General features: G+C 61.7%; 52 protein-coding genes and 1 pseudogene. 45 read left to right on the top strand and 8 right to left on the bottom strand.

Going from position 1 to position 55944, the window contains the following annotated elements:
* The first annotated feature begins 180 nt into the window (after window positions 1-180).
* Together QZ190_RS14710 and QZ190_RS14705 are read left to right on the top strand one after the other, a co-directional pair.
* The gene (locus tag QZ190_RS14710) at window positions 181-966 is read left to right on the top strand and encodes a class II aldolase/adducin family protein (protein ID WP_291917649.1); all 786 of its coding nucleotides are present in this window, start codon (window positions 181-183) and stop codon (window positions 964-966) included.
* A 7-nt stretch (window positions 967-973) separates the two neighbouring features.
* Complete coding sequence (locus QZ190_RS14705; protein ID WP_291917645.1) at window positions 974-2098, top strand: alkene reductase; 1125 nt, start codon at window positions 974-976, stop codon at window positions 2096-2098.
* A gap of 16 nt (window positions 2099-2114) precedes the next feature.
* On the opposite strand, the gene QZ190_RS14700 is transcribed toward QZ190_RS14705, so the two are convergent.
* Window positions 2115-2696 carry a hemerythrin domain-containing protein gene (locus QZ190_RS14700; RefSeq protein ID WP_291917642.1) on the bottom strand — a complete coding sequence of 194 codons (582 nt, stop codon included), beginning with the start codon at window positions 2694-2696 and terminating at the stop codon, window positions 2115-2117.
* Window positions 2697-2778: 82 nt separating this feature from the next.
* Window positions 2779-4986, bottom strand: a complete 2208-nt coding sequence (locus QZ190_RS14695) for a cation-translocating P-type ATPase (protein ID WP_291917639.1) — start codon at window positions 4984-4986, stop codon at window positions 2779-2781.
* 76 nt (window positions 4987-5062) lie between these two features.
* Here QZ190_RS14695 and QZ190_RS14690 point away from each other — a divergent pair, with 76 nt between their 5' ends.
* The 8 genes from QZ190_RS14690 (at window position 5063) to minE (ending at window position 9436) form a co-directional block, all read left to right on the top strand.
* Complete coding sequence (locus QZ190_RS14690) at window positions 5063-5260, top strand: heavy-metal-associated domain-containing protein (protein WP_291917638.1); 198 nt, start codon at window positions 5063-5065, stop codon at window positions 5258-5260.
* Between the two features lie 26 nt (window positions 5261-5286).
* The gene (locus tag QZ190_RS14685) at window positions 5287-5481 is read left to right on the top strand and encodes a DUF2892 domain-containing protein (RefSeq protein ID WP_108365606.1); all 195 of its coding nucleotides are present in this window, start codon (window positions 5287-5289) and stop codon (window positions 5479-5481) included.
* Between the two features lie 86 nt (window positions 5482-5567).
* Complete coding sequence (locus QZ190_RS14680) at window positions 5568-6053, top strand: Spy/CpxP family protein refolding chaperone (protein ID WP_291917633.1); 486 nt, start codon at window positions 5568-5570, stop codon at window positions 6051-6053.
* A 125-nt stretch (window positions 6054-6178) separates the two neighbouring features.
* Window positions 6179-7060 carry a DUF2189 domain-containing protein gene (locus QZ190_RS14675; protein WP_291917630.1) on the top strand — a complete coding sequence of 294 codons (882 nt, stop codon included), beginning with the start codon at window positions 6179-6181 and terminating at the stop codon, window positions 7058-7060.
* Window positions 7060-7269 (top strand): DUF2788 domain-containing protein, encoded by a 210-nt coding sequence (locus tag QZ190_RS14670; RefSeq protein WP_291917628.1) that lies wholly within the window; start codon window positions 7060-7062, stop codon window positions 7267-7269. The genes QZ190_RS14675 and QZ190_RS14670 overlap by 1 nt, the downstream gene beginning before the upstream one ends.
* Window positions 7270-7555: 286 nt before the next feature.
* Window positions 7556-8320, top strand: a complete 765-nt coding sequence (minC, locus tag QZ190_RS14665; protein WP_291917625.1) for a septum site-determining protein MinC — start codon at window positions 7556-7558, stop codon at window positions 8318-8320.
* Window positions 8321-8356: 36 nt separating this feature from the next.
* Complete coding sequence (gene minD / locus QZ190_RS14660; RefSeq protein ID WP_291917622.1) at window positions 8357-9172, top strand: septum site-determining protein MinD; 816 nt, start codon at window positions 8357-8359, stop codon at window positions 9170-9172.
* 3 nt (window positions 9173-9175) lie between these two features.
* Entirely contained in the window at window positions 9176-9436 is a 261-nt protein-coding gene (gene minE / locus QZ190_RS14655) for a cell division topological specificity factor MinE (protein ID WP_291917619.1), read from the top strand.
* Between the two features lie 59 nt (window positions 9437-9495).
* Here the strand turns inward: minE and QZ190_RS14650 are convergent, their stop codons facing one another.
* On the bottom strand, window positions 9496-13032 hold the full coding sequence (locus QZ190_RS14650) for an indolepyruvate ferredoxin oxidoreductase family protein (protein ID WP_291917617.1): 3537 nt from the start codon (window positions 13030-13032) through the stop codon (window positions 9496-9498).
* A gap of 119 nt (window positions 13033-13151) precedes the next feature.
* Here QZ190_RS14650 and QZ190_RS14645 point away from each other — a divergent pair, with 119 nt between their 5' ends.
* The gene (locus tag QZ190_RS14645; RefSeq protein WP_291917614.1) at window positions 13152-13619 is read left to right on the top strand and encodes an Lrp/AsnC family transcriptional regulator; all 468 of its coding nucleotides are present in this window, start codon (window positions 13152-13154) and stop codon (window positions 13617-13619) included.
* 59 nt (window positions 13620-13678) lie between these two features.
* On the opposite strand, the gene QZ190_RS14640 is transcribed toward QZ190_RS14645, so the two are convergent.
* The gene (locus QZ190_RS14640; RefSeq protein ID WP_291917610.1) at window positions 13679-14989 is read right to left on the bottom strand and encodes a Glu/Leu/Phe/Val dehydrogenase; all 1311 of its coding nucleotides are present in this window, start codon (window positions 14987-14989) and stop codon (window positions 13679-13681) included.
* Window positions 14990-15258: 269 nt separating this feature from the next.
* Between QZ190_RS14640 and mnmG the strand changes: the two genes are divergently transcribed.
* From mnmG to QZ190_RS14580, 12 genes are all read left to right on the top strand, one after another.
* Window positions 15259-17241, top strand: a complete 1983-nt coding sequence (gene mnmG, locus QZ190_RS14635) for a tRNA uridine-5-carboxymethylaminomethyl(34) synthesis enzyme MnmG (RefSeq protein ID WP_291917608.1) — start codon at window positions 15259-15261, stop codon at window positions 17239-17241.
* Window positions 17238-17885: a 16S rRNA (guanine(527)-N(7))-methyltransferase RsmG gene (gene rsmG, locus QZ190_RS14630; RefSeq protein WP_291917606.1), complete on the top strand. Its 648-nt coding sequence runs from the start codon at window positions 17238-17240 to the stop codon at window positions 17883-17885. Before mnmG ends, rsmG begins: the two co-directional genes overlap by 4 nt.
* 86 nt (window positions 17886-17971) lie before the next feature.
* Window positions 17972-18586 (top strand): LysE family transporter, encoded by a 615-nt coding sequence (locus QZ190_RS14625; protein WP_291917604.1) that lies wholly within the window; start codon window positions 17972-17974, stop codon window positions 18584-18586.
* 44 nt (window positions 18587-18630) lie between these two features.
* Complete coding sequence (locus QZ190_RS14620) at window positions 18631-19248, top strand: LysE family transporter (protein ID WP_291917602.1); 618 nt, start codon at window positions 18631-18633, stop codon at window positions 19246-19248.
* A 15-nt stretch (window positions 19249-19263) separates the two neighbouring features.
* A complete protein-coding gene (locus QZ190_RS14615; RefSeq protein ID WP_291917599.1) occupies window positions 19264-20034 on the top strand; it encodes an AAA family ATPase in 771 nt (256 codons plus the stop codon).
* A gap of 17 nt (window positions 20035-20051) precedes the next feature.
* Window positions 20052-20642 carry an alpha/beta hydrolase gene (locus tag QZ190_RS14610; protein WP_291917598.1) on the top strand — a complete coding sequence of 197 codons (591 nt, stop codon included), beginning with the start codon at window positions 20052-20054 and terminating at the stop codon, window positions 20640-20642.
* Window positions 20643-20644: 2 nt separating this feature from the next.
* Entirely contained in the window at window positions 20645-21562 is a 918-nt protein-coding gene (locus QZ190_RS14605) for a ParB/RepB/Spo0J family partition protein (protein ID WP_291917596.1), read from the top strand.
* An 82-nt stretch (window positions 21563-21644) separates the two neighbouring features.
* The gene (locus QZ190_RS14600) at window positions 21645-23318 is read left to right on the top strand and encodes an ATP-binding protein (protein WP_291917593.1); all 1674 of its coding nucleotides are present in this window, start codon (window positions 21645-21647) and stop codon (window positions 23316-23318) included.
* 5 nt (window positions 23319-23323) lie between these two features.
* The gene (locus QZ190_RS14595; protein ID WP_291917590.1) at window positions 23324-25057 is read left to right on the top strand and encodes an ATP-binding protein; all 1734 of its coding nucleotides are present in this window, start codon (window positions 23324-23326) and stop codon (window positions 25055-25057) included.
* A gap of 115 nt (window positions 25058-25172) precedes the next feature.
* Window positions 25173-25907: a LuxR C-terminal-related transcriptional regulator gene (locus QZ190_RS14590; protein WP_291917587.1), complete on the top strand. Its 735-nt coding sequence runs from the start codon at window positions 25173-25175 to the stop codon at window positions 25905-25907.
* 156 nt (window positions 25908-26063) lie between these two features.
* Window positions 26064-27614 (top strand): indoleacetamide hydrolase, encoded by a 1551-nt coding sequence (iaaH, locus tag QZ190_RS14585; RefSeq protein ID WP_291917719.1) that lies wholly within the window; start codon window positions 26064-26066, stop codon window positions 27612-27614.
* 200 nt (window positions 27615-27814) lie between these two features.
* Entirely contained in the window at window positions 27815-28984 is a 1170-nt protein-coding gene (locus QZ190_RS14580; protein WP_291917584.1) for a benzoate/H(+) symporter BenE family transporter, read from the top strand.
* Window positions 28985-29028: 44 nt separating this feature from the next.
* Here the strand turns inward: QZ190_RS14580 and QZ190_RS14575 are convergent, their stop codons facing one another.
* Window positions 29029-30456, bottom strand: coding sequence for an FAD-linked oxidase C-terminal domain-containing protein (locus QZ190_RS14575; protein ID WP_291917581.1), 1428 nt, complete (start codon window positions 30454-30456; stop codon window positions 29029-29031).
* 199 nt (window positions 30457-30655) lie between these two features.
* Here QZ190_RS14575 and QZ190_RS14570 point away from each other — a divergent pair, with 199 nt between their 5' ends.
* From QZ190_RS14570 to QZ190_RS14555, 4 genes are all read left to right on the top strand, one after another.
* Window positions 30656-31222 carry a cob(I)yrinic acid a,c-diamide adenosyltransferase gene (locus QZ190_RS14570; protein ID WP_291917578.1) on the top strand — a complete coding sequence of 189 codons (567 nt, stop codon included), beginning with the start codon at window positions 30656-30658 and terminating at the stop codon, window positions 31220-31222.
* Between the two features lie 4 nt (window positions 31223-31226).
* Window positions 31227-31568, top strand: a complete 342-nt coding sequence (locus QZ190_RS14565; RefSeq protein ID WP_291917576.1) for a hypothetical protein — start codon at window positions 31227-31229, stop codon at window positions 31566-31568.
* A gap of 84 nt (window positions 31569-31652) precedes the next feature.
* Window positions 31653-33749, top strand: a complete 2097-nt coding sequence (locus QZ190_RS14560; protein ID WP_291917574.1) for an acetoacetate--CoA ligase — start codon at window positions 31653-31655, stop codon at window positions 33747-33749.
* 140 nt (window positions 33750-33889) lie between these two features.
* The gene (locus QZ190_RS14555; RefSeq protein ID WP_291917570.1) at window positions 33890-35020 is read left to right on the top strand and encodes an ATP-binding protein; all 1131 of its coding nucleotides are present in this window, start codon (window positions 33890-33892) and stop codon (window positions 35018-35020) included.
* A gap of 57 nt (window positions 35021-35077) precedes the next feature.
* Here QZ190_RS14555 and dapD read toward each other — a convergent pair whose 3' ends face one another.
* A complete protein-coding gene (dapD, locus tag QZ190_RS14550) occupies window positions 35078-36055 on the bottom strand; it encodes a 2,3,4,5-tetrahydropyridine-2,6-dicarboxylate N-succinyltransferase (protein WP_291917565.1) in 978 nt (325 codons plus the stop codon).
* A 285-nt stretch (window positions 36056-36340) separates the two neighbouring features.
* On the opposite strand from dapD, the gene QZ190_RS14545 reads away from it, so the two are divergent.
* The 18 genes and pseudogenes from QZ190_RS14545 (at window position 36341) to QZ190_RS14460 (ending at window position 53666) form a co-directional block, all read left to right on the top strand.
* Window positions 36341-36793, top strand: a complete 453-nt coding sequence (locus QZ190_RS14545) for a MaoC family dehydratase N-terminal domain-containing protein (RefSeq protein ID WP_291917561.1) — start codon at window positions 36341-36343, stop codon at window positions 36791-36793.
* Between the two features lie 10 nt (window positions 36794-36803).
* Window positions 36804-37223 carry a MaoC family dehydratase gene (locus QZ190_RS14540; RefSeq protein WP_291917559.1) on the top strand — a complete coding sequence of 140 codons (420 nt, stop codon included), beginning with the start codon at window positions 36804-36806 and terminating at the stop codon, window positions 37221-37223.
* A complete protein-coding gene (locus QZ190_RS14535) occupies window positions 37220-38032 on the top strand; it encodes an enoyl-CoA hydratase/isomerase family protein (RefSeq protein ID WP_291917556.1) in 813 nt (270 codons plus the stop codon). Before QZ190_RS14540 ends, QZ190_RS14535 begins: the two co-directional genes overlap by 4 nt.
* 154 nt (window positions 38033-38186) lie before the next feature.
* A complete protein-coding gene (locus QZ190_RS14530; protein ID WP_291917553.1) occupies window positions 38187-39107 on the top strand; it encodes an SDR family NAD(P)-dependent oxidoreductase in 921 nt (306 codons plus the stop codon).
* Between the two features lie 4 nt (window positions 39108-39111).
* Window positions 39112-39441, top strand: a pseudogene (locus QZ190_RS14525) (Zn-ribbon domain-containing OB-fold protein); the annotation flags it as partial.
* Window positions 39442-39474: 33 nt separating this feature from the next.
* On the top strand, window positions 39475-40737 hold the full coding sequence (locus tag QZ190_RS14520) for a thiolase (protein WP_291917717.1): 1263 nt from the start codon (window positions 39475-39477) through the stop codon (window positions 40735-40737).
* A gap of 18 nt (window positions 40738-40755) precedes the next feature.
* Window positions 40756-41910, top strand: a complete 1155-nt coding sequence (locus QZ190_RS14515) for an acyl-CoA dehydrogenase family protein (protein WP_291917551.1) — start codon at window positions 40756-40758, stop codon at window positions 41908-41910.
* Window positions 41911-41957: 47 nt separating this feature from the next.
* On the top strand, window positions 41958-42938 hold the full coding sequence (locus QZ190_RS14510) for a tripartite tricarboxylate transporter substrate binding protein (RefSeq protein WP_291917547.1): 981 nt from the start codon (window positions 41958-41960) through the stop codon (window positions 42936-42938).
* A 7-nt stretch (window positions 42939-42945) separates the two neighbouring features.
* Entirely contained in the window at window positions 42946-43923 is a 978-nt protein-coding gene (locus QZ190_RS14505; protein WP_291917545.1) for a nitronate monooxygenase family protein, read from the top strand.
* A 20-nt stretch (window positions 43924-43943) separates the two neighbouring features.
* Window positions 43944-44441 (top strand): PaaI family thioesterase, encoded by a 498-nt coding sequence (locus tag QZ190_RS14500; RefSeq protein ID WP_291917542.1) that lies wholly within the window; start codon window positions 43944-43946, stop codon window positions 44439-44441.
* A gap of 39 nt (window positions 44442-44480) precedes the next feature.
* On the top strand, window positions 44481-45491 hold the full coding sequence (locus QZ190_RS14495) for a tripartite tricarboxylate transporter substrate binding protein (protein WP_291917540.1): 1011 nt from the start codon (window positions 44481-44483) through the stop codon (window positions 45489-45491).
* A gap of 3 nt (window positions 45492-45494) precedes the next feature.
* A complete protein-coding gene (locus QZ190_RS14490) occupies window positions 45495-47033 on the top strand; it encodes a class I adenylate-forming enzyme family protein (protein WP_291917538.1) in 1539 nt (512 codons plus the stop codon).
* Window positions 47034-47112: 79 nt separating this feature from the next.
* Window positions 47113-47994, top strand: coding sequence for a MaoC family dehydratase N-terminal domain-containing protein (locus tag QZ190_RS14485; RefSeq protein ID WP_291917536.1), 882 nt, complete (start codon window positions 47113-47115; stop codon window positions 47992-47994).
* A 37-nt stretch (window positions 47995-48031) separates the two neighbouring features.
* Window positions 48032-49192 (top strand): acyl-CoA dehydrogenase family protein, encoded by a 1161-nt coding sequence (locus QZ190_RS14480; protein ID WP_291917532.1) that lies wholly within the window; start codon window positions 48032-48034, stop codon window positions 49190-49192.
* A gap of 13 nt (window positions 49193-49205) precedes the next feature.
* Window positions 49206-50393 carry a CaiB/BaiF CoA-transferase family protein gene (locus tag QZ190_RS14475; RefSeq protein WP_291917530.1) on the top strand — a complete coding sequence of 396 codons (1188 nt, stop codon included), beginning with the start codon at window positions 49206-49208 and terminating at the stop codon, window positions 50391-50393.
* Window positions 50394-50415: 22 nt separating this feature from the next.
* Window positions 50416-51780, top strand: coding sequence for an MmgE/PrpD family protein (locus QZ190_RS14470; RefSeq protein WP_291917527.1), 1365 nt, complete (start codon window positions 50416-50418; stop codon window positions 51778-51780).
* Window positions 51777-52628 (top strand): CoA ester lyase, encoded by an 852-nt coding sequence (locus QZ190_RS14465; RefSeq protein WP_291917524.1) that lies wholly within the window; start codon window positions 51777-51779, stop codon window positions 52626-52628. The genes QZ190_RS14470 and QZ190_RS14465 overlap by 4 nt, the downstream gene beginning before the upstream one ends.
* A 126-nt stretch (window positions 52629-52754) precedes the next feature.
* Window positions 52755-53666 (top strand): LysR substrate-binding domain-containing protein, encoded by a 912-nt coding sequence (locus tag QZ190_RS14460; protein ID WP_291917522.1) that lies wholly within the window; start codon window positions 52755-52757, stop codon window positions 53664-53666.
* 281 nt (window positions 53667-53947) lie between these two features.
* Here the strand turns inward: QZ190_RS14460 and QZ190_RS14455 are convergent, their stop codons facing one another.
* Window positions 53948-55279, bottom strand: a complete 1332-nt coding sequence (locus QZ190_RS14455) for a type II toxin-antitoxin system HipA family toxin (protein WP_291917521.1) — start codon at window positions 55277-55279, stop codon at window positions 53948-53950.
* Window positions 55280-55281: 2 nt separating this feature from the next.
* A complete protein-coding gene (locus QZ190_RS14450) occupies window positions 55282-55602 on the bottom strand; it encodes a helix-turn-helix domain-containing protein (RefSeq protein WP_291917519.1) in 321 nt (106 codons plus the stop codon).
* Window positions 55603-55944 lie beyond the last annotated feature (342 nt).

The following is a 55944-nucleotide window of genomic DNA, read 5'->3' as shown; positions in this document are numbered from 1 at the left end:
AGCACCAGCGCCTATTTATGCGCGAGCTGATGAAATAGCGCTCGATGCATTCCCGGCCAGTCTCCAGCACCTGCAGCGTGCTGCGCGCCAGGCGCGAGACTTCTCAGTCACCAACAAGTCATCCCCCCACCCCGGTTGCCGCTAAGCTAAATCTCTTTTGCAGACCTGCGGAGCACAGCCATGGCGTTTGAGATTCTTTCCTTAAAAGACAGCGTTCACCCCGACGAATGGCAGCTGCGGCTGGACTTGGCCGCTTGTTACCGGCTGGTGGCGCTGTACGGGTGGAGCGATCTGGTGTTCACCCACATCAGCGCCAAGCTGCCCGAGTCGGTGGCGGGCAAAGACCATCAGTTTTTGATCAACCCCTACGGCCTGATGTTTGACGAGATCACCGCGTCCAGCCTGGTGAAGGTGGACATGCAGTGCAACAAGCTGCACGACAGCCCCTTCCCGGTCAACCCGGCGGGCTTTGTGATCCACAGCGCGGTGCACGAGGCGCGGCCGGATGCCGGCTGTGTGCTGCACACCCACACCCGCGCCGGGGTGGCCGTGAGCGCGCAGGCGCACGGCGTGCTGCCCATCAGCCAGCAAAGCACCTTTGTGCTGGCCTCGCTGGCCTACCATGGCTACGAGGGCGTGGCCATTCGCGACGAAGAAAAGCTGCGCCTGCAGGCCGATTTGGGCGAGGCCAATTACCTGATGCTGCGCAACCACGGCTTGCTCACCGTGGGCAAAACCATAGCCGATGCGTTCTTGTCGATGTACACCTTTGAGAACACCTGCCGCATCCAGGTCGATGCGCTGGCGGGGCAAGCCGGCCCCAAAGACTTGACGGCTGTGGACCCGCAAATTTTGAACGGCGTGGCCAACGCCATGCGGGTGCAAACCGGTGGCTTGGGCGGCGCGTTTGTTTGGCCTTCGCTGCTGCGCAAGCTGCAACGCGAAAGCCCCGATTACACCCATTAAGGACCCCATGCGCTCTTTGTTTGAACCCTGCCAGGTCGGCAGCATCGCTTTGGCCTCACGCATCGTGATGGCCCCGCTCACGCGCAACCGCGCACCTGGCTCGCTGGCCAACGCCCGCATGGCCACTTATTACCGCCAACGCGCCAACCCGGCCACGGGGGCAGGTCTGATCGTCACCGAGGCCACGGCCATCAGCCACCAGGGCCAGGGCTATGCCGATGTGCCCGGCATCTGGAGTGCCGAACAAGTCGCTTCTTGGAAGCAGGTCACCGATGCGGTGCACGCCGAAGGCGGCAAGATCGTGATGCAGCTGTGGCATGTGGGCCGTGTGTCGCACACCAGCTTGCAGCCCGGTGGCGCAGCGCCTGTGGCACCCTCGGCCCTCACGGCCGAAACCAAGACCGTGCTGCTGGTCGACGGCCAGGCCAAGTTTTTGCCCGTGTCCGCGCCGCGTGCGCTCGACGCGGCCGAGCTGCCGGGCATCGTGCAAGACTACCGCCGCGCTGCGGCCAACGCCATTGCCGCCGGGTTTGACGGTGTGGAAGTGCACGCGGCCAATGGCTACCTGATCGACCAGTTTTTGCGCAGCAGCAGCAACCACCGCAGCGACGCGTATGGCGGCTCGGTCGAAAACCGCGCCCGCTTTTTGCAAGAGGTGATGCAAGGCATCGTGGCCGAAATTGGTGGCCCGCGCACGGGCATCCGCCTGTCGCCCGTGACGCCCGCCAACGGCGTGAGCGACGACCAGCCCCAGCCGCTGTTTGAGCATGTGGTGCGTTTGTTGGCCCCCCTGGATTTGGCCTTCTTGCATGTGATTGAAGGCTCTACGGGCGCGGCCCGTGACCACCAGCAAGGCGAATTGCCGTTTGACTACGCCGCTTTGCGCCAGGCCTACACCCAAGCGGGCGGGCGGGGCGCGTGGATGCTCAACAACGGCTACGACCTGACCTTGGCCGCGCAGTCTTTGGCCAGCGGTGCAGACCTGATCGCCTTTGGTCGCCCCTTCATTGCCAACCCCGACCTGGGTGCACGGCTGCGCCAAGGCGGCCCCTTCAACACGCCCGACCGCGCCACTTTTTACGGCGGGGGCGATGCGGGGTACACCGACTACCCGCGCTTGTCAGAGGCTTGAATCTCTGGCACGGCCCTCAGCCCAAGCCAATGGGTGAGGGTGCGCGTGTAACGATCAGGCTGAAGAGTTTTTCGTAGGCCTCTGTGGGCGGGTAATGGCCCGTGAGCGGGTCGGCGTTTTCAGCAAATGCCTCGTTCAGCAAGAGCCAGTCTTCGTCTGAAAAGCAGCGCTCGGCTTCGGGCAGGATGACGTTTTCTTCCAGGGTCATGTGCTCCAGGTAAGCGTCGATGTAATGGCCCACGGCTTCTTCAAACGCGGTGCGTCTGCTGGGGCCTAACAGCTCCCACGCCAGCAGCAGGTGCTGCAGTTCGCGGGCGGCTTTTTCGCTGCGCATGTGGTCGCGTTCGAGCTTGTCCACAGCCCCCATGACTTTGGGGGCGAGCTTCACGACTTTGGGAAACAGCAGGTTCGACTCTTTGGGGTGGTGCAGGCGCTCCGGGAATTCGTCGATGTAAAACAGCATGCCGCGCAGCACGTCAAAGAATTGGCGTCGGTTGTCGGACGGCCCTTTTTGCACCATGAGCCGCATGGATTGCAGCATGGCGGCCAAACTCGCGTGCTCGTCGCGGATGGTCTGAAGGGCACTGTGGCGTTGCATGAAAACTCTCCGAAAAGTGAATGCTTTCACTTTGCGCTTTTGTGGCACGACCCGTCATGACGCACGTCAAGAAAATGCGCCTTCAGGGTTTCCAGCGCTTGAGCAGCAGGGCATTGGCCATGACACTGACCGAGCTGAGCGCCATGGCCGCGCCCGCCATCATGGGGTTGAGGTAACCCAAGGCGGCCAAAGGGATGCCGGCCACGTTGTAGGCAAAGGCCCAAAACAGGTTTTGCCGGATCTTGGCCACGGTACGGGCCGAGATGTCGAGTGCCGCGCCCACCAAAGCCACTTCGCCGCGCATGAGGGTAATGCCGGCCGCGTGCATGGCCACATCGGTGCCGTTGCCCATGGCCATGCCCACATCGGCGGCGGCCAAGGCAGGCGCGTCGTTTACCCCGTCGCCCACCATGGCCACCACCTGGCCACCCGCACGCAGTTTTTGGACCTGCGCCGACTTGTCGCCGGGCAGCACATTGGCCAGCACTTCTCCGGCTTCGGGGCGTAAGCCCAGGCGGCGGGCCATGGCTTCGGCGGCGGCTTGGTTGTCGCCCGAAATCATCACCAACTTCAGGCCGCGATCGCGCAGCGCGGTCAAGGCTTGTGCAGCGCCCGCTTTGGGTTCGTCGCCAAAACCCATGAGCAGCAGGGCGTGCAAACCTGCATCGGTGCGCTCGGCCAAGGCAGACAGACTCGCGCCTTGTCCCTGCAAGGCGTTGATGTCTGGTTGCCACATGCCGATGTCCAGACCTTCTTCTTGTAGCCAGCGCAAACTGCCCAGCATCAGCCGCCGTCCATCTACCTTGGCCAACACGCCCTTGCCGGGCACGGCCTGCAGGTCTTGCGCGGTGGGGCCTGACAGGCCCTGCTTTTCTGCGGCGCTGACCACCGCACGCGCCAAGGGGTGTTCACTGCCGCTTTGCACGCGTGCGGCCAGGGCCAAAGCCGTTAGCGCGTCGAGCCCGGGCGCGGGCACATGGGCCAGCAAGCGCGGTTGGCCCACGGTGAGCGTGCCGGTTTTGTCAAAGGCCACGGTTTGCACGCGGTGCGCCAATTCCAACGCCTGCACGTCTTTGATCAAGATGCCGTGTTTGGCCGCCACACCCGTACCCGCCATGATGGCCACAGGCGTGGCCAAGCCCAGGGCGCAAGGGCAGGCAATGACGAGCACGGCCACCGCGTGGATCAGGGCGGTTTCAAAATCGGCGCCCGTTGCCATCCACGCCCCCAAGGTGAGCAGGGCGATCACCAGCACCACGGGCACAAACACTTCGGCCACTTTGTCCACCAACCGCTGAATGGGCGCTTTGGCCGCTTGTGCGTCTTCGACCAAGCGGATGATGTGTGAGAGCACGGTTTCGTGGCCCACGGCCGTGACGCGCATGAGCACTCGCCCTTCGCCATTGATCGAGCCGCCCGTCAAGGCCGCACCCGGTACCTTGGCCACGGGCAAGGGCTCACCGGTCAGCATGGATTCGTCCACCTGGGTTTGGCCTTCGACCAGTTCGCCGTCCAGTGGAAAACGCTCGCCGGGCCGCACCACAATCTGGTCACCCACCAGGATTTCGTCCACAGGCACATCGACTTCGCCGTCGTCGCCCAACCAATGGGCTTTGTCCGGGCGCAAGGCATGCAAGGCCCGAATCGCCTCGGTGGTCTGGCGCTTGGCACGCGTCTCCAGCCATTTGCCGAGCAGCACCAAAGTGATGACCACGGCCGAGCCTTCAAAGTACAGGTGCGGCGCATGCCCCTCATGCGCCGTGAGCCACAACCACACCGACAAGGCCCAGCCTGCGGTGGTGCCCAAGGACACCAGCAAATCCATGTTGCCCGTGAGCGCCTTCACCGCATGCCAACCGGCTTTGTAAAAGCGTGCGCCCAACACAAACTGCACGGGCGTGGCCAGCGCAAACTGAACCCAAGCGGGCAGCATCCAGTGCTGGCCCCACAGCTCGGCCAGCATGGGCAGGACCAATGGCGTGGTCAGCAGCAGACCCACACCGACCGGCATGAAGCCTGCCCATGGTGATTCACGGCCTGCATCGGCTTGTGCTTCGGGTGTGCGGGGCTCGTACCCGGCGTCGCGCACCGCACGGCGCAGGCGTGCGTCGGTCACATCGCTTGATGCCACTTCGATGCTGGCCGATTCGGTGGCCAGGTTGACCGTGGCGCTGAGCACACCGGGCAATTTTTTCAGGGCTTTTTCGACGCGCGCCACACATGATGCGCAGGTCATGCCGCCGATGCCGATGTCGTAGGTGATGGGGGGTTCAATCTTGATCTGCGTCATGGCATGTAGTCCTGGATGGTCTATGCTCAGACCAGACCCTAACGGGTCGTGTTCAGTTCATTGGAGAGGATGCATCATGAACCAAATTTTCACCGTTGAAGGCATGACGTGTGGCCACTGCGAAAAAGCAGTCACCAAGGCTTTATTGTCTTTGGATGCACAGGCCAAGGTTGTGATCGACCGCACACACAACAGCGTGCAAGTGGATTCAGAAAAAAACCGCGAAGCTTTGGCCCAAGCCATTGCCGATGAAGGTTACCGCGTCAGCGCTTGAGTTTTTTAACCACCAGGGAGTTTCACATGACCAAAAATATTGGCAACATCGAACGCATCATCCGCATCGTGGGCGGTCTTGTCCTGATCGCACTGGCCGCCACAGGCACCGTGGGCGTTTGGGGCTGGCTGGGCCTGGTGCCTTTGGCCACAGGCTTGGTGGGGTGGTGCCCGCCTTACAGCTTGCTGGGCATCAACACCTGCAAGAATAAAAACACCTGATCTTTACAAATCAGCAGCATCCGGGCACAGCCCGGATACATGGGCGAATCACACTGCAGACATCCCATCAACCAAAGGATGTTTCCATGAAATCGATTCGCACCACTTTGATAGCCACGGCCTTGATGGCCGGTTTGACCGGTCTGGCCTTGGCCCAAAACACCACAGCGCCTGCCGACAACGCCCGTGCTGGCCGCATAGAGAAAATGCGCGAGCACAAAGCTGAGCGGCATACGCAACACTTGACTGAGCTCAAGTCCAAATTGAACTTGCAAGCGGCTCAAGAACCCGCGTGGAACACTTTCACCCAGTCCATGCAGCACCCTGCCCGCATGGCGCGGCCCGAACGTGCAACTTTTGAACAGATGACCACGCCCGAACGCCTGGACATGATGCAAGCCATGAAAGCCCAACGCGACGCGCACATGCAACAACGCGCCGATGCGACCAAGGCTTTTTACGCCACCTTGAGCGCTGACCAAAAGCAGGTGTTTGACCAGGAAACCGCCCGCATGATGAAAGGCTCTGGCATGCACGCCATGAAACACCAAGGCGGTCACGGCCACCACTGAGTCCACACCATCACCATCTGACCAAGTTCTGAGTGCTTGGTTTGAATCCAAAAGGCTGCTTGGCAGCCTTTTGCCATTTGATACAGGTCAAATTCTCAAATCGCCGGGTGGATAAGCTTGGTTGCATGACACACGCTTCCCCACCTCCACAACATTCCCCCAACTCAACGCCCGACTCGTCAACAAGGCGCGGGCGCTTGAATTTGCCCTGCGTTTTGCCCATTGACGGCAAGCAACCCCTGTATTGGCTTTATTTGGGTCTGAAAGACATTTGCCATTCACCGTGGCTGAGCCTGGCCCATGGCCTGCTCATGGCCATGGGTGGTGGGCTGATCACTTGGCTGGCGCACGACCGTTTTTGGTTGCTTGCCAGCGCGGTGTCGGGTTTTCTGGTTGTTGCTCCGGTGTTGGCGACCAGTTTGTATGCCATGAGCCGCGCCATCGAAAGAAACGAGGCCGTGAACCTGCGGCTTTTGTTCAAGACCTGGACGCAATGGCAGACGCTGCAGAACAACGAGCCTGTGAGTTACTGGTGTCTGGTGCGTTTTGGCTTGTTGCTGGGCCTGGCGGGCACGGGCTGGGTTTTGACGTCATCGGCCCTGATCACTTTGCTGGCCCCGGTGCCTGTCCACACCCCCATGGATTTCATTCGCCATGTGGTGCTGAGCCCGGACAGTTACCTGTTTGAGCTGTGGCTGGCGCTGGGCGGCCTGATGGCCGCGCCGGTTTTTGCTTCCAGCGTGGTGGCCATGCCTTTGCTGCTCGACCGCCAACTCAACACCCTCCAAGCCGTGCTGACCAGCTGGAAAGTGGTCCTGACCCATCCCATGCCCATGGTGCTGTGGGCATTTTTGATCATGGGTTTGAGCATGGTGGGCATTTTGAGTCTGTTCATTGGCCTGATCGTGATCGTGCCCATGCTGGGCCACGCGTCCTGGCATGCCTACCGCGATTTGGTGGACACCCATGATGTGCCCGAGCGCATGCCCCGGCAGGAGGCTGTGTGATGTGGAATTTCACAGAAGAGCAATTCGCCTGGTTCGGCCTGACCATTGGTGTGAGCGCTTTCATGCTCTACATGCTGTTCATCGTCTTGCAGCTGGCCTGGGAGTCCAAAGCCGGCAAATTCGGCACCTTTGTCATCTTTCTGGGCCTGGCTTTTGGCATGTTGGGTTTTGTGGCGAAGGGGGTCATTCAGTGGGTGATTGACAAGTGAGAAGCGACTCGGGACAAAGCTGTGGATAAAAATAGCGCAACCCATGACTTATCCACAGCTTGATCCGGTTTCGCAAAGTTGTTCATTTTGGCGTGACACCACAAAAGCAAGGTCACGCACATGCTTGAAAATCATCCAAGTCCTTGTCCGAATTGAAAAAAAACGCCTTGTCCACAACACAGGCCGAACCTTACTACTACGACTATTTAAAGATATAAAACCATAGAGAGATAACAAAAAACAAGTGCGCTGTTAAGATTTGCGTCTTTTTCCCCCTGACGGCAACATGGCGATCGCTTCAGAAGACCCTTCCAACCCCTGTTACGAGATCAAAAGCGCCGATTTGTCCTTGGTGGCTTTGCTGCTCAAAACCACCGACATCGCAGAGGTTGCACGGGCTTTGAAGCAACAAATGGCTGAAAGCCCTGGTTTTTTTGACCAAGATCCCGTGGTGATTGACGTCAGTGGTTTGGGCTTGGTGGACGACGAAACCATCGACCTCAAGGGTTTGATGGCTGTTTTGCGCGAACACGCGCTGGTGCCTTTGGCCATCAAAGGGGCGCCTGCGGCGCTTTTGAGCCTCGCCAAGGGGGCAGGCTTGGTGGATGCCACCGACGCCCGCATTCGGCGTTCTGTCCCCCTTGTAGAGGCACCAACACCCCAAGCTCCCCCGGTTGAACACATTGCACCGCCGCCCTCGCCTGTTGGTGCTATGCGCATTGACAAGCCGCTGCGTTCAGGTCAACAGATTTATGCCAAAGGGCGTGATCTGATCGTGATGGGCATGGTCAATGCAGGTGCTGAAGTGATTGCCGATGGCCATATCCATATTTATGGCACTTTGCGTGGCAAAGCAATCGCTGGTGCCCGGGGCAATGGCGATGCCCAAATTTTTGCCCAGGTGATGGAGCCAGAACTCATTTCCATTGCTGGCGTTTACCGCACCAGTGAAAATCCGTTGTCCAAAGACGTTTTGGGCAAACCGGCACAAGTTTCTTTGCAGTCAGGCCCAGACGGGGACAAACTGCTGATTACCCCTTTGAAAACCTGATTTTCATTTTTTTATTTTGTCCAAGAAAGTTCATCCATGGCAAAAATCGTTGTTGTGACCTCTGGCAAAGGCGGTGTGGGCAAAACCACGACCAGCGCCAGTTTCGCCACAGGCTTGGCCCTCAAGGGCTTCAAGACCGCTGTCATTGACTTTGATGTAGGCCTGCGCAATCTGGACCTGATCATGGGCTGCGAGCGCCGTGTGGTGTATGACCTGATCAATGTGATTCAGGGCGAAGCCAACCTGAACCAGGCCCTGATCAAGGACAAACAATGTGACAACCTGTTTGTGCTGGCCGCTTCCCAGACCCGTGACAAAGACGCTTTGTCTCAAGAAGGTGTCGAAAAGGTCTTGAACGACTTGAGCGGCATGGGTTTTGAGTACATCGTGTGTGACTCGCCCGCGGGCATTGAAACAGGTGCCTTGATGGCCATGCACTTTGCCGACGAGGCTTTGGTGGTGACCAACCCTGAGGTGTCTTCGGTGCGTGACTCTGACCGCATTTTGGGCATGTTGGGCAGCAAGACCAAGCGTGCGATTGAGGGCCTGGAGCCCATCAAGGAGCATTTGCTGATCACGCGCTACAACCCCGCCCGCGTGGAAGAAGGACAAATGCTGTCCTTGCAAGACATTCAGGACATCTTGCGCATCAAACTGCTGGGTGTGATTCCTGAAAGCGAAACCGTGTTGCAAGCGTCCAACCAAGGCACGCCCGCCATTCACATGGTCAGCAGCGATGTCTCTGAAGCCTACAAAGACGTGATTGCGCGCTTTTTGGGTGAAGACAAGCCGATGCGTTTCATTGAAGCGGAAAAGGCTGGTTTCTTCAAACGCCTGTTCGGAGGCAAATAAACCATGTCCTTTCTTTCCTTCCTCTTGGGCGAAAAGAAGCAGACCGCCAGTGTGGCCAAAGAGCGCCTGCAAATCATCCTGGCACACGAGCGCAGTGGCCGCAATGCTGCCGAGCCCGACTATTTGCCCGATTTGCAGCGTGAGTTGATTGCCGTGATCAGCAAGTACATCAAGATCAACCCGGATGACATCAAAGTCAATCTGGAGCGTCAGGACAACCTGGAAGTGCTGGAAGTCAAAATCGAATTGCCCGATGCCCGCTGAATGCGGCCATCTCTGACCAGCTGACCCATTGCCTCATAAAGGCAATGGGTTTTTTGCCTTCATGAGGCGCTGAGTGACGCCCACAAAGTGCGTGCAACCCGGATGTTGCGTTCCTTGACGTGGCCGTAGCCCTTGATGTTTTCTGGCACTTGCGCCACTTTGACTGCGTGGCTGTGGGTGTCTGCATTCAAAGTGTTCAAGACACGGTCCAGGTGCTGCATGTACTCGCGGATCAAGGCGCGTTCGGTTTGGCGTTCTTCGGTTTTGCCAAAGTAATCCAGCTTGGTGCCGCGCAGGCCTTTGAGTTTGGCCAGCAGTTTGAAGCCCGTCAGCATGATGGGGCCAAACTTGCGTTTGACCAATTCACCTTGGCTGTTGCGCTTGGACCAAAGGGGTGGGGCCAGGTGGTAGTGGACTTTGAAGTCGCCTTCAAAACTGTTTTGGATGCGTTCCATGAAACCGGTTTGGGTGTGCAGGCGGGCCACTTCGTATTCGTCTTTGTAGGCCATCAAGCGGTACAGCTGCCGGGCCACGGTGTCGCTCAACAGCGTTTTGCCCAGCGGAGCCTCGGCCGCTTGCACACGCGCGATGATGCCTTGGTAGAGCTCGGCATAAGCCTTGTCCTGGTAATCGGTCAGGCGCGTCATGCGGTCGGCGATCAGGTCTTCCAAGGATTCGCGCTTTTTGAACTGGATGACTTGTGAGGGTTGGATGGTTTTCATCAACGCATCGGGCTGGTGCGCGGCGTGGCGACCCCATTCAAAAGCAGCGAGGTTGTTTTTGACCTGCACGTCGTTGAGCTCGATGGCCCGCACCAAAGATTCGCGGCGCAAAGGCACCCAACCCTTTTGCCAGGCGTAGCCCAGGATCATGGGGTTGACGTAAATGGTGTCACCCATGAGTTGCTTGGCCAAGGCATCGGCGTCGAAAGCGCCCACGCCTTCCACACCCACTTGTGCGGTGATTTCGGCCACGCATTGTTCGGCCGGGTTTTGCCAGTTGCCGTTTTTCACAAAGGCGGCAGTGGGTGTGCTGTTGCTGTTCAGTGCCACATGGGTGCGGCCAGCGCGCATGCGCAAAGTGGTTTCTTTGGAAGCGCTCACGATCGGGTCACAACCGATGATCAGGTCGGCTGCTGCCATGCTCACGCGGGTGGTGCGGATCTCGTCCTGGCTGTTGGCCACCAGGATGTGGCTCCAGGTGGCACCGCCTTTTTGCGCCAGGCCTGCCGAGTCTTGCGTGACGATGCCTTTGCCTTCCATGTGCGCCGCCATGCCCAGCAGCTGCCCGATGGTGATGACGCCCGTGCCGCCCACGCCCGCCACCACCATGCCCCAGGGTTGGGTGATGAGGGGCAGTTCAGGTTCTGGCAAGGCACCCAAGCTGGCCGGGTTCAAGGCCGTGGTTGTGGATGTGGCTTTCTTTTTGAACGTGCCGCCTTCCACAGTGACAAAGCTGGGGCAAAAGCCTTTGAGGCAGCTGGTGTCCTTATTGCAGGTGCTTTGGTTGATGGTGCGTTTTCGGCCCAAAGGCGTCTCTAAAGGTTCCACCGACAGGCAGTTGGACTGCACACCGCAGTCGCCACAGCCTTCACAGACTTCTTCGTTGATCATCACGCGCACGGCAGGGTCGACCATGGTGCCGCGCTTGCGGCGGCGGCGTTTTTCGGTGGCGCAGGTCTGGTCGTAAATGATGACAGTGGTGCCTTTGATCTCTCGCATTTCGCGCTGGATGCGATCGAGCTCGTCGCGGTGGAACACACGCACGCCTTCGGCCAAAGCCACGCCTTCGTATTTTTCGGGTTCGTCGGTCACGACCACAATGCGCTGCGCGCCTTCGGCCTTCATGCTCATGGCGATCTGCACCACGCTGTGGCCCTCAGACCGTTCACCCACAGGCTGGCCACCCGTCATGGCGACGGCATCGTTGTACAAAATTTTGTAAGTGATGTTCACACCTGAGGCCACGCTCTGGCGCACGGCCAGGATGCCGCTGTGAAAGTAGGTGCCGTCACCGATGTTGGCAAAAATGTGCTGATCGGTGCAAAAGGGTTGCTGACCTGTCCAAGGCACGCCTTCGCCACCCATTTGGGTGAAGCCCGTGGTGCTGCGGTCCATCCAGAGGCTCATGAAATGGCAGCCAATGCCCGCCATGGCGCGTGAGCCTTCGGGCACCTTGGTGGAGGTGTTGTGCGGGCAGCCGGAGCAAAACCAGGGTGTGCGCTCGGCAGCGGCGCCCAGGGTCAGGGTTTGCAGGGATTTTTCTTTGGCGTCCAGCACGGCCAGGTGGGCATCGATGCGGGCGGTGGTGTCGGCATCCACACCCATTTTTTTCAAGCGTTTGGCAATGGCCCGCGCGATCAAGGCGGGTGTCAGATCGGCGTTGGCCCGTAGCAGCGTGCGCTGGCTGGGGTTGGGGATGGACCATTCACCACCAGACACATCGCCTTCGGCTTCGTCGAACTTGCCCAGGATGTTCGGGCGGACATCGTCGCGCCAGTTGTACAGCTCTTCCTTGAGTTGGTACTCGATGACCTGGCGCTTTTCTTCCACCACCAAAATCTCGCGCAGCCCAGTGGCGAATTCGCGGGTGGTTTGCGCTTCGAGGGGCCAGACCACACCCACCTTGTGTACCCGGATGCCCAGGCGTTGGCAGGTGGCGTCGTCCAGACCCAGATCCAGCAAGGCCTGGCGGGTGTCGTTGTAGGCCTTGCCGCTGGCGATCAAGCCAAAGCGGTCGTTCGGTCCCTGGATGACGTTGTGGTTGAGCTTGTTGGCGCGGATGTAAGCGAGCGCTGCATACCACTTGTAATCAAACAAACGCGCTTCTTGTTCCAGCGCCGTGTCTGGCCAGCGGATGTGCACGCCGCCGGGCGGCATGACAAATTCGGGCAGCACGATTTGCACGCGCTCGGGGTCGATGTGTGCGGTGGCACTGGACTCGACGATTTCCTGAATCGTCTTCATGCCCGACCAAATGCCCGCAAAGCGGCTCAAGGCCAAGGCGTGCAAGCCTTGGTCCAGGATGTCTTGCACGCTGGCCGGAAAAAACACGGGCAGGCCGCAAGCCTTGAAGATGTGGTCACTCTGGTGAGCTGCGGTGGAGCTTTTGGCCACATGGTCATCGCCCGCCACGGCCAGCACGCCGCCCCAAGGTGTGGTGCCGGCCATGTTGGCGTGTTTGAACACGTCCGAGCAGCGGTCCACGCCGGGGCCTTTGCCGTACCAGATGCCGAACACGCCATCAAACTTGTTGGTGCCGGGGGGCGCAAAGCCCAGTTGCTGTGTGCCCCACAAGGCAGTGGCGGCCAGCTCTTCGTTGACGCCGGGCTGGAACACGATGTGCTGGGCCTTCAGGTGGTTTTTGGCTTTCCACAGCGATTGGTCGTAACTGCCCAAGGGCGAGCCCCGGTAGCCGCTGATGAAGCCTGCTGTGTTTTTGCCCTGCAAGGCGTCGCGTTGGCGCTGCAGCATGGGCAGCTTGACCAGGGCCTGCACGCCGCTCATGAAAGCGCGGCCGACATCGAGGCTGTATTTGTCGTCCAAGGTCACCGTCTCTAAAGCCTGGCGAATCGATTCGGGCAAGGGGGCGTTCATGGTCTGTCCTGCGTCTGAAATGGATGGCACAGTGTAGGACGCTCCTGCAGACATGTGCTTGCTTTCGGTGACAGGATTTGCCCTATGATTTGAAAGAATCTTGCTCAAAGAGGCTTATTTTGGAAACACTGGACAAATTTGACTGGGCGATATTGAATGAATTGCAAACCAATGGCCGCCTGACCAATGCGGAGTTGGCGCAGCGGGTGGGTTTGTCGGCCGCGCCGTGTTGGCGGCGGGTGCGGGCGCTCGAAGAGTCTGGCGTCATCAAAGGCTATCGCGCTGACATTGACCGCCAGAAGGTGGGCTTGGATGTGTTGGCCTTTGTGCGGCTGGACGCCGAGCGCAACCGGGGCGACATCACGCGCCAACTGGAGGAAGCCATCCTCAAAATCCCCGAGGTGGTGTCTTGCCATTACATCAGCGGCACCGGCACCTTTGAGCTGCAGGTGGTGAGCAAGGACCTCAATACCTTCAGCCAGTTCGCCCGTGATGTGTTGATCAACCTGCCCAATGTGAAAGACCTGCACACCAGCTTTTCATTGGGCGAGGTCAAGGCCGCCGGGGCCTTGCCTTTGAGGACCTGAGGCAGCGGGGTGCTCAGCACGGCCCGGGCGAGCCCGGGTCTGTGATCAGTCGCCGCTTGTCAGGGGTACAAACCCCGCAGCTCACGCGCTTGCAAGATGCGCGTGCACGCCACAATGAACGTGGCGGTGCGCAGACTCACCCGGTGTTCGTCGGCCACTTGCCAGATGGCGGCGAAGGCCTCGCGCATGATGCGCACCAGGCGGGCGTTGATTTCGTCTTCGCTCCAGAAAAAGCTGGAGAAATCCTGCACCCATTCAAAGTAACTGACCGTGACGCCCCCGGCGTTGGCGATCACGTCGGGCACGACCAGGATGCCGCGTTCGTGCAGGATGTCGTCGGCTTCGGGGGTGGTGGGGCCGTTGGCGCCTTCGATCACCATGCGGGCCTGGATCAGGTGGGCATTGGCGGCGGTGATTTGCTGCTCCAGTGCGGCTGGAATCAGGATGTCGCAATCGACCCCCCAGAACGCTTCTTCGGGCAGGATCTCGGCATTCTCAAAACCTTGGACGCTGCCATGCGCGCTGACGTGGCGCAGCAGGGCAGGCACGTCCAGACCTGCAGCCTTGTAGACGGTGCCGCCGTGGTCCTGCACTGCGACCACCGTGGCCCCGGCCTGGGCAAACAGCTTGGCCGCGATGCCGCCCACATTGCCAAAGCCTTGCACGCCGATCCGGGCGTGGCCGATGTCCAGCCCGATGTGTTGCGCGGCCTCTTGGCCCACGGTGTACACGCCGCGCCCGGTGGCTTCGCGGCGGCCCAAAGAACCGCCCAAGGCAATGGGTTTGCCGGTTACCACGCCCGATGCGGTGGCGCCTTCGTTCATGGAATAGGTGTCCATCATCCAGGCCATGATCTGCTCATTGGTGTTCACATCAGGCGCGGGGATGTCTTTGGTGGGGCCGATGATGATGCCGATCTCGCTGGTGTAGCGGCGGGTCAGACGCTCCAGCTCGCCGCGTGACAGGGTTTTGGGGTCGACCCGGATGCCACCCTTGGCCCCGCCAAAAGGCAGGTTGACGGCGGCGTTTTTGACCGACATCCAGGCTGACAAGGCCATGACCTCGGACAGCGTCACGTCCTGGTGAAAGCGCACACCGCCTTTGCCCGGGCCTCGGCTGGTGTTGTGTTGCACACGGTAGCCCTCAAAGTGGGCCATGGTGCCGTTGTCCAACTCGATGGGCACGTCCACGATCAGGGCGCGTTTGGGGCGCTTGAGGGTTTCGACCCAGCGCGACAAGCCGCCCAGGTAGGGCGTGACGCGGTCAACTTGCTGCAGGTAAATGCCCCAAGGGCCGGGATGATCAGGGTTGAGATAAGAGGGCAAAGCATGCGGGCTTGTGGCCTTGGCGCTTGCGGCAGAGATGGACATGTGTTGTCGCCTTTCTTGAAACTGACGGCTTGTCAGTGCGGCGAATCTTAGGTTCTGGCCGTGTTGCCGTCCAAGGCTGCTTTGCTGTCACTTCATGCGCGCAATGCATAAAGTGCCCCGCTGGGTGGCCCGTGTTTTCCGGGCGTCTGGCCTGGTCGCCACGCCAAATGGCCTGCCTGTAAAATGAGCAGCTTCAGCCGACCCCGTGGCAGGGCGGCCCACGGCGCAGGCGGCGCCCATTTTTGGCCTTCATTCAAGGCGGACTTCTCATGCTTTACCCTCAAGAATTCGATGTGATCGTGGTCGGCGGCGGCCATGCCGGAACCGAAGCCGCGCTCGCGGCTGCCCGCATGGGCAGCAAAACACTCTTGCTCAGCCACAACATCGAGACGCTGGGGCAGATGAGCTGCAACCCGTCCATTGGTGGCATTGGCAAGGGCCACCTCGTCAAAGAGGTGGACGTTTTGGGCGGTGCCATGGCGCTGGCCACCGACGAGGGCGGTATCCAGTTCCGCATCCTGAACAGCTCCAAAGGCCCGGCCGTGCGCGCCACCCGCGCCCAGGCCGACCGCATTTTGTACAAAGCCGCCATTCGCCGCATGCTGGAGAACCAGCCCAATTTGTGGCTCTTTCAGCAAGCGGTGGATGACCTGATGGTCGAAGGTGACCGGGTGGTGGGCGCCGTGACGCAAGTGGGCATCCGTTTCCGTTCGCGCACCGTGGTGCTGACGGCGGGCACGTTCCTCGACGGCAAGATCCATGTGGGTTTGCAGAACTATGCAGCGGGCAGGGCAGGTGATCCACCCGCCGTGAGCCTGTCGGCGCGGCTCAAGGAACTGAAGCTGCCGCAAGGCCGCTTGAAGACCGGCACACCGCCGCGTCTGGATGGCCGCACCATCGACTTCAGCCAATGCACCGAGCAACCCGGCGACGGCGTGCCCGGCGGCATGAACCCCGAAGCTGGCGTGCCGGTGTTCAGCTTCATGGGCAAGGCCGAAATGCACCCGCAACAAGTGCCGTGCTGGATCACCCACACCAACGAGCGCACCCACGACATCATCCGCTCCGGCTTTGACCGCAGCCCCATGTTCACCGGCAAGATCGAGGGCGTGGGCCCGCGTTATTGCCCGAGTGTGGAAGACAAGATCAACCGCTTTGCCGACAAGGACAGCCACCAGATTTTTCTGGAGCCCGAGGGCCTGACGACGAACGAGTACTACCCCAACGGCATCTCGACCAGCTTGCCGTTTGACATCCAGTACGACCTGGTGCGCTCCATGAAGGGCCTGGAAAACTGCCACATCCTGCGCCCCGGCTACGCCATCGAATACGACTACTTTGACCCCCGCGCCCTGAAGAACAGCTTCGAGACGCGCCAGATCAATGGCCTGTTCTTTGCGGGGCAGATCAACGGCACGACCGGTTACGAAGAAGCTGCAGCCCAGGGTTTGTTTGCGGGCATCAATGCCGCGCTGCAATGCCGGGGCGAAGCCGCCTGGACCCCCGCACGCGACCAAGCTTATTTGGGTGTGCTGGTGGACGACCTGGTGACCCAGGGCGTGACCGAGCCTTACCGCATGTTCACCAGCCGGGCGGAGTTCCGCTTGCAGCTGCGCGAAGACAATGCCGATGCGCGCCTGACCGAAGTGGGGCGGCAAATGGGCTTGGTGGATGACGCCCGCTGGGATGCCTTCAGTCGCAAACGCGATGCTGTTTCACGTGAAACAGAGCGCCTGAAATCCACCTGGGTGAATCCGCGCAACCTGCCAGCGGCCGAGTCTGAGCGGGTGCTGGGCAAGGCCATTGAGCACGAGCACAACCTGTTTGATTTGTTGCGAAGACCGAATGTGAGCTACCCCGCGCTGATGACGCTGGACGGTGGGCGCATGGCCAGTGCCGATGTTTCACGTGAAACGCTGGGCGACTTGAGCCCGTCGGTGATCGAGCAGGTGGAGATTGCCGCCAAGTATTCCGGCTACATCGACCGCCAAAAAGGGGAGGTGGAGCGGGCTGCGTTTTACGAACATCTGCGCCTGCCCGAGACACTGGACTACATGCAGGTGTCGGCACTGTCCATTGAGGCGCGTCAAAAACTGGCCAAACACCGCCCCGAAACACTGGGCCAGGCGTCGCGCATTTCGGGCATCACACCTGCCAGCGTGTCCTTGCTTTTGATTCACCTGAAGAAGGGTGGGTTCAAAGGCTTCATGCAAACCGCAGAAGATCGTGTTGAGATGGGCGTGCAGGCATGAGCGTGAATCTGGAAGCGGGCCTGCGCTCGGGTGCGCAAGCTTTGGGTTTGGCTTTGTCGGATGCGCAAATTCAGCATTTGCTGGACTACGCGGCCCTGATCCAGAAATGGAACAAGGTCTACAACTTGACCGCGCTGCGTGACCCGGCGGACATGCTCACGCACCATTTGCTGGACAGCTTGACGGCCATTGCCCCTTTGCGCCGGCACACCCAAGGCCAGCCCATCAAGGTGCTGGATGTGGGTTCGGGCGGCGGTTTGCCGGGGGTGGTCTTGGCCATTTGCATGCCCGAGTTGAACGTGAGCTGCGTGGACACCGTGGCCAAAAAAGCCGCCTTTGTGCAGCAAGTGGCGGTGAGCCTGAAGCTGTCCAACTTGCGCGGCCTGCATGCGCGGGTCGAATCCCTGACCGATCCGTACCAGGTGATTTGCTCCCGGGCCTTTGCTTCTTTGCCCGACTTTGTGACCTGGTCCCGTTCGGCCCTGGCTGAAGGCGGGGTGTGGATGGCCATGAAGGGCAAACACCCACAGGGCGAAATCGACGCTTTACCTGCCGATGTGCGGGTGTTTCACGTGGAACCATTGACGGTGCCCGGCCTGGATGTCGAGCGCTGCATGGTGTGGATGAAGCCCGAAACCGTTTGAATCGGGGGTGTTTCACGTGAAACACCAAGGGGCCGCCGATCCAGTGTGCATCACTTACACTTGGATATTCCCCTGAAAGCGCGCACATGTTTGGTATCTCGGATTACGGTGCTTTTGCTGCGGCCTTTGTGCTGCTCTTGTTCTTGCCCGGCCCGGGCAATTTGGCCTTGATCAGTTCGGCCAGCAAAGGCGGCTTGGCCGGTGGTTTGGCATCGGTGCTGGGGCTGTTGTTGGGCGACCAGATTTTGCTGTGGCTCACGGTGGCGGGTGTGGCGGCCTTGCTCAAAACCTATCCACCCTTGTTCATGGCTTTGCAGTGGGCGGGTGCGGCGTACTTGGTTTGGTTGGGTGGCAAGATGCTCTTGGCCAAACCGGGTGAGGGGCCTGGTTTGCAAATCACGCCAGGCCATTATTTTCGGGAAACACTGTTGATCACCTTGCTCAACCCCAAAGCGATCATGTTTTACCTGGCGTTTTTTCCGCAGTTCATCGATCCGGTCCATCACCAAGGTTGGGTGACTTTTGCGGTGATGGCCGTGACGATTGCGCTATTGGGTTTTGTGTATTGTTGGGGCGTGGTGTGGGTCACGCACAGCATGGCCGAACGCATCCGCGCGCATCCCAAGTGGACATCGTGGCTGCAAAAGTTGGCTGGTGTGTGCCTGATTGGTTTTGGGCTCAGGATGGTGGTGGCCAAATAAGGCCCCCCTGAACCGTCTCGGTTATTCGGAAAGATACCCTTCACATGTTCTTTGGCATTTCTGATTACGGTGCATTTGTGGTCGCCATTGTGGTGTTCCTGGCCATTCCCGGCCCTGGCAACCTGGCCCTCATCACGTCCACCAGCAAGGGCGGGGTGGCGGGCGGACTCATGGCCACCTTGGGTGTGATCGCAGGCGATCAGGTCCTGATGTGGATGGCGGTGGCCGGTGTGGCCGCGGTGTTGACCACATACCCGGCGGCATTTGTGGCCATCCAATGGCTGGGGGCTGTGTACTTGGCCTGGCTGGGCTGGAAGATGTTGATCGCCAAACCTGGTGATGCGCCCGTGTTGAACATTCGGCCCCGGCAGTATTTTCAGCAAGCCTTGGCCATCACTTTGCTGAACCCCAAGGCCATCGTTTTTTACATGGCGTTTTTCCCGCTGTTTGTGGACCCTCAAACCCATCTGGGCTTGATCAGCTTTGGCATCATGGCCGCCACCATCGCGGCCTTGACCTTTTTGTATGGGCTGGGCATGACCTTGTTGACACACCACCTGGCCGAGCGCATGCGGGCCAACCCCAAGGTGGGGCAAGTGCTGGAAAAAGTGGCCGGCATTTTTCTTGTGGGCTTTGGCATCAAGCTGGCCATATCCAAATAAATCCGGGAGCACGACATGGCCAAAATTTTCTGCATCGCCAACCAAAAGGGCGGGGTGGGCAAAACCACCACCACGGTGAACCTGGCTGCAGGTTTGGCCAAGCTGGGCCAACGTGTGCTCTTGGTCGATCTGGACCCGCAGGGCAATGCCACCATGGGCTCGGGCATTGACAAGCGGCAGGTCGAATTGAGTGTGTACGACGTCTTGCTGGAGTCGGCAACGGTTGCCGAGGCGGCGGTGCTGGCGGACAAATGTGGCTATCAGGTGCTGAGCGCCAACCGTGAGCTGGCCGGAGCCGAGGTGGAGCTGGTGCAGCTGGAGCACCGCGACCAGCGCCTCAAAAATGCCCTGGCATCCGTGGATGCCGATTACGATTTTGTGCTGATCGATTGCCCGCCGTCCTTGTCCATGCTGACTTTGAACGGCCTGTGCTCGGCCCACGGCGTGATCGTGCCCATGCAGTGCGAGTACTTTGCGCTGGAGGGCCTGACCGACCTGGTCAACACCATCAAACAGGTGCACGCCAACCTGAACAAGGACCTGAAAATCATTGGCCTGCTGCGTGTCATGTTTGACCCGCGCATCACGCTGCAGATGCAGGTCAGCGACCAGCTCAAGGCCCATTTTGGCGACAAGGTGTTCGACACCGTGATCCCGCGCAATGTGCGCCTGGCCGAAGCGCCCAGCTATGGTTTGCCCGGTGTGGTGTTTGACCCCCACGCCAAGGGCAGCCAGGCCTATGTGGACTTCGCAGCCGAAATGATCAAACGGGCCCCGACGCTTTGAACCCCAACAACACGGCCATGACCGAATCCTTTGGCGCAGTCCAGGCTGAAGGGCCCGGCGCGGCCTTCGGCCAAGACCTGACGGTCTTGCTGTTGCCCGGTTGGCAAGGCAGCGGCCCAGACCACTGGCAAATGCGATGGGCAAAGGTGCACGGTTACAGCGTGGTCGAGCAAAACGACTGGATGCGGCCACGGCGGGGTGACTGGCTGGCGCGTCTGGACGAGGTGGTGATCGACGCGCCGGGGCCGGTGGTGCTGGTGGCGCACAGCCTGGGCTGCATTTTGGTGTCTGCTTGGGCGGTCTTTTCGCGACACACCGCCAAGGTGCGGGGCGCCCTGCTGGTCGCGCCGGGCGATGTGGCGTTGCCCGCCATGCAAGAAGCCCTGCCGGGCTGGTTGCCCATCGAAAGGCGGCCGCTGCCTTTTCGCAGCATCTTGGTGGGCAGTGACAACGACCCGTATTGCAGCGCCGAGCGTGCGCAGCAACTGGCCCGCGACTGGTCTGCCCGTTGGGTGGGCTTGGGCGCTGCCGGGCACATCAACGCCGATTCATCGCTGGGCGATTGGCCAGGCGGCCACGCACTGCTGCAAACATTACTCAAGGATTGAACATGGTTACCAAAAAACCCAAAGGTCTCGGCCGCGGACTGGAGGCCTTGTTGGGCCCCAAAGTGGAAGATGCGCCGGACACGGCTTCTTATGCCGAAAGCGGCTTGCCCAGCCAGCTCAAGCTCGACCAAATGGTCGCAGGCATGTACCAGCCTCGCACCCGCATGGACGAGGGCGCTTTGTACGAATTGGCCGAGTCCATCAAGGCGCAGGGCATCATGCAGCCGATTTTGGTGCGCCAGTTGCACGACGGCCCCAACGCGGGCAAATACGAAATCATCGCGGGCGAGCGGCGCTTCCGTGCTTCGCGCTTGGCGGGCTTGGATGCCGTGCCTGTTTTGGTGCGTGATGTGCCCAATGAGGCGGCTGCGGCCATGGCGCTCATCGAGAACATCCAGCGCGAAGACCTCAACCCGCTGGAAGAAGCCCAAGGCCTGCAACGCTTGATCAAAGAGTTTGGGCTCACTCACGAAACAGCGGCGCAGGCGGTTGGCCGCTCCCGCAGCGCAGCCAGCAACCTGCTGCGTTTGTTGAATCTGGCCGACCCGGTGCAAAGCATGCTCATGGCCGGTGACCTGGACATGGGCCACGCCCGTGCCCTGTTGTCGCTCGATAAAGCCGCCCAGATCACGGCGGCCAACCAAATTGCGGCCAAAAAGCTGTCGGTGCGCGAGGCCGAAAGCCTGGCCAAAAAGCTGGGGGCCGAGTTCAACCTGGTCACGCAAAAGCCCAAAAAAGAAAAGTCCCGCGACATCCGCCGGGTGGAAGAAGAGCTGTCGGACCTGCTCATGGCCGAGGTCGAGGTGCGCGTCAAAAAACGCGTCAAGCGCCTGGGAAAGATGGAAGAGATGGGCGAGCTGAGCATCCAGTTTGGTTCGCTCGATGAGCTCAATGGCCTGATTGACAAGTTGCGAGGCTGAGCGCTTGTTGGCACTGGCTCAAAAATGGTCCCGAACCGTTTGGCGAAGCCTGTTTCGCCCGGACGGTTTTTTGCGTCAGGAAATGCTCACCATCTATTTGATGCTGGTGAGCGTGACGACCTTTTTTGGCTATGTGTTCACGCCGCTTGAGCCGGTGGCGCAGGCCAATCTGGTGGTGTCGGTGTTGGCGCTGTGCTTGCTTGCCGTGGTCCGCATTCGGGTTATTTTTGAGCACCTTGTGCACGCCGTGACGGCGCTCACGGTGCTGCTGACGGTTTACACGGCCATGCACACGGGCGGCATCAACTCCACCGCCGTGGTGTGGCTCAACGTGTTGTCGGTGCCGGTTTTGTTGATGCTGGGGCGTGCGGCCACCCTGGTCTGGATTGGCATCATGCTGATGGCGATTCTGGGTTTGACCTTGATGACTTGGTGGGGTGTTGTGGACAGCCACGTCCGTGTGTCCTCGTCGGTCGTGACCTGGGCTTATTTGAACCATGTGTTGGCGCTTTTGAACCTGATGATGGGGGTGCGCATTTATGAGCATCTGCATAAGGTGCAGCTGCGCAAACTCAACCAGCGCAACGATGAACTCAAGGCCACGCACGAGGCCCTGATCCGGGCGCAGGCGCACAAGGATGAGTTTGTGGCCGCCGTTGGGCACGAGCTGCGCACGCCGATGAATGGGATTTTGGGCTTCAACGGCGTGCTGCGCCGGGAGTTGGCCGACGAGCCCGAACCCTTGGCGGTGGTCGGCCACATTCGCCGCTCGACCGAGCATTTGCTCCAGGTGGTCAACGACATCCTGGATTTTTCTCAGCTGCAGGCCGGCAAACTGCGCCTGAACCGGGTGGACTTTTCGCTGCAGACCCTGCAGGACAGGTTGCAGGAACGCCATGAAGAAAAATCACAACACAAAGGCTTGGCCTTGCATTTTGAGCGGGACGCCGACTTGCCTGCGCGGGTGCACGGAGACGAGAACCGGTTGCTGCAAATCCTGAACAACCTGGTCGACAACGCCGTTAAATTCACCCAACAGGGTTCGGTGACGGTGCGCATGATGGGCCGAGCAGGGACGATCCGTTTTGAGGTGCAGGACTCCGGACGCGGCATTCCCCGTGAACGGCAGGTTCATATTTTCCGGCGCTTCGAACACGCCGACGTGCAAACCAACCGAGCGTATGGCGGAACAGGCTTGGGTTTGACCTTGTGCGAAAAATTGGTGACGCTGCATGGCGGCCAGATCGGGGTGGACAGCCAGGAAGGGCGGGGCGCTTGTTTCTGGTTGGAGATCCCCTTGCAGGCCGCGCACAGCGCTGACCCACTTGCGGCTTTGACCGATGACAACTTGAGCGACGAAGCCCTGAGCATCCTGGTGGTGGACGACAACAAGGTCAACCTGATGGTGGCGCAGTTGCAATTGCAAAAATGCTGGCCGAAGGCGCAGATCACCACAGTGGACAGCGGTGCCCAAGCGCTGAGCCTGATCGACCAGCAATTGTTCGATGTGGCCCTGATTGACATGGTCATGCCGGACATGGACGGCATGCAGGTCACACGGCAAGTTCGCCAACAGTTTCCAGCCATCGCGGCCCGTATGCCCATCTTGGCGCTCACGGCCAACACCAACCCCGTGGACCGCGAGCGCTGCCTGGCCGCTGGCATGAACGAGGTGTTGCACAAGCCCATGGACACAGCGATGCTGGTACGCACGGTGGGTCAATACATTCGTTTGGCGCGGGAGGGCAAGCTGTGAAGAGCATGGCCTGGATTCGTGCTGCAATGCCGCGCATGGCCGCGCGTTTGCCCGAGCGCTTTCAGCAGGGCAAGATGCCCTATGTGTTCTTTTTTGTGGCGGTGGTGATCGCTGTGCTGTTGACCTACGCCGTGGTCAGCCCCTATCCGTACGCCAACGTGATGTTCAGCAGTTTTGCGTTTTGTCTGTTGGTGCTGCTGGTCTTGATCAACCAGGGTTTTTCCCTGAACTGGGCGACGCATTTGGGCACGGGCTTTGGGGCCTTGATTTTGTTCTACGCAGCCTGGGCCACCGGGGGCGTCCATTCACCACGGCTGGCCTGGATGCTGATTTTGCCCCTGACCCCTTTTTATGTGATTGGCCGCCGAGCCGGCATTTTCTGGCTCCTGGCCGTGATGCTGTTGCAACTCATCATGGTCGTGTCCAACCAGCTGGGCTGGATTCAATCCTTCGAGACGGGCATGGCGCATGTGCCCTCGTCTTTCTTGACCTACACCCTGGTGACGTGCGTGCTGATTGTGGTGCCCTTGATGTACGACCACATGTACCGCCAGGCCCTGGAAGAAAGCCGCAAGCACCAGCGCGAACTGGAGGCCCGGCGCGAGGAACTTGAACACACCTCGGCCATGCGCGAGCACTTCATCGCCACCGTGAGCCATGAGCTGCGCACGCCCATGAACGCCATTTTGGGCTTCAACGCCTTGTTGCTGGCCCAGGTGCAAGGCAAGCCCGAAGCGCTCAAGGTGCTCAACCACACCCGCCAGTCGGCCGACCACCTGATGACGGTGATCAACGACATCCTGGACTACTCGCAACTGCAGTCGGGTCAATTGGTCATCCAGCCCGAAACCTTCGAGCTGCGCCACACCGCCGAACATGCGTTTGAATTGTTCAAGCCCCGCGTGGAAAGCATGGCCCTGGATTACCGCCTGGTGCTGGATCCGGCCTTGCCCGTCTGGGTGCACACCGACCGCCATCGCCTGATGCAGGTGCTGGTCAATTTGCTCGGCAACGCGCTCAAGTTCACGCACCAGGGCTCGGTGGTCTTGCAAGTGCGCTGGACCGATCCTGGGGTGGAGTTTTCGGTGCAGGACACGGGCATCGGCATTGCCAAAGAGCGGCAAGACCAGATCTTCAAACGCTTCACCCAGGCCGAAAACGACACACAAACCTTGTACGGCGGCAATGGCCTGGGTTTGGCCATTTCACAGAAACTGGCCCAATTGCTCGGGGGTCAAATCGGTTTTGAAAGCGAGCCCGGTCAAGGATCGCGCTTTTGGTTGCACCTGCCTTTGGCCGCTGCGGCTGCGCCAGCCAAGTCGTCCGAGCAGCACCAGCACCAGCTGCAAAGCGCCAGCCGGGCCTGGACATTCCTGGTGGCCGACGACCACCCGGTCAACCGCTTGCTGCTCAAACAGGTGTTGCAAAACGCCTGGCCTCACAGCCAAGTGCTGGAGGCGGTGGACGGACAAAAGACCTTGGACGTTTTGCGCGAGCACGCGGTGGACCTGGTGTTCATGGACATGGTCATGCCGGTCATGGACGGCATCGACGCCACGCGGCTCATCCGACAGGACAGCACGGACCGTATCCGGCAGGTGCCCGTGCTGGGCCTGACCGCCAACGTCAACCCCTTGGACCTGGAGCGCTTCAAATCGGCGGGGCTGAGCGGCGTGATGCTCAAGCCGTTTGAATCTGCGCCATTGTGCGAGCGCATCGAGCAGTTGTTGGTGCGTTGAATCGGCAGATGTGAACCAGGGTCCTTGATTTCAAGGATGGGATAAACCCGCTTGGGATATGGCCCGGATCCCTTTCTAATCCACCCTCAAACCCACAAGTTCCCAAGGAGCAAGCATGTATCTCAGTGGAAAGCAAACGGTTTTGCTGGGCCAGATCATGCAGACACTGGCCGAGCCACATGAGGAAGCGGAGATACGTGAAATCATGGGCCACCTGGTCATTCAACTGCTCAATGCCCAGTTCTATGCGAGTTATGTCTGGCAAGAGGACAAGCAGAGTTTTGCGCGGCCAACACAAATCCATATGGATCCTGTGAACCTGCGCGCCTATGAAAGTTATTACCAGTTTCGCGACCCCATCACGCCCCACATGCAGCGCTACCAAGTTGCCGTGCGCGCAACGGACATATTGCCCCATGAAACCTTGAAAAAGACGGAATTCTTCAATGACTTTTTGAACAAGGACGGGCTGTATTGGGGGGTGAACCTTTACGCCTGGCACCAGGGGCAAAATCTTGGCGACATGCGCATCTGGCGCGACAAGCGGCATGAAAACTTTTCGCTGGATGAGTTGCGTTTGCTGGACATGCTCCAGCCCGCCTTCATCACGGCATTGGCCAGAGCCCAAAAAACCAACCATTCAGAGGGTCTTCACATGAACACCCTTTCGCAGCGCTTGACGGCCCGCGAGCAGGACACGGCACGCCTGGTGATGCTGGGTATGCCCGACAAGGAAATCGCGCGGGAGTTGCAGATTTCAACCACCACGGTGCGCACACATTTGGAAAACGCCTTCCGCAAAGTCGGCGTCAACAACCGCGCAGCACTGGTGCACAAATTGCGGGCTTGATCCTCCTGATTCTTGAGGATGGTGGCCTGCTGCGGGTCTTCCTAGCATGTCTAGAACGCCGATTCGGGCGTTGAAACATCCAAGGAGACCCTCATGACAACCCCTACATCACGTCGACAATTTTTCAAGAACACAGGTGCTGTTTCAGCTGCCGCCATGATGGGCGGCACGGGCTTGAGCGCCTGTGGCGGCAGCGGTGGCGTCGCGGCGTTGACCGCAGACGAGCAATTGGCGCTGACTGCGACACAGGCGCTGGCCGCTTACAAAGCGGGCAGCCTGACGGCCACGGCGTATGTCACCAATTTGATCAACCGGGCCAAATCCTTGTCGGACCTCAACGGCATGATCAGCATCGACGAAGCCGGTGCCCTGGCTGCGGCCAAACAGGTCGATGCCGACCGCGCTGCAGGCAAATCATTGGGCGTGTTGGCGGGTTTGCCGATTGTGGTCAAGGACAACATCAACACCAAAGGCATGAAAACCACGGGCGGCACCTCGTCGCTGCGCAACTTCCAGCCCAAAACCAACGCCCCTTCTGTTCAAAAACTGATTGACGCTGGCGCTATCGTCTTGGGCAAGTCCAACCTGCATGAGTGGGCCTTTGGCATCACCACCACGAACTTCACACTGGGCATTGACCCGATCACCAAAGAAGCCACCCGCCCGGGCAAAAATCCGTACGACACCAGCCGCATTCCCGGCGGTTCATCGGGTGGCACAGCCATTGCGGTTGCCGCACGCTTTGCGCCAGCAGGTTTGGGCACTGACACGGGGGGCTCGACACGCGTTCCGGCATCCTTTTGCGGCATTGCGGGTTTTCGCCCTTCGGTGGGCGATGGCGCTGGCCAAGGTCGCCGCTACCTGGACACTGCGACAGACGCCTTGCCGATCAGCACCACGCGAGACACCGTGGGCCCCATGGGCCGCACCGTTGCAGACATTGCCTTGCTCGATGCGGTCATTACGGGCAGCGCCGTCCCCACGGCCAAAGCACTGAAGGGTTTGAAAATGGGCATTCCCGCCGCCTTTTGGGCGGATCTGGAAGACAGCGTGAAGACGGTGGCTGAGGCCGCCAAGAAAAAGCTGGCAGATGCGGGCGTGGTGTTTGTCGAGGCCGACTTGACCGGCATCATGGCACTCAACGACACGGTCTCTTTCCCGATTGCATTGCACGAACCCGTTGCTGCGATTCCTGCCTATTTGAGCGCCAACAGTGCGCCCGTGACCACCGTTGCTCAAGTGCAGGCCGGTTTGGCCAGCCCTGACGTGCAAGGCGCTTTTGGCGCGATTGCGGGAGATGTGTTTGCCGCCGCTTATGACGCGGCCATGGTCCCCACGACAGGGGGCCGCGCGCAACTGCAAAAACTCTACAAAGACTACTTTGCTGCGGCTGGCGTGGAGTGTGTTTTGTTCCCAACGACCCTTTTGGCGGCGCCCAAGATCGATGCAGCCAAAGGTTCCAGCGAAGTCAGGTACACCGTCGGTGGCGTTGCGAAAACGGGCGACACCTTTGGCACTTGCATCCGCAACACCGACCCTTGCACCAACGCCGGCATTCCCAGCCTGTCGATCCCTGCGGGTCTGACGGCGGGCGGCTTGCCTGTGGGCATGGAGATCGATGGCCCCCTGGGCTCGGACAGCAATCTGCTGGCCATTGGCATGGGCATCGAGGCGGTTTGGGGCTCGATCAAGGCACCAGCGATCTGACCTCACGGGCAGGGGTTTGCCAGGCACGGGCCTCTTGGCGCAGCATTTGAAGCAGCTTTCGCGCTCGCCTTCAAACGTTGCGCCGCGCAGTGCCATACTCCACCGAAGCCCGCCTTGCCGCAGAACCCTGCGCCTGGCGGGCAGGCGCGCGAGGACAAAAAATCTTCGCGCCTGGAACAAGGCTCTCGGTGAGAAACCCCATGTTGAATAAATGGCTGCGCGATGTCTCGCTGTCCACGGTCGTTGCCGGCTTTGTGGCTGTGTTGGTGGGGTTCACCAGCTCGGCGGCCATTGTTTTTTCGGCCGCACAGGCCCTGGGTGCCAACGAAGCGCAAACGGCTTCCTGGATGTGGGCGCTGGGTTTGGGCATGGGCGGCACCAGCTTGGTGCTGAGTCTTTGGTACCGGCAACCGGTGTTGACGGCCTGGTCAACACCCGGTGCGGCGGTGTTGGCCGTGACGCAGGGTGTGACCCTGCCCGAGGCGACGGGGGCCTTCATCGTGAGTGCTTTGCTCATCATGGGGGTGGGTTACAGCGGTTTGTTTGAGCGGTGGATGGCACGCATTCCCCTGGCTTTGGCCAGTGCCTTGCTGGCGGGGGTTTTGGCCCGCTTTGCTTTGGATGCGGTGGGCGCTGTCGGGCAAGCGCCGTTTTTGGTGCTCAGCATGGCGGTCTCGTATCTGTTGGGTCGTCGCTTCTTTCCCCGTTGGGCCGTGCCTTGTGTGCTGGCAGTCGGCATGGCGGTGGCGGCCTTGCAGGGGCAATTGAATGCGGCCCAGATTGCCTGGGCTTGGGCCACGCCGGTGTGGGTGTCACCCGAGTGGCGTTGGGGCGCCATGGTCAGTGTGGCCTTGCCGCTGTTCATCGTGACCATGGCATCGCAAAACTTGCCCGGCGTGGCAGCGCAGCGCAGTGCGGGTTACAACACGCCCATCTCGCCCGTGATCGGGGCCACCGGATGCGTGACCTTGCTGTTGGCCCCTTTTGGCGGGTATGCGCTCAATTTGGCCGCCATCACGGCGGCCATTTGCATGGGCCGTGAAGCCCATGCCGATCCCGCACGCCGGTACACGGCCTCTGCGGCGGCCGGCATTTTTTACATTCTTTTGGGCTTGGCCGGCGCTTCCATTGTCAGTTTGCTGGCCGCCTTCCCCAAGGCACTGGTGTTGGCCGTTGCCGGATTGGCCTTGGTCAGTACCATCGCGTCGAGCCTGTCAACCGCCATGAAAGACGAGGGCCACCGCGATGCGGCTTTGCTGACTTTTCTGGTGACCCTTTCGGGCCTGAGCATTGCGGGGGTGGGGGCTGCTTTTTGGGGCCTGCTGGTGGGGATCGTGGCGCTGTGGGCCTTGTCTGCGCGCAAGGCCTGAAGCGGCTTTGCTGCGCGAAAAGTTCCGTGAAAGGCCCTTGGGCCTCACATCGAGAAAATCTTCCCTGGGTTCATGATGTTGTGCGGGTCCAGCGCTCGCTTGATGGTGCGCATCATGTCGACTGCGCCTTCGCCGGTTTCGGTGCGCAAGAAGTCCATCTTGTGCAGGCCGATGCCGTGCTCGCCGGTGCAGGTGCCGCCCAGGCGCAGGGCGCGGCTGACCAATTGCTGATTTAAAGCTTCAGCTGTTTCGCATTCCTGTGGGTTGTTCGGGTCGATCAGATAGCCGAAGTGGAAGTTGCCGTCGCCCACATGGCCGACCAAAAAGTAGGGGATGCCGCTGGCATCGGTTTCGGTGATGGAGTCGAGCAGGCAGTCGGCCAAGCGGCTGATGGGCACGCAGGTGTCGGTGCTGATGGCGCGGCAGCCGGGCTTGCTTTGGATGGCGGCAAAGTAGGCGTTGTGCCGTGCGGTCCACAGGCGGGTGCGCTCTTCGGGCGTGGTGGCCCATTCAAACGAATTGCCACCAAATTCGCTGGCGATCTCTTGCACCGTCTCGGCTTGCTCTTTCACGCCTGCGGGTGAGCCGTGGAACTCCATCAGCAGCATGGGCTCTTCGCGCAGGCCCAGTTTGGCGTAGGCGTTGACCATGCGAATGCTGTTGTGGTCCAGCAATTCCACCCGCGCGATCGGCACGCCCAGCTGGATGGTCTGGATGACGGTGCGCACCGCCGCCTCGATGCTGGGGAATGAGCAAATGGCGGCCGAGATGGCTTCGGGCAAGGGGTACAGGCGCACGGTGACTTCGGTGATCACGCCCAGCGTGCCTTCGCTGCCCACCATCAGGCGCGTCAGGTCGTAACCCGCGCTCGACTTTTTGGCGCGGGTGCCGGTGCGGATCACTTCACCATGGGCGGTCACAACTTCCATGGCCAGCACGTTCTCGCGCATGGTGCCATAGCGCACCGCGTTGGTGCCGCTGGCACGTGTGGCGCTCATGCCGCCAATGGTCGCGTCCGCGCCCGGGTCGATGGGGAAGAACAAGCCGGTCGACTTGATCTCTTCGTTGAGCTGCTTGCGTGTCACGCCCGGCTGCACCGTCACTGTCAGGTCCTCGGCGTTGATGGCCAGCACCTTGTTCATGCGCATCAGGTCAATGCTGATGCCGCCTTGCACCGCCAACAAATGGCCTTCGAGCGAAGAGCCCACACCAAACGGAATCACGGGCACCTTGTGCTCGGCGCACAGCTTGACCGCATCGGCCACATCCTGGGTGTTTTCGGCAAATACCACCGCAGCCGGTGGCGGCACATGGGTGAAGGCCGACTCGTCGCGGCCGTGCTGCTCGCGCACCACGAGGGCAGTAGAGCAGTTGCCGCCAAAGCGGGCTTTCAGGGCCGCCAAAAACGCTTCGGGCACCGCGCGTTGCGCAATTTCGGGGGCCAGGTGGGCGGCGGCAATAGGGGCGTTCATGGGTGTCTCCAGTGGCGGCGGGCCGGGCCCGCCAGACGTGCGAATTCGCAGTTTACGCCGCAAACAATGGCCTTGCTGTCCTTTGTCAGACAAGGGGCAGCCAGTTGGCCGACAATCATCCATCTTTGCAGGAACCCACCTTGGTGGGCGATTTCTTCAGACCCTGCACCTTAGAGTGAACAAAAAAGAGAGCAACACCATGGGCAACCGACTCACACAAATCGCCACCCGCACCGGGGACAACGGCACCACGGGCCTGGGCAACAACCAGCGCGTGTCCAAAAACAGCCTGCGCGTACACGCCATGGGTGAGGTGGACGAACTCAATTCCAACATCGGCGTCTTGTTGTGCGAAGACATGGCCGCTGACGTGCGCGAGGTGCTGGTGGAAGTACAGCACCAGCTGTTCAATCTGGGCGGGGAGCTGTCAATCCCCGGCTTTGAGCTGCTCAAAGAAGAGGCCGTGGCGGCTTTGGACGTGGCCCTTGAAAAGTACAACGCCCAGTTGCCCAAGCTCGAAGAATTCATCTTGCCCGCAGGCACCCGTGGCGCGGCGCAAGCCCATGTGTGCCGCACGGTGGCCAGGCGCGCCGAGCGCGCCTGCGTGGCCTTGGGCAACGAAGAGGCCATCAACGAAACCCCGCGCCAATACCTGAACCGCCTGTCCGACCTGATGTTTGTGCTGGCCCGCGTGCTCAACCGCATGAACGGCGGCGACGATGTGTACTGGAAAAGCCAGCGCATGAACAAAGACACGGCGGCCTGACACCATGCGCAAGTTTGTGGGTGCTGTGGCTTGGGCGGCCTTGTGCCTGGCCGCGCTGGGCCCCGCCGTGGCGGCACCTTCGTCGGTGGTGCTCAGTTGCGCCGTGGCCTACCTGCCGCAGCGCAGCACTTGGGTGCGCGAGGTGCGCATCGATTGGGACAAAAAAGCCATCCGCAGTTTGCGCATCGATGGCTTGGAGCCCCATGGTTTTTCACTCATTCCCCAAGGCGTGATGACGGCGCTCGACAACGAGCGCATTCAGATTGACCTGGTCGCGCGTCAATGGCAAAGCGATTTTCGGGGCCATGCCACCGGCCAGGGCCGCTGCGAAACGGTGCCCGGCTGAGCGCAGCCCGTCCTGTCACCTAGGTGCATGTTTCAGGGTTCTTGCGCGTGACAGCGCAGCGCAGGCGCTGCTACGCTGCAAACCATGAACAACGTGACCCGCTCCGCCATGCCCGCACCCCATCTGCCCCAAATTCGGCTCTACCAAAACTGGCTGCGCGACGAACGCGGCCTGAGTTTTGCCACCTACAACGACCTCTGGCGTTGGTCGGTGACCGAACTGGACGCCTTTTGGCAAAGCATTTGGGATTACTTCGACTTCCAGTCGCCTACGCCACACACCGCTGTGTTGGCGAACAACGTGATGCCCGGGGCCAAGTGGTTCCCCGGTGCCCAGACCAATTACGCGCACCAGGTGCTGCGCCATGTGCAGCCCGCGCACGAGGCGGGGTTCTTGGCGGTCGTCAGCTACAACGAAAAAGGCCTGCGCCGCGAGATGAGTTGGCCCGAGCTGCGCCGCCAGGTCGCCGCGATGGCGCTGCACTTGCAGGCCCAAGGTGTGCAGCCGGGGGATCGGGTGGCGGCCTACTTGCCCAATATTCCCGAATCCATGGTGGCGTTTTTGGCCACCGCCAGCGTGGGTGGTGTGTGGAGCATTTGTGCCCCCGACATGGGCACCAACGCCGTGCTCGACCGCTTCAAACAGATCGAGCCCAAGGTGCTGATCGCGGTGGACGGCGTGAGTTACGGCGGGCGCGACTTTGACCGCATGGGTGTGGTGCAGGAGCTGCGCGACGCGCTGCCCAGCGTGCAACACGTCATCGTGCACGACAACCTGGGCACACTCGATCTGGCCCATTGCGCCGTGGGTGCCAGCGTGCAGATGTCCAGCATCACCGCGCGCGACGACGCCCAGGTGCAAGCCTTCGAGCCGATGTGGCTGCCGTTCGACCACCCGCTGTGGATCGTTTATTCCAGCGGCACCACTGGCCTGCCCAAGCCCATCGTGCATGGCCACGGCGGCACGGTGATCGTGGCTTTGGCCAACAAGATTTTGCACAACGACATTGGCTGCAGCTACCAGCCCAACAGCTGGGGCGAGCGCTTTCACTGGTACAGCTCCACCGGCTGGGTGATGTGGAATGCGCAGGTTGCGGGCCTGCTCAATGGCGTGACCTGCGTGATCTACGACGGCAACCCCGGCGGCAGCAAAGACAACCCCGACTGGGGCATTTTGTGGCGCATGGCGGCGCAAGAGCGCGTCACGTTTTTTGGAGCGGGCGCGGCCTACTTTGCCAACTGCCACAAAGCCGGTTTGGACATTTCGCGTTGTGGCGATTTGTCGCGGGTGCGGGCCTTGGGCACCACCGGTTCGCCCTTGTCGGCCGACACACAAACCTGGGGTGTGGACCAGTTCAAGGCCATAGGCACCGACATCTGGTGGTGCAACATTTCGGGCGGCACCGACTTTGCGGGCGCCTTTGTGGGCGGCCACCGCGAGCTGCCGCAAGAGGCGGGTGTGATGCAGTGCCGCGAACTCGGCTGCGCGGTCGAGGCCTGGAACGAAGCGGGCGAGCCCGTGCTGGGCGAAGTGGGCGAGCTGGTTTGCACCCAGCCCATCCCGTCCATGCCGCTGTACTTTTGGGGTGACCAGAACAATGCCCGGTACCTGGCCAGCTATTTCGAGATGTACCCCGCAGGCCACGGCCGCCAACCCGGCGGTGGCGACGGCCCGGCCAGCATGGGCGGCGTCTGGCGGCATGGCGACTGGCTGCGCATCGGCAACGCGCAAGGCGAGGGCGAAGGCTGCGTGATCTTTGGCCGCAGCGACGCGACCATCAACCGTTATGGCTTGCGCATGGGCACGAGCGAGCTGTACAGCGCCGTCGAAGCCTTGCCCGAAGTCATGGACTCGATGGTGGTGGATCTGGAATATCTGGGCAAGGAAAGCTACATGCCGCTCTTTGTGGTGCTGCGCCCCGGCACCACGCTCGACGACGCGCTCAAGGCCAAGCTCAACAACGCCATCAAGGTGGCTCTCAGCCCGCGCTTCATCCCGAATGAAATTTTCCAGGTCGCCGAGATCCCGCGCACCCTGTCGGGCAAAAAGCAGGAATTGCCGATCAAGAAACTCATGCTGGGTCAGCCGCTGGAAAAGGTGGTCAACAAAGACGCCATGGCCAATCCGGGGTGCCTGGACTGGTACGTGGATCTGGCCAAGCGGCATTTGGCCAAAATCTGAGTTGGCGCGCGATTGAGCGCGCAGCGCCAAGTCCTCATTGGGGTGCACCACAGGCGTTTTATGCGACTTTTATTCAGTTAAATGAATAAAAGTCGCGACTTTTTTACAAAGTACCTTTAAAAAGTCGCAAAATCGTGGGTATGAAACGCTATCTTGATGACCGTGTGCAGGCCGATTTGGCCCAAAAAATGGTGTTCCTCACCGGGCCACGGCAGGTCGGTAAAACCACGCTCAGCCGCCAGTTGATCGCTCAGCAAGGTGGCCAATATCTGAACTACGACGTCCCGGCAGACCGAGCGATGATCATTCACCAACGCTGGAGCCCCCAAGCACCGCTGTTGGTGCTGGATGAAATCCACAAAATGCCAGACTGGAAAGCTTGGCTCAAAGGCGTGGTCGATGGCAAACCTGTTTCGCAGCAACTGCTGGTCACGGGCAGCGCCCGCATGGATACCTTCAGGCAAAGTGGCGAGTCCTTGGCGGGTCGCTTTTTTGGTTTGCGCTTGCACCCACTCTCCGTGCGCGAATGGTGTGAACAAACCGGGGCCACACCCGATGCCGCGCTGACCCATTTGCTGGAGCGCGGCGGCTTTCCCGAGCCCTGCCTCGCACCTGACAACGAACAGGCTGAGCGCTGGCGAAGACAATATTTTGATGGCTTGGTGCGCAACGACGTGCTCGAGTTCTCGCGCATCCAGGAGGTCAATGCGATCCGATTGTTTGCACAGTTGTTGCGCTCACGCGTTGGCTCACCCCTGTCCCTGGCCAGCATTGCGCGGGACTTGGGTGTGTCTCCTGTGACCCTTAAAAAATACCTCGACATTTTGGAGGCGCTTTACATCGTCTTTGTGGTCCGTCCGTTCCATGACAACATTGCCCGCGCGACACAGCAAAGCCCCAAGGTCTACTTTTACGACACGGGCCTGGTCGAAGGCGACGAAGGCCTGCGCTTCGAAAACCTGGTGGCCACCGCCCTGCTCAAGCATGTGCAATGGCAGCACGACGTGCAGGGCAAAGAGACCGGGTTGCATTACATCCGCACCAAAGACGGGGCCGATGTGGACTTTGCTTTGAGCGAAAAGAACCAGCTCACGCAGCTGGTCGAATGCAAGTTATCTGATGAAAAACCGCACCGAGCCTTGCAACGCTTTGCGTTGGAAAAAGCACCTGTACAGGCTGTGCAGCTGGTTCGCAATGCGCGGCACAGCTACACCTTGGGGGAAATTCAGATTGCAGTGGCGGCCGAGTACCTGTTTGGACTTGCCGCTTGAGTGAAAACAGCGTGCTGATTTAGCATGCACGCCGTTTTCTCTTGAATGGAACCCAAATCAGTTCTTGTGCAACTCAGCGTTCAACTCGCCCCAGCTCTTGTTGCGAGGAATCGCGTGCAGCGCGCCCGACTGTGAATCGCGGCGGAACAGGATGCCGTTTTTGCTGGACAGCTCTTTGGCCTTCATGACCGAGCCGTCGGGCATTTGCACGCGGCTGCCGCCGGTGATGTAGCAACCGGCTTCGACGATGCAGTCGTCGCCCAGCGAGATGCCGATGCCGGCGTTGGCACCCAGCAGGCAGCGTTTGCCCACTTTGATGACTTCTTTGCCGCCACCCGACAGCGTGCCCATGATGGACGCGCCGCCGCCGATGTCGCTGGCGTCATCGACCACCACGCCCGCGCTGATGCGGCCTTCGACCATGCTGGCACCCAGCGTACCCGCGTTGAAGTTGCAAAAGCCTTCGTGCATGACGGTGGTGCCGCTGGCCAGGTGTGCACCCAGGCGCACGCGGTCGGCGTTGGCAATGCGCACGCCCGACGGGATCACGTAGTCGGTCATTTGCGGGAACTTGTCCAGGCCCTTGATCTCGAGCACGCGGCCGGTGCCACGGGCCTTCAAGCGGGCGGCGGGCACATCGGCCAGCGCGCAGGGGCCAAAGTTGGTCCAAGCCACGTTGGGCAGCAGGCCAAAGATGCCGGTCACGTTCGCGCCGTGTGGCAACACCAGGCGGTGGCTCAGCAGGTGCAGACGCAGGTAAGCGTCGTGGGTGTCGGCGGGCGCATCGGCCAGGCTTTTGATTTCGGTGCGCACGGCCACCACGGTGGCGTTGCGCACGCTGCAGGCCACCAGGGCCTGGGCCACGTCAGCGCCCAAAGCGGCGACGGCCTCGGCTTCGGTCAGGCGGGTGCTGCCGCTGGCGGCGACATCGGCCGCCAGTTCGGGGGCGGGGAACCAGGTGTCCAGCACGGTGCCGTCAGCGGCAATGGTGGCCAGGCCCGTGGCGCGTGCGCCGGTGGTTATGTAGGTGGTCATGGGGTGTACTTTGCTGCAAGTGCTTGAAAACCGTTGATTATCGGGGAGGACATTTGTTCTGGCCAGTGGGGTGTTTTTCCGGGGGCTGTTGGCGAGGCACCAAACCTTGGTGACACTTGCGGCCACCACGTCCAGTGAGGGTGGCTTAGGATGACATCAGAGGAACCGATGGCAGAGCTCTATCGTTGGTCTTGGATTGTTCAGGTCCAGCGCAAGGTGCTTCGGAACCACGCGAGCTGGGCCCATCAACCCGGCGTCACCAGGCATTCATATCCAGAGGTGAACATGATCGACCGCCAATACATCGGCCACACCATGCCCGCGTTCGAGGTGCTGGTGGAAAAAGGCCGTCTGCGCTTTTTTGCCAAGGCCACAGGCCAGACCGACCCGGTTTATTCCGACGAGGCCGCCGCCCGCGCCGCCGGGCACCCGGCCTTGCCCGTGCCGCCCACGTTTTTGTTTTGCCTGGAGATGGAGTCGCCCGACCCGGCCGCGATCCGCAACCTGCTGGGCATGGACTACCGCAAGCTGCTGCACGGCGAGCAGGGTTTCACTTTTCACCGCATGGCCTATGCGGGCGATGTGCTGCGTTTTGAACAGCGCATCGAAGACATCTACGACAAAAAAGGCGGCGCGCTCGAATTCGTGGTGCGCCAGACCCGCGTGAGCAACCAGCGTGGCGAGCATGTGGCCGACCTGCGTGCGGTGACGGTTTTGCGCCACGGCGTCAGTGCTTAAGGACACCCCCATGACCCTCCCCTCTTTTGACGCCCTGCAAGTGGGCGACGCCATTCCTGCGCTGGAGCTGCCACCCGTTTCGCGCCTGACGTTGGCGCTGTACTGCGGCGCTTCGGGCGACCACAACCCGATTCACGTCGACACCGATTTTGCGCACAGCGCGGGCCTGCCCGACGTGATCGCGCACGGCATGTTGTCCATGGGCTGGCTGGCGCGCCTGCTCACCAACTGGGTGTCACAAACAGCGATTCGCGACTACAGCGTGCGCTTTGCCGCCATGACCCAGGTGCACGAAAAAATCACCTGCACGGGTCAGGTGACCGAGAAATTCGAAGTCAAAGGCGAGCGCCGCGTGCGCCTGTCGCTCACCACGGCCAATGCCGAAGGCCAGATCAAATTGTCCGGTGAAGCCGTGATTGCACTGACATGACCATGACCCACACATCCTTGCTCCAATTCGAGGTGAGCGAACAAGTCGCCACCCTGACTTTCAACAGCCCGAGCAAGCGCAACGCGCTGGAGCCGGCCATGCGCGACGAACTGGCGGTGGCCTTGCAGCAAATCCAGCAAGACCGCAGCATCCGCGCCGTGGTCCTGACGGGCGCGGGCGGGCATTTTTGTTCGGGCGGTGACCTGAAAAACATCGCGGCCGCCAACCTGGACAACGGCGGGTGGCTCCAGCGCATGCAGACCCTGCACGCGTGGTTGCAGGTCTTGCTCACGCTCGACCGCCCGGTGATCGCCGCCGTCGATGGCGCGGCCGCTGGTGCGGGCTTTAGCCTTGCCTTGGCCGCCGACTTTGTGCTGGCCACGCCGCGCGCCTGGTTCAACATGTCCTTCCTCAAAGTCGGCCTGGTGCCCGATGTGGGGGCGCTCTACACCCTGCCGCGTGTGGTGGGCGTGCAGCGCGCCAAAGAGATCATGCTGTCGGCCCGTGACCTCGACGCCCAAGAGGCCTTGCGTCTTGGCATCGTGATGGAGCTGCACGAGCCGGACCAGTTACTGCCCCGTGCGCAGGCCATGGCGCGCAGTTTTGTGGGTGCGTCGCCGGCGGCGGTGGCGCTCATCAAGCGCAGCCTGGGCAGCGCCCTGGGCGGCGGCCTGCAGGACATGTTGAGCGCCGAAGCGCAAGCCCAGGCCCTGGCCGCAGGCACCGCCGAGCACCGCGAAGCCGTGGGCCGATTTCTGAACAAGCAGCCGCCCTTGTTTGCCTGGCCAAGCCAAGACAAAAGGCCTTGAACCAAGGGGAATCCCGGGGTTAGGCAATTCAAAAGACCCGGTTCAGCAATCGCAGATTGTTGAGAATCCAGACACGACACAAGATACATCAACCCATGGTGTCGCAGGCGGTGCCCCGTCTCGCCACGAGACCATGACCCGAAGGAGAGCAAGCATGAGCAGTACAGGATTGGTCCAGGACAAGGTGGTCGTGGTCACCGGCGCGGGCGGCGGCATTGGCCGCGACATCGCGCTGGCCATGGCCCGCGAAGGGGCCAAAGTGGTCGTCAACGACATTGGCGCGTCTGTCTCGGGCGAAGGTCAGGACGCAGGCCCCGCCCAGCAAGTGGTCAACGAGATTGTGGCGATGGGCGGTCAGGCCGCGGCCAACACCGACAGCGTGTCTGACGCCGCAGGCGCGGCGCGCATCATTCAGACCGCCATCGACAGCTTTGGCCGCATCGACGTGGTGGTCAACAACGCAGGCATCTTGCGCGACCGCTTCTTCCACAAGATGAGCATGGACGAGTGGGACGCGGTGCTCAAGGTGCACCTGTATGGCGCTTTCTACGTCAGCCGCGCTGCTGCCCCGCACTTCAAGGAGCAGGAAAGCGGCAACTACATCCACATGACTTCGACCTCGGGCTTGGTGGGCAACTTCGGCCAGGCCAACTATTCGGCGGCCAAGCTGGGCGTGACGGCGCTGTCCAAGTCGATCGCGCTGGACATGCAAAAGTTCAACGTGCGCTCCAACTGCATTTCGCCCTTTGCCTGGAGCCGCATGATCGGCTCGATCCCGACCGAGACGCCCGAAGAACAGGCCCGTGTTGAACGCATCAAGCAGATGACGCCCGCCAAGATCGCGCCCATGGCGGTGGCCCTGGCCAGCGACGCCTCGGCCCATGTGAACGGCCAGGTCTTTGCCGTGCGCAACAACGAAATTTTCTTGATGAGCCAGCCGCGCCCCATACGCTCGGTGCACCGCAGCGAGGGCTGGACGCCGCAATCGGTGCTGGACCAAGCCATGCCCGCGCTCAAGTCGAGCTTCTTTGACCTGGACCGCTCGGGCGACGTGTTCAGCTGGGACCCGATCTGAGGCGATGACCATGACTGCAGAGAACCAACAGACCGGTGTGCTCGCCCAACACCAGGCCGCCCTCGCCGAAGGCCGCTTCCTGATTCAGCAATGCACTGGTTGCGGCCAACACATTTACTTCCCGCGTGAGGTCTGCCCGCACTGCGGCAGCAATGACCTGAGCCTGGTGCCCCCCTCGGGCCTGGGCACGGTGTATTCGGTGACCACGGTGCGCCGCAAACCCGACGCGGGCGGCGACTACAACGTCTGCCTGATTGACCTGGACGAAGGCGTGCGTTTGATGAGCCGCGTGGAGATCAGCCCGGTCGATGCGGTGCAGGTGGGCCAGCGTGTGCAGGCCCGTGTGGTGGTCGACAAGGGCCAAGGCATGGTGGTGTTTGACCCGGTCGATACCGCGGCTGCATCGGTCAAACCGGTTCCCCGTGGCCCGGCCGCATCGGCGGCGGTGCACACCTCGTCGGGCCTGAAGGCCTTGCGCGGCAGCGCGGCGATTGCGGGTGTGGCCACCTTTGGTTGCGGCGAGGCCACGGGCTTTTCCGAGATGGAAGTGCTCGCCCGCGCCGCGCACGCCGCGGTGGCCGATGCCGGTTTGAAGATGAGCGACATCGACGGCCTGTGCACCGCCAGTGTGCTGTCCACCATGTGGCCCATGCCCGTGACCGAATATTTGGGTATCAACCCACGCTACACCAACGGCACCATGCTCGGCGGCTCCAGCTTTGTGGCGCACCTCTTGCCCGCCATGATGGCTTTGCAGTCGGGCCAGTGCAACGCGGTGCTGGTGTGCTACGGCAGCACGCAGCGCACCTCCACCTTTGGCCGCGCCGAGATCGCCCAGGCCCGCCGCGTGATGGATCCGCAGCCTTACGAAACCCCCTACGCCCCGATACAACCGCTGAGCGCCTACGCGCTGGCCACGCAGCGACACATGCACCAGTACGGAACCACCCGCCGCCAGCTGGCCGAAGTGGCCGTAGCCGCACGCGCCTGGGCGCAGCGCAACCCCGAAGCCTTCATGCGCGAGCCGCTGTCCATTGACGACGTGCTCAAGGCCCGCATGGTGTCCGACCCCTTGTCGGTGCGCGACTGCTGCCTGGTCACCGACGGTGGCGGTGCCTTTGTGTTGGTGCGCGCCGACCGTGCGCGTGACCTGCCAAAGAAACCGGTGTACGTGCTGGGCAACGCCACCGCCAACTGGAACCGCCAGATCTCGGCCATGCACGACCTCACCGTCACATCGGCCAGCCAGTCCGGCCGCGAGGCTTTTGCTATGGCCGGCATGAAGCCGAGTGACATGGGCGTGGTGCAGCTGTACGACGCCTTCACCATCAACACCTTGCTCTTCCTGGAAGATCTGGGCTTTTGCAAAAAAGGCGAAGCCGGTGCCTTCGTGGAAGGCGGCGGCATCGCGCCCGGTGGCCACCTACCGGTCAACACCAACGGCGGCGGCCTGTCGTGCACGCACCCGGGCATGTACGGCATCTTCACCGTGATCGAAGCTGTGCGCCAGTTGCGCGGCGAAGGCGGCGAGCGCCAAGTGCCCGGCGTGCAGACCGCGCTGGCCCACGGCAACGGCGGCACGCTGTCGAGCCAGTCCACGGCCATCCTCGGCACTTTTGAGACTTTGTAAATTCATCACCCACAAGCCATGATCCGAGATACCGAAACCTTTGAAGCCCTGCTCGACTCCGTTCGTCGTTTTGTGCGCGAGCGCCTGGTACCTGCCGAAAACGAAGTCGCCCAGACCGACGAGATCCCCGAAGCCATCGTGCAGGAGATGCGCGAGATGGGCATGTTTGGCCTCACCATCCCCGAGGCCTATGGCGGCCTGGAGCTGACCATGGAAGAAGAGGCGCGCCTCTTGTTTGAGCTGTGCAAAACCTCGCCCGCCTTCCGCTCGGTGATTGGCACCACGGTGGGCATTGGCTCGCAGGGCATCCTGATGGACGGCACCGAAGAACAAAAAGCCTATTACCTGCCCAAGCTGGCCACGGGCGAGTTGTCGGCCTCGTTTGCGCTGACCGAACCCGACGCGGGATCGGACGCCGCATCGCTGCGCACCACCGCCATCAAGGACGGTGACCACTACGTGGTCAACGGCACCAAGCGCTACATCACCAACGCACCGCATTCCAAAATCTTCACGCTCATGGCGCGCACCAACCCGGCCGACAAGGGCGCGGGCGGTGTGTCGGCCTTCATCGTCGACGCCCAATCGCCCGGCATCAGCCTGGGCAAGAACGACCAGAAGATGGGCCAAAAAGGCGCACACACCTGCGACGTGATCTTTGACAACGTGCGTGTGCCCGCTGCCAACCTGATCGGCGGCCAAGAAGGCCAGGGCTTCAAGACCGCGATGAAGGTGCTTGAAAAAGGCCGGATCCATTTGGCCGCCGTGTGTGTAGGCGTGGCCCAGCGCATCTTGGACGATGCGCTGCGCTACGCCATTGACCGCAAACAGTTTGGCCAGCCGATCGCCGAGTTCCAACTGGTGCAGGCCATGCTGGCCGACAGCAAGGCCGAGCTGTACGCGGCCGAGTGCATGGTGATCGATGCCGCACGCAAGCGCGACGAAGGCCGAAGCGTGTCGACCGAAGCTTCGTGCTGCAAGATGTTCGCGTCCGAAATGTGCGGCCGTGTGGCCGACCGTGCGGTGCAAATTTTGGGGGGCGCGGGCTACCTGTCCGAGTACGGCATCGAGCGCTTTTACCGCGATGTGCGTTTGTTCCGCCTGTATGAGGGCACCACGCAGATCCAGCAAATCATCATTGGCCGCAACATGGTGCGCGAGGCACGCGGCTGAGCCAACCCGATTCTTTTTTCAACACAAAACCACAGAGGAGACAAGACATGAAAAAAACATTCACCCGCCGCATGGCCCTGGCTACGCTCAGCAGTTTGGCCGTGATGGGCGCAGGCAGCGCCCTGGCCCAGGCCCAGACGGCTTACCCGAGCCAGCCCATCAAGTTCATCGTGCCCTACCCCGCAGGTGGGGCCACCGATGTGCTGGCGCGCATGGTGGCGCAAAAAATGCAGGACAGCTGGCAACAAACCGTGGTGGTGGAAAACAAGCCTGGCGCAGGCGGCACCATTGGCAACAACCTGGTGGCCAAGGCCCCGGCCGATGGCCACACGGTGTTGTTTGGCATTGTGGCCCTGGTACAGCAAATGACCTTGATGAAGCTGCCCTATGACCCGATCAAGGACTTCGCGCCGATCAGCCGCGTGGCCATCAGCCCCAGCGTGCTGGCCGCAGCGCCGAACTTGCCCATCAACAACTTGCCTGAGTTCATCAAGCTGGTGAAGACCGAGCCGGGCAAACACAGCATTGGCTCGTATGGCCCGGGCACCTCGGCCCATTTGCAAGGCGCTTTGCTCAATCTGCAGTCGGGTCTGGATTTGACGCATGTGCCCTACCAGGGCGGTGCGCCCCTGGTCACGGCCATGATGGGCGGTCAGCTGTCCTCGGCATTCTTTGATGCAGGCTCGTCGAAACAGCATTTGCCCAAGTTCAAGCTGCTGGGCGTGACCGGCACTGAGCGCCTGTCCTGGCTGCCCAATGTGCCCACACTCAAGGAGCAAGGCCTCAACTCCTACGAGCCCATGGGCTGGTTCGGTTTGTTTTTGCCAGGGGCCACGCCCAAGCCAGTGGTCGACAAATTCTCGGCAGAAACCCAGCGCATCCTCAAGCTGCCCGATGTGCGCGAGAAGATCGAAGCCATGGGTCTGATTCCGGGCGGTGAAACCACGGACAGCTTTGCCAAGGTCGTGAAAAGCGATGCCGACGTGTACGCCCGCATCATCCGCGACGCCAAGATCACGCTGAATTGATGCCTGCATGAAAACCCGCGTCACCGAGCTGCTGGGCATCCGCTACCCCATCATCCAGGGCGGCATGCAGTGGGTGGGCAAGGCCGAGCTGGTCTCGGCCGTGTCGAATGCTGGCGGTTTGGGCGTGCTCACGGCGCTCACCCAGCCCACGCCGCAAGCGCTGGCGCACGAGATTGCCCGCACCCGCGCGCTGACCGACCAGCCCTTTGGTGTGAACCTCACGATCTTGCCCTCGATCAACCCGCCGCCCTACGGCGAATACTTGCAGGTCATCATCGACAGCGGTGTGAAGATCGTGGAGACGGCAGGCAACAGCCCTAAAGCGTTCATCGGTCGCATGAAGGACGCGGGCATCACCATCGTGCACAAATGCACCTCGGTGCGTCACGCCCTGAGCGCCGAGCGCAATGGGGTGGACATGATCAGCATCGATGGCTTTGAATGCGCGGGTCACCCCGGTGAGGACGATGTGCCCGGCCTGGTGCTGATTCCCCTGGCTTGTCAGGCGCTGCGCGTGCCGGTCATCGCCTCGGGCGGCATTGCCGACGGGCGCGGCATGGCGGCGGCCCTGGCGCTGGGTGCCGAGGGCGTGAACATGGGCACGCGCTTTCTGGTCACGCAGGAAGCGCCGGTGCACCACAACATCAAGCAGGCCCTGGTGGGTGCGAGCGAGCGCGACACGAAGCTCATGTTCCGCACGATGCGCAACACCACCCGCGCCTGGAGCAATGCCATTTCGCAAGAAGTGGTGGCCACTGAAAACCGCCCGGGCGGCTGCAGCTTTGAAGACATCCGCCACCTGGTGGCCGGCCAACGCGGCAACCAGGCCCTGCAGTCGGGTGATGTGGACGGCGGTGTGGTCGCTGCCGGGCAGGTGATTGGCCTGATCGACGATGTGCCCACTTGCGCCGAATTGATCGAGCGCATGGTGGCCGATTGCCGCGCCGCTTTGGCGCGTGCGCAGGCCTGGTCTGCACCAGGCTGAACATTTTTAAAGCCATGACCATGTCCTTCACCGACACAGACACCTGCAGCCCGGCGCCCCCCGAAGCGGACGCGCCAGCGCGCACCCCGGAGGGCATCGACGCCGTGTCACACGCGGGCGCCAGCGACACCTCGCGCCTGTATGCACAAGTGGGCTTCAACCATCTGCTGAATCTGCGCCGCGAGATGGCCCGTGACGGTGTATCGCGTCTGGTGCTCGACACCCGCCCTGACCTGACCAACAACTTCCACAACGCACACGGCGGCGTGCTCATGACCATGCTCGACGGGGCCATGTCCAGCGCCGCGCTGTCGAGCACCAACTTCCAGCGCGCCGTGGTCACGGTGGACATGTCCACCCAGTTTTTCAAACCCGGCCGGGGCCGCCTGGTGGCCCACGGCCGCGCCAGTGGCGGCGGGCGCAGCGTCTGCTTTTGCGAGGCGCACATCACCGACGACAGCGGCGATGTGGTGGCCCGCGCCATGGGCGCCTTCAAATTTGTCGATCCCCAACGCTGACCATTGGGGTCGGCCCATTCCCCCCCGAAGAGACACACCATGACACCACAAGCATCCACCGTTTCAACACACACGCCGCGCCGACGCCTGCTGGGCACGGCCCTGGGGATCGCGCTGGGCGCGGTTTGCGCCGCGTCGGCCCCGCAGGCCTGGGCACAGGCCAGCAACAGCCCGGTCAAACTCATCGTGGGCTATGCCGCAGGCGGGCCCGTGGACGCTTCAGCACGCGTGTTTGCACCCGTGCTCAGCCGCGAACTGGGCCAGCCCGTGATCGTGGAAAACCGGCCCGGCGCAGGCGGTGCGGTGGCGGGTAACACCGTGGTCAAGTCGGCGCCCAATAGCCTGGAAATTTTTTATGCCGCCAGCCCCACCATGACCATCAGCCCCCATGTCCTCAAGGCCATGGCTTTTGACCCGCTCAAGGACATGACCCCGCTGGCCACCATCCTGAGCTACGCCAACGTGCTGGTCATCAACCAGAACCAGCCCTTCAAAACCTTGCCCGAGTTGGTGGCTTTTGGCAAAGCCAACCCCGGCAAACTGGCCTACGGCTCGGCCGGCATGGGCGCATCGAACCACCTGAGCGGCGAGCTGTTTGCGCGCCGTGCGGGCATCAACATGACCCATGTGCCCTACAAAGGCAATGCCCCTGCCATGACCGACGTGATGGGCGGGCAGATCCAGATGATGTTTGACATCGTGGGCGGGGCCAAAGCCCACATCGACGGCGGCAAGGTGCGGCCCCTGGCCGTGACCTCCAAAGAGCGCAACCCGGCCCTGCCGCAACTGCCCAGCATGACCGAGTTGGGCATTCGTGATTACGACGTGGGCGGCTGGTACGGCCTGTATGGCCCGCTGGGCATGAGCGCCGAACTCAGCCAGAAGATCACCGCCGCCACGGCCCGCGCGCTGCAAGACCCCGAGCTGAACAAGCGCTGGGTGGACCAGGGCTATGTGATCTGGAACGCCAAACCCGCCGACATGGCCGATCGCATGCGCCGCGAACACGCGCTGTGGGCCGAAGTCACCAAAGGCATGACCTTCGAATAAAACATGGCTTTGCAATTGACCTCACCCCACACGCGCATTTATCAGCTGTTTGACGAACGCGCCGCGCAGGCACCTGCGCACCCCTTTTTGTATTTGGCGCAAGGGGTGATGACGCTGGGCCAGTTGGCCCAGCAGGTGGACCTGCTGGAGGCGGAGCTCCGCGATGCCGGTGTGCATTTGGGTGACCGCGTGTTGGTGGCCGCCGAAAACTGCCCCGAGCATGTGGCCTTGGTGCTGGCTTGCAGCCGTGTGGGCGCTTGGGCCTGCGGTGTCAATGCGCGCATGACCGCGTCCGAAGTGGCGGCCTTTGCCGACAAGGCCGATGCGCGTGTGCTGTATTTCACGGTGGGCGTGTCCGAAGCGGCGCGCCAACACGCTTCGCTGCACGGCACCCAGGCCAGCGTGCTGCCCGGCTTGCAGCGCACCCCCATCAAACCACAGGCCACAGCGCAAACGGGTGAATTGGCCGAACAGGTCGCCGCGATCATCTTCACCTCGGGCACCACTGGCCAGCCCAAGGGCGTGATGCTCACGCACGCGGGGCTGCTGCAGTTTGCACGCGTCTCGGCGCAGTCGCGTCAGCTCGGGCCTTCGGACCGGTCTTACGCCTATTTGCCCATGACGCACATCTTCGGTCTGGGCACGGTGCTCATGGCGTCGCTGCACGCGGGCTCGGGCCTGCTCATGCGCAGCCAGTTCGACCCGGCCGATGTGTTCGACGCGCTGGCCCACCAAGGCCTCACGCAGCTGCAAGGCCCGCCCGCCATGTTCACCCGCTTGTTGGCTTGGCTGGACAGTCAAGGCATAAGGCAGCCGGTCGCCCCGGATTTGCGCTACGTCTACACCGGCGCTGCACCGCTCGACCTGAGCGTCAAGCAAGCCATCGAAGGGCGCTTTGGAAAACCCTTGCACCACGGCTACGGCCTGTCGGAATACGCCGGCGCTTTGACACTGTGCCGACTGAACGAACAGCGCGCCGACACCAGCGCGGGTTACCTGGTCGAAGGCGCCGAGCTGCGCATCATGGGCCCCGATGGGCGCGACCTGCCACCAGGCGAGACGGGCGAGATCTGGATGCGCGGCGTGGGCCTGATGCCAGGTTATTTCCGCGACCCCGAGATCACCGCGCAAGTCATGAAGCCCGGTGGCTGGTACGCCAGTGGCGACCTGGGCCGACAAGATGCCGACGGTGCGCTGCAGGTGGTCGGACGCCTCAAGGAAATGATCATCCGCTCGGGCTTCAACGTGTACCCCGGCGAGGTCGAGGCGGTGTTCCTGGCCTGGCCCGGTGTGCAAAAAGCGGCGGTGGTCGGGCGGAAGATGGCCGATGGCAACGAGGACATCCTGGCCTTCATTGAAGCCAAGCCCGGCGTGCAGCTGGACCTGCAGGCCCTCAAGGCCCATGCCCATGAACACCTGTCGCCCTACAAGCGGCCCTCGGCGCTGGTGTTGGTGCCCGAGATGCCCATGACCCTGAGCGGCAAAGTGCTCAAGCGCGAATTGGTGGCGCAGTGGAGCGCCGCGCAAACCGGTAGCGCCTGAGCGCGCTTCATGACTGACAAAGGCGGACTTTCACAAACACAGACGGCCCCTTGGCCCTGACTCGGCGAAGATTGACCCCATGAACACCCTCACCACCTTAGACGCCGACCAGGTTGCGCACCTGCGCAGCTGGGAAGGCCGCAGCGAAACGCTGACCGACGAGATCGTGGCTGCGCCACTGCGCGGTCAAAGTGCCTTGCTCGACCGCGAAGACGCCCGCCAAGCCGCAGGCAGCGATGTGCCGCCCTTGTGGCACTGGCTGTACTTTTTGCCGCAGGCCCCACAAAGCCAGATCGGGCCCGACGGGCACCCGCTGCGCGGTGGCTTTTTGCCGCCCGTGCCCCTGCCGCGACGCATGTGGGCCGGTGGCCGCTTGCAGTGGCACACCGATAATCCGCTGCGTGTGGGCGACGACGCGCAAAAGCATTCGCGCATCGCCTCGGTCAAACACAAATCGGGTCGCACGGGCGACCTGTTGTTTGTCGAAGTCGAGCACGCCTTCCACAACGCCCAAGGCCTGTGCCTGACCGAAACCCACGACATCGTTTACCGCGCTGCCGCGGTGCCGGGTGCGCCCGAAGTGCCCCCCACGGCGGCCGAAACCGGCGCGCCCTGGCAGCGCGAGTTTGTGCCCGACCCGGTGTCGCTGTTTCGCTACTCGGCGCTCACCTTCAACGGCCACCGCATCCACTACGACCGCAGCTACGTCACGCAAGAGGAAGGCTACCCCGGCCTCATCGTGCACGGCCCGCTCATTGCCACCTTGCTGGTGGACCTGGTGCGCAGGCAAGTGTCCGGTGCGAGCCTGGCATCGTTCCAGTTCCGCGCCGTGCGCCCCACGTTTGACCTGCACCCCTTCCGGCTGAACGGACGGCCATCTGCCGATGGCAAGACGATTGAGCTGTGGGCCTGCGACCACGAAGGCTGGCTCACCATGCAAGCGCAAGCTACCTTGGCCTGATTTTTTTGGCCTGAAACTTTTCACCGACACCAACACCATGCACACCTCACCCGACCAGTACCAAGACATCCGCGACGCTGTGCGTGCCCTGTGCGCCCAGTTCCCTGACGAGTACCACCGCAAGGTCGACGAAAAACGCGGCTATCCCGAAGAGTTTGTCGACGCCCTGACCAAAGCCGGCTGGATGGCCGCGCTGATTCCGCAGGAATACGGCGGCTCGGGCCTGTCCATGGCCGAGGCCTCGGTCATCATGGAAGAGATCAACCGCTCGGGTGGCAATTCGGGCGCGTGCCACGGCCAGATGTACGTGATGAATTCCATCGTGCGCAGCGGGTCTGATGCGCAGAAAAACACCCTCTTGCCCAAGATCGCCACAGGCGAGTTGCGCATCCAGTCCATGGGCGTGACCGAGCCCACCACGGGCAGCGACACGACCAAGCTCAAAACCACCGCCGTCAGGAAGGACGGCCGCTGGGTCATCAACGGCCAAAAGGTCTGGATCTCGCGCATCCAGCACAGCGACCTGATGATCTTGCTGGCCCGCACCACGCCTGCCGACCAGGTGACCAAGCGCTCCGAAGGTTTGTCCTGCTTCTTGATCGACCTGAAGCAGGCCATCGGCAATGGCCTGACCGTGCGGCCGATTTTGAACATGGTCAACCACGAGACCAACGAGCTGTTTTTTGACAACTTGGAGATCCCCGAAGACGCGCTCTTGGGCGAAGAGGGCAAGGGCTTCAAGACCTTGCTTGACGGCCTGAACGCCGAGCGTGTGCTGATCGCCGCCGAGTGCATTGGCGATGGTTACTGGTTCATCGACCGCGCTACCAAATACGCCAAAGACCGCGTGGTGTTCGGCCGCCCCATCGGCCAAAACCAGGGAGTTCAGTTCCCGATTGCCGACGCTTTCATCGAACTCGAAGCCGCCAACCTGATGCGCTGGAAAGCCTGCGAAAAAATCGATGCGATGCAAAACGCCGGGGCCGAAGCCAACATGGCCAAGTACCTCGCGGCCAAGGCCAGCTGGGAAGCGGCTAACGTCTGCCTGCAAACGCACGGCGGCTTTGGTTTTGCGTGTGAATACGACATCGAGCGCAAGTTCCGCGAAACGCGCTTGTACCAGGTGGCCCCGGTCTCGACCAACATGATCTTCAGCTACGTGGCCGAGCACATCCTCGGGCTGCCCCGTTCGTTCTGACATCCGTTCTGACATGACATCGCCAAGACCCCTGGACGGCATCACCGTCGTCTCTCTCGAACACGCGATTGCCGCGCCGTTCTGCACCCGCCAACTGGCGGACCTGGGCGCCCGCGTCATCAAAATCGAACGCCCCGGTGCGGGCGACTTTGCGCGGGCCTACGACACGCGGGTGAGCGGCCAGTCTTCGCACTTTGTGTGGACCAACCGCTCCAAGGAAAGCCTGACGCTGGACCTGAAAAACCCCGACGCCATGGCCGTGCTCAGCAGCTTGCTGCAAAGCGCCGACGTGCTGGTGCAAAACCTCGCGCCTGGTGCCGCCGCACGCATGGGTTTGTCGTTCGAGGCGCTCAGCCCCAAGCACCCGAAGTTGATCGTGTGCGACATCTCGGGCTACGGCGAAGACGGCCCCTACCGCGACAAAAAAGCCTACGACCTCTTGATTCAGAGCGAGGCGGGCATGTTGTCCATCACCGGCACGCCCGAAGACCCGTCCAAAACCGGCAACTCGATCGCCGACATCGCGGCCGGCATGTACGCCTACACCAACATCCTGTCGGCCCTGCTGCTGCGCGGCAAGACCGGTCAGGGCAGCCACATCGACGTGTCCATGCTCGAAGCGCTGTCCGAGTGGATGGGCTATCCGCTGTACTACGCCTACGACGGCGCCACCCCGCCGCCGCGCAGCGCCGCCTCGCACGCCAGCATCTACCCTTATGGCCCCTTTGTGGCAGGCGACGGTGGCACGGTGATGCTGGGCCTGCAAAACGAGCGCGAATGGAAAGTGTTTTGCGAAGTGGTGCTGGGCGATGCGGCCTTGGCCAACGATCCGCGTTTTTGCACCAACGCATTGCGCAACGAGAACCGAGCCCTGCTCAAGCAGCTCATTGTGGGCGTGTTCGCCCGCATGACCACGCCCGAGGTCGAGGCGCGGCTGGACCAGGCGCAAATTGCCAATGCCCGCATGAACGACATGGCCGGAGTCTGGGCGCACCCACAGCTCAAGGCGCGCGAGCGCTGGCACAAGGTGGGCTCGCCTGCGGGCGACATCCCCGCCCTGCTGCCGCCCGGGCGCAACAACCGCTACGACTACCGCATGGACGCCGTGCCTGCTGTGGGCGAGCACACCGAGGCCATCCTGCGCGAGCTGGGCCTGGACGATGCGGCGGTGCAAGCCCTGCGCAACAGTCAAGCCATTTGATACAGAACACATGGAGACAGTCATGACAAACAACACGACATCCAACACCGCACAACTCGCCGCCTTTGCCGCAGGCCTTCGTTTCGAGGACATTCCCGAGCCGGTGGTCCGCAAGATCGAAGACCTGTTGGTCGACTGGTTCGGCTCTGCTGTGGCCGGGCACGGCTCGCGCCCGGTGGAGAGCATCACCCGCTTTGCGCAGGCCATGGGACCAACCCAAGGCCCCTCTGAAGTGATCATCAACCGCGCACGCACCACACCGTATTTGGCGGCCATGGCCAACGCCGCTGCCTCGCATGTGGCCGAGCAAGACGATGTGCACAACGGCTCGGTGTTCCACCCGGCCACGGTGGTGTTTTCGCCTGCCGTTGCGGTGGCACAAGCCCTGGGCGCGAGTGGCCAGCAATTGTTGGCCGCCTCGGTGGTGGGCTACGAAGTCGGCATCCGTGTGGGTGAATTTTTGGGGCGCTCGCACTACCGCGTGTTCCACACTACCGGCACCGCAGGCACCTTGGCAGCGGCCGCTGCTGTGGGCCATTTGTTGGGTCTGAACGCGCAGCAAATGCAGCACGCCTTCGGCTCGGCCGGCACGCAGTCGGCAGGCCTGTGGGAGTTCTTGCGCACCGCCGCCGACAGCAAGCAGCTGCACACCGCGCACGCTGCTGGGGCGGGTCTCATGTCGGCTTACTTGGCCAAAGACGGCTTCACGGGCGCGGCCGAAATTCTGGAAGGCCCACAAGGCATGGCCGTGGGCATGTCGAGCGACGCCGACCCGAGCCGACTGGTGGACGGCCTGGGCACGCGCTGGGCCACGGCCGAGACCTCTTTCAAGTACCACGCCAGCTGCCGCCACACCCACCCGGCGGCCGATGCGCTGCTGCACGTCATGCAGACGAATGGCTTGAAGCTCGATGACCTGGCCCAAGTGGTGACCCATGTGCACCAAGGTGCCATCGACGTGCTCGGCCCGGTGGTGCGGCCCGTCACGGTGCACCAGAGCAAGTTCTCCATGGGCACGGTGCTGGCGCTGGTGGCGCAGCACGGCCACGCCGGCCTGACCGAATTCGACCGCGACTTTTTGAGTGCACACACCCAGTCCCTGCGCGACAAAGTCAGCATGGTGCTGGACGCGGAAGTGGACAGCGCCTACCCCAAGCGCTGGATCGGCAAAGTCACGGTGACCACCACCGACGGCCGCGTGCTGCACGGCCGCGTGGACGAGCCCAAGGGCGACCCGGGCAACACCCTCTCGCGTCAGGAAATCACCGACAAAGCCCTGCGCCTGGCCGCCTTCAGCGGCGGTGCCACGCCTGAGGCCATGCGTCAAAGCGTGGATGCGCTTTGGCAAGTGGCCAGCTGGCCCAAGGTGGGTGCGCTGCTGTCATGAGCCTGCCTTCACGGCCTTCACGGCCATCGCGCCTTGGGCTAGCGCGCAGCTTTTTGTTCGTGCCCGGCAACCGCCCCGAGCGCTTTGCCAAGGCCCTGGCCAGCGGTGCCGACGCGGTCATCATCGACTTGGAAGACGCGGTGCCGCTGGACGCCAAAGACTCGGCGCGCGACGCGCTGTTTGCCGCTTGGTCTGGCCTGGACGCAGCCGAGCGCGCGCGCCTGTTGGTGCGTGTGAACCCGGCGGGCACACCCTGGCACGCAGCCGACTTGGCCGCAGTGGCCAGCCTGAAGGGTCTGGGCGCGCTCATGCTGCCCAAGGCCGAAAACGCACAACAGGTCGAGCAGGCTTTTCGCACCAGCAGCATGCTGGTTTTGCCTTTGATCGAAAGCGCCGAAGGTGTGGGGCAAATCGACGCCATAGCCCGTGCAGCAGGCACCTTACGCCTGGGTCTGGGCCACATCGACCTGCAGGCCGATCTGGGCATGCGCTGCGGCCCCGATGAAGCCGAACTGGCCCCGGTGCGCCTGGCACTGGTTGTGGCCTCGCGCCGTGCGGGCCTGCCCGCGCCGGTGGACGGCGTGACCACTGCCACAACCGACGCGCAGGTGCTGGCGCAAGACGCGCAGCGCAGCCGCCGCTTCGGCTTCGGGGCCAAGCTGTGCATCCACCCCGCACAAGTGGCGGGCGTGCACCAGGCCCTGGCCCCCACCGAAGCCGAATGCGACTGGGCCCGCCGCGTGCTGGCCGCCGAAGTGGCGGCGGGCGGCGGCGCGTTCAGTGTGGACGGCAAGATGGTCGACCCGCCGGTGTTGTTGCTGGCGCGTCAGATTTTGCTGGCCCCTTAGGAGCCCACCCCGTGGGCGATGGGCGTCGCACACGCCCTTTTAGAAACAATCGCGCACGGGGTGCGCTCCTACCCAAACCCCCAACCGCGCCGCCGCTGACCCTCGACCCGCTGGCACAATCCCCCCATGTCTGTTCATTTCGATCTGGTGGATTTGCGCCTCATGGTGCGGGTGGCCGAAGCCAACAGCCTCACCAAAGGGGCCGAAGCTTCGTTCATCTCGCTGCCTGCGGCCAGCACGCGCATCAAGAACCTTGAAGAAAGCATCGGCGCCAAACTGCTCAACCGCCACAGCCAGGGCGTGACCCTCACACCGCCCGGCCAGGCCTTTGTGCACCGGGCGCGTCTGGTGCTGGGCCAGATTGAACACCTGCGCGGTGACCTGCAGGAATACGCCAGCGGCATCAAAGGCCACCTGCGTGTGTACGCCAACACCACGGCCCTGGGCGAGTTCTTGCCCGAAGTGCTCAAGCGCTACCTGGCCACGCACCCCGATGTGAACATCGACCTGCAGGAAAAACTGTCGAATGAAATCGTGCGCGCCGTGATGGACGGCAAGACCGACATCGGCATCGTGGCCGGTTCGGTGCGCACCGAAAACCTGCAAACCCTGCCTTACCGCTCCGACAGCCTGGTGCTGGTGGTGCCCGACGGCCACCCCGTGGCTGACTTGCCCAGCATGCCGCTGATCGACGCGCTGGAGTTTGACCATGTGGGCCTGCACGAAGCCAGCGCGCTGCATGGGTTCTTGAACCGCGAATGCGAGCAGCTCAACAAGCCGCTCAAGGTGCGCATCCAGGTCAGCAGCTTCGAGTCGGCCTGCCGCATGATCGAAGCCGGTGTGGGTGTGGGCGTGCTGCCCGAATCGGCTGCCCGCCGCCACGCCCGCAGCATGGCCATCCGCCTGGTGCCCCTGTCTGACGCCTGGGCCTTGCGGTCCATGCAAATTTGTGTGCGCAACTTCGACGAGCTGCCCAACTTTGCGCGGGACTTGATTGATTTGTTGTCAGAGGATGCGCGGCAGGCGCAGCCCGCATGAGCACCACCCTCACCGCCAAAGGACAGATCACCATCCCCAGACCCATCCGTGATGCCATGGGTTTACACCTGGCACCGTGATCGACTTTGCCGTGAACCACAATGCCGAAGTGGTGCTGCACAAAGCCGACAGTGGCCAAGCCAGCCGCAAAGCACGCACCCGGCGGTGTTGGGTTTGTGGGTCGGCAAAGACCTGGGCCATGTTGATGAACGCTCCCGCATCGTCCCTGAAGCAGACGCATGCGGTCTTGTTGGCCTGTGCTTCTTTAGTCAACCAATATCTCAGCTCATCAGTTTCAAAGGGCTGCGGCCCAGGACCTTCCTAGGGGCTTTCGGGTCTGCCACCTTGGCCAGTGCCTCATCATCTAACAGGTGATCCAAGTTCGGCAGGCTCCAGGTTTTTTGCAGACGAAGGCTGTTCATGCCTTCGTTCCAGGCTCTCAGCATGCGCACGCCTACCTCGGTGAAGTGCTTGTTGTCACGCGTGGCGCGCAACACTTCTGGTGATACCTCCACGATGGCCTCGCACACGCGCTCCACTTTGCCATGGACCTTAGCCAAACCGATGCCACAGTAGTGCTGCAAGAACAGGGGCAGTGCCTTACCCGGGTTCCAGGTCTGGCGGCCTTGGATGGACATGCCTGGCGGATTGTTGCAATAGTCGTCGTAGACGGTGATGCTGAGCATGTCGTAGACGGGTGCCAGTCGCACATCCTGCTTGCTCGTATAGAGCAGGGCGATGTTCTTGGTGTGGCAGTCCGCGTTGCGCAGCGCATAGGTCAGCAGCAAAAGGTTGCCCAAGTCCGAGAGTGCAGCAGCCTGTTGTCCAACTGGTGTCACGTCCTTGATGCGATTGGCCACGCGCTCCCAGGTGGCGTCGTATTTCTGTTCTGGGCGCAATGAAAGCAGGCTGCAAAGATCTTCCATGCCCAAACGTGTCTGGCCGTCTTCTTCGTAATCAAAGCGGTGTACGACCAGAGCCTGTGCGTCGTCGGAGACCTCGGTTTTTGCGGCATTGCCAAAGGCGCGCTGCGCCACTTGCATGCAGAAATGCTCGTTCAGGGCCACCCCGGGCAGGGAAGCGGGCGTGCCTTTGACGATGAATTTTTCGGTGGCCAGTGTGGTCTTGCCGGGCAGCTTGTTGGCATCCTGGCCCGCAGCAGCCGGCGCAAGGAACTTGGGCACCACGCCGCTGACCCCGCTGACGGCGAACTCCCGCACCAGGCCCATGAAGGCCTGCTCCGAGTTGTCACCGCGCAAGATGTGTCGTACCTCGAAGGCCATCGGTGGCGACTTGGGGTCCGCTCCCTCAGGTGCGACCTTCACGCGTCCGATGGCATTGCGTCCGACCACGCTCAACAGGTTCAGGGGTGAAGCGCCGACATGGGGCCCCAGGCGCTCCTGCAGCACCGAGAGCAGGAAGCCCTCTGGCAGGTTCATTCGAAAGAGCGGGTGCAGCTCCGGGTAGTTGTAGGACTGGGTGCGCACGGGCATGAGCAAGGAGGTGAATTGCTCGGGCTTGGCCGTAGGGTAGTAGGAGAGCACATGCCCAAAACCATCGGGTGAGTCCAGCGTGGCCACGGCTGTGTCATGGACAAAGACGGTCAGTCTCATGGTTATCCCCTGGCCCGTTGAGTCAGCGGGTGTTGTGCTTCAAATTCAACTTGTGCTCGGCGCTCGGCCAGCGCGTCATCCAGGGTAAAACTGGCCCCTGACCCACGCAATGGGGTGACGCTCAGGCCCGCCCCCAGCACCTCCAGCAAACGCAGGAGTTTTCGGGAGCCAAATTCGCTGAGTTGGCCTGTCTCCAGCCGAGCCAGCGTGGACTGGGCCAGGCCAGAAAGCTTGCCCAACTCGCGTTGGGAGAGGCCCTGATCACGTCGCAGGCGCGCAACCTCCAATCCCAGCTCGGGCAAGTTCGACAGGTGCATAGACATGGGTGCTCCTCCAGGGCGGTTCAGCAGACGGCAAATTATGCTTTATTTGTTATCGATTGAGGGGATTCATCGAAGGGTTTAGCCCCATCAGTTCAGCCAATCAGACGGCAAATATATCATCATGTAAAAGATCACTGTTGTGACCGATAGCGTTACTTTTAGCTTTAAATTCAATGTATTAAGAGATTATTGAGCACTGGGCAGGAATTTTTTTGATCGACTCATTCGAACAATTAATGTTGAATACAGCATCACGTATTGGATCATTCCATCACCTATTTGATGATAAATAAAGCATCAAAATAAACATAAGCTGTTGAACACCCCATCTCCCCCTCAAAC

This window comes from Limnohabitans sp. (assembly GCF_017848645.1).
In the GTDB taxonomy this organism is placed as follows: domain Bacteria; phylum Pseudomonadota; class Gammaproteobacteria; order Burkholderiales; family Burkholderiaceae_C; genus Limnohabitans_A.
The sequence above is the reverse complement of the archived record's forward strand: the minus strand, read 5'-3'. Positions and strand labels throughout refer to the sequence as shown.

What these genes read in the sequence shown, in the direction of transcription:
- QZ190_RS14495 (WP_291917540.1), top strand. Translation starts at nt 44,481, where the DNA reads ATGACACCACAAGCATCCACCGTTTCAACACACACGCCGCGCCGACGC.
- QZ190_RS14625 (WP_291917604.1), top strand. Translation starts at nt 17,972, where the DNA reads ATGTTTGGTATCTCGGATTACGGTGCTTTTGCTGCGGCCTTTGTGCTG.
- QZ190_RS14450 (WP_291917519.1), bottom strand. Translation starts at nt 55,602, where the DNA reads ATGTCTATGCACCTGTCGAACTTGCCCGAGCTGGGATTGGAGGTTGCG.
- QZ190_RS14485 (WP_291917536.1), top strand. Translation starts at nt 47,113, where the DNA reads ATGAACACCCTCACCACCTTAGACGCCGACCAGGTTGCGCACCTGCGC.
- QZ190_RS14490 (WP_291917538.1), top strand. Translation starts at nt 45,495, where the DNA reads ATGGCTTTGCAATTGACCTCACCCCACACGCGCATTTATCAGCTGTTT.
- QZ190_RS14650 (WP_291917617.1), bottom strand. Translation starts at nt 13,032, where the DNA reads ATGAACGCCCCCTTGCCCGAATCGATTCGCCAGGCTTTAGAGACGGTG.
- QZ190_RS14685 (WP_108365606.1), top strand. Translation starts at nt 5,287, where the DNA reads ATGACCAAAAATATTGGCAACATCGAACGCATCATCCGCATCGTGGGC.
- QZ190_RS14600 (WP_291917593.1), top strand. Translation starts at nt 21,645, where the DNA reads ATGCTCACCATCTATTTGATGCTGGTGAGCGTGACGACCTTTTTTGGC.
- QZ190_RS14710 (WP_291917649.1), top strand. Translation starts at nt 181, where the DNA reads ATGGCGTTTGAGATTCTTTCCTTAAAAGACAGCGTTCACCCCGACGAA.
- QZ190_RS14540 (WP_291917559.1), top strand. Translation starts at nt 36,804, where the DNA reads ATGACCCTCCCCTCTTTTGACGCCCTGCAAGTGGGCGACGCCATTCCT.
- QZ190_RS14580 (WP_291917584.1), top strand. Translation starts at nt 27,815, where the DNA reads ATGTTGAATAAATGGCTGCGCGATGTCTCGCTGTCCACGGTCGTTGCC.
- QZ190_RS14695 (WP_291917639.1), bottom strand. Translation starts at nt 4,986, where the DNA reads ATGACGCAGATCAAGATTGAACCCCCCATCACCTACGACATCGGCATC.
- QZ190_RS14480 (WP_291917532.1), top strand. Translation starts at nt 48,032, where the DNA reads ATGCACACCTCACCCGACCAGTACCAAGACATCCGCGACGCTGTGCGT.
- QZ190_RS14705 (WP_291917645.1), top strand. Translation starts at nt 974, where the DNA reads ATGCGCTCTTTGTTTGAACCCTGCCAGGTCGGCAGCATCGCTTTGGCC.
- QZ190_RS14605 (WP_291917596.1), top strand. Translation starts at nt 20,645, where the DNA reads ATGGTTACCAAAAAACCCAAAGGTCTCGGCCGCGGACTGGAGGCCTTG.
- QZ190_RS14565 (WP_291917576.1), top strand. Translation starts at nt 31,227, where the DNA reads ATGCGCAAGTTTGTGGGTGCTGTGGCTTGGGCGGCCTTGTGCCTGGCC.
- QZ190_RS14520 (WP_291917717.1), top strand. Translation starts at nt 39,475, where the DNA reads ATGGTGGTGTTTGACCCGGTCGATACCGCGGCTGCATCGGTCAAACCG.
- QZ190_RS14575 (WP_291917581.1), bottom strand. Translation starts at nt 30,456, where the DNA reads ATGAACGCCCCTATTGCCGCCGCCCACCTGGCCCCCGAAATTGCGCAA.
- QZ190_RS14555 (WP_291917570.1), top strand. Translation starts at nt 33,890, where the DNA reads ATGAAACGCTATCTTGATGACCGTGTGCAGGCCGATTTGGCCCAAAAA.
- QZ190_RS14670 (WP_291917628.1), top strand. Translation starts at nt 7,060, where the DNA reads ATGTGGAATTTCACAGAAGAGCAATTCGCCTGGTTCGGCCTGACCATT.
- QZ190_RS14590 (WP_291917587.1), top strand. Translation starts at nt 25,173, where the DNA reads ATGTATCTCAGTGGAAAGCAAACGGTTTTGCTGGGCCAGATCATGCAG.
- QZ190_RS14460 (WP_291917522.1), top strand. Translation starts at nt 52,755, where the DNA reads ATGTCTGTTCATTTCGATCTGGTGGATTTGCGCCTCATGGTGCGGGTG.
- rsmG (WP_291917606.1), top strand. Translation starts at nt 17,238, where the DNA reads ATGAGCGTGAATCTGGAAGCGGGCCTGCGCTCGGGTGCGCAAGCTTTG.
- QZ190_RS14615 (WP_291917599.1), top strand. Translation starts at nt 19,264, where the DNA reads ATGGCCAAAATTTTCTGCATCGCCAACCAAAAGGGCGGGGTGGGCAAA.
- QZ190_RS14570 (WP_291917578.1), top strand. Translation starts at nt 30,656, where the DNA reads ATGGGCAACCGACTCACACAAATCGCCACCCGCACCGGGGACAACGGC.
- QZ190_RS14680 (WP_291917633.1), top strand. Translation starts at nt 5,568, where the DNA reads ATGAAATCGATTCGCACCACTTTGATAGCCACGGCCTTGATGGCCGGT.
- QZ190_RS14530 (WP_291917553.1), top strand. Translation starts at nt 38,187, where the DNA reads ATGAGCAGTACAGGATTGGTCCAGGACAAGGTGGTCGTGGTCACCGGC.
- QZ190_RS14475 (WP_291917530.1), top strand. Translation starts at nt 49,206, where the DNA reads ATGACATCGCCAAGACCCCTGGACGGCATCACCGTCGTCTCTCTCGAA.
- QZ190_RS14505 (WP_291917545.1), top strand. Translation starts at nt 42,946, where the DNA reads ATGAAAACCCGCGTCACCGAGCTGCTGGGCATCCGCTACCCCATCATC.
- QZ190_RS14510 (WP_291917547.1), top strand. Translation starts at nt 41,958, where the DNA reads ATGAAAAAAACATTCACCCGCCGCATGGCCCTGGCTACGCTCAGCAGT.
- dapD (WP_291917565.1), bottom strand. Translation starts at nt 36,055, where the DNA reads ATGACCACCTACATAACCACCGGCGCACGCGCCACGGGCCTGGCCACC.
- QZ190_RS14595 (WP_291917590.1), top strand. Translation starts at nt 23,324, where the DNA reads ATGGCCTGGATTCGTGCTGCAATGCCGCGCATGGCCGCGCGTTTGCCC.
- mnmG (WP_291917608.1), top strand. Translation starts at nt 15,259, where the DNA reads ATGCTTTACCCTCAAGAATTCGATGTGATCGTGGTCGGCGGCGGCCAT.
- minD (WP_291917622.1), top strand. Translation starts at nt 8,357, where the DNA reads ATGGCAAAAATCGTTGTTGTGACCTCTGGCAAAGGCGGTGTGGGCAAA.
- QZ190_RS14610 (WP_291917598.1), top strand. Translation starts at nt 20,052, where the DNA reads ATGACCGAATCCTTTGGCGCAGTCCAGGCTGAAGGGCCCGGCGCGGCC.
- QZ190_RS14690 (WP_291917638.1), top strand. Translation starts at nt 5,063, where the DNA reads ATGAACCAAATTTTCACCGTTGAAGGCATGACGTGTGGCCACTGCGAA.
- minC (WP_291917625.1), top strand. Translation starts at nt 7,556, where the DNA reads ATGGCGATCGCTTCAGAAGACCCTTCCAACCCCTGTTACGAGATCAAA.
- QZ190_RS14700 (WP_291917642.1), bottom strand. Translation starts at nt 2,696, where the DNA reads ATGCAACGCCACAGTGCCCTTCAGACCATCCGCGACGAGCACGCGAGT.
- QZ190_RS14640 (WP_291917610.1), bottom strand. Translation starts at nt 14,989, where the DNA reads ATGTCCATCTCTGCCGCAAGCGCCAAGGCCACAAGCCCGCATGCTTTG.
- iaaH (WP_291917719.1), top strand. Translation starts at nt 26,064, where the DNA reads ATGATGGGCGGCACGGGCTTGAGCGCCTGTGGCGGCAGCGGTGGCGTC.
- QZ190_RS14535 (WP_291917556.1), top strand. Translation starts at nt 37,220, where the DNA reads ATGACCATGACCCACACATCCTTGCTCCAATTCGAGGTGAGCGAACAA.
- QZ190_RS14455 (WP_291917521.1), bottom strand. Translation starts at nt 55,279, where the DNA reads ATGAGACTGACCGTCTTTGTCCATGACACAGCCGTGGCCACGCTGGAC.
- QZ190_RS14620 (WP_291917602.1), top strand. Translation starts at nt 18,631, where the DNA reads ATGTTCTTTGGCATTTCTGATTACGGTGCATTTGTGGTCGCCATTGTG.
- minE (WP_291917619.1), top strand. Translation starts at nt 9,176, where the DNA reads ATGTCCTTTCTTTCCTTCCTCTTGGGCGAAAAGAAGCAGACCGCCAGT.
- QZ190_RS14675 (WP_291917630.1), top strand. Translation starts at nt 6,179, where the DNA reads ATGACACACGCTTCCCCACCTCCACAACATTCCCCCAACTCAACGCCC.
- QZ190_RS14545 (WP_291917561.1), top strand. Translation starts at nt 36,341, where the DNA reads ATGATCGACCGCCAATACATCGGCCACACCATGCCCGCGTTCGAGGTG.
- QZ190_RS14515 (WP_291917551.1), top strand. Translation starts at nt 40,756, where the DNA reads ATGATCCGAGATACCGAAACCTTTGAAGCCCTGCTCGACTCCGTTCGT.
- QZ190_RS14560 (WP_291917574.1), top strand. Translation starts at nt 31,653, where the DNA reads ATGAACAACGTGACCCGCTCCGCCATGCCCGCACCCCATCTGCCCCAA.
- QZ190_RS14500 (WP_291917542.1), top strand. Translation starts at nt 43,944, where the DNA reads ATGTCCTTCACCGACACAGACACCTGCAGCCCGGCGCCCCCCGAAGCG.
- QZ190_RS14465 (WP_291917524.1), top strand. Translation starts at nt 51,777, where the DNA reads ATGAGCCTGCCTTCACGGCCTTCACGGCCATCGCGCCTTGGGCTAGCG.
- QZ190_RS14470 (WP_291917527.1), top strand. Translation starts at nt 50,416, where the DNA reads ATGACAAACAACACGACATCCAACACCGCACAACTCGCCGCCTTTGCC.